The sequence below is a fragment of the Paraburkholderia madseniana genome, assembly GCF_009690905.1.
Lineage (GTDB): Bacteria > Pseudomonadota > Gammaproteobacteria > Burkholderiales > Burkholderiaceae > Paraburkholderia > Paraburkholderia madseniana.
This window is the reverse complement of record NZ_VOSW01000022.1, coordinates 57,502-104,823: the sequence shown is the minus strand read 5'-3', so window position 1 is coordinate 104,823 and position 47,322 is coordinate 57,502. Positions and strand designations below refer to the sequence as shown.

Annotated in this window: 48 protein-coding genes (1 of these 48 only partly in view); 28 read left to right on the top strand and 20 right to left on the bottom strand. The window is 60.2% G+C overall.

The features are described 5' to 3' along the window. Positions 1–262 precede the first annotated feature (262 nt). Positions 263–943, bottom strand: coding sequence for a MarR family winged helix-turn-helix transcriptional regulator (locus FSO04_RS13990; RefSeq protein ID WP_233464844.1), 681 nt, complete (start codon positions 941–943; stop codon positions 263–265). Positions 944–1,448: 505 nt separating this feature from the next. Between FSO04_RS13990 and FSO04_RS13985 the strand changes: the two genes are divergently transcribed. Then, positions 1,449–3,134 carry a phospholipase C gene (locus tag FSO04_RS13985; protein ID WP_154560245.1) on the top strand — a complete coding sequence of 562 codons (1,686 nt, stop codon included), beginning with the start codon at positions 1,449–1,451 and terminating at the stop codon, positions 3,132–3,134. Positions 3,135–3,198: 64 nt separating this feature from the next. On the opposite strand, the gene FSO04_RS13980 is transcribed toward FSO04_RS13985, so the two are convergent. Next, complete coding sequence (locus FSO04_RS13980) at positions 3,199–4,119, bottom strand: LysR family transcriptional regulator (RefSeq protein WP_168435677.1); 921 nt, start codon at positions 4,117–4,119, stop codon at positions 3,199–3,201. Positions 4,120–4,249: 130 nt separating this feature from the next. Between FSO04_RS13980 and FSO04_RS13975 the strand changes: the two genes are divergently transcribed. After that, a complete protein-coding gene (locus tag FSO04_RS13975; protein WP_154560243.1) occupies positions 4,250–5,023 on the top strand; it encodes an SDR family oxidoreductase in 774 nt (257 codons plus the stop codon). 22 nt (positions 5,024–5,045) lie between these two features. Here the strand turns inward: FSO04_RS13975 and FSO04_RS13970 are convergent, their stop codons facing one another. Next, entirely contained in the window at positions 5,046–5,570 is a 525-nt protein-coding gene (locus FSO04_RS13970; protein ID WP_154560242.1) for a hypothetical protein, read from the bottom strand. Between the two features lie 152 nt (positions 5,571–5,722). Then, positions 5,723–6,553 carry a class I SAM-dependent methyltransferase gene (locus FSO04_RS13965; protein WP_154560255.1) on the bottom strand — a complete coding sequence of 277 codons (831 nt, stop codon included), beginning with the start codon at positions 6,551–6,553 and terminating at the stop codon, positions 5,723–5,725. A gap of 131 nt (positions 6,554–6,684) precedes the next feature. Here FSO04_RS13965 and FSO04_RS13960 point away from each other — a divergent pair, with 131 nt between their 5' ends. After that, the gene (locus tag FSO04_RS13960) at positions 6,685–7,641 is read left to right on the top strand and encodes a LysR family transcriptional regulator (RefSeq protein WP_154560241.1); all 957 of its coding nucleotides are present in this window, start codon (positions 6,685–6,687) and stop codon (positions 7,639–7,641) included. Between the two features lie 35 nt (positions 7,642–7,676). Here the strand turns inward: FSO04_RS13960 and FSO04_RS13955 are convergent, their stop codons facing one another. Continuing rightward, complete coding sequence (locus FSO04_RS13955; protein WP_168435676.1) at positions 7,677–8,609, bottom strand: LysR family transcriptional regulator; 933 nt, start codon at positions 8,607–8,609, stop codon at positions 7,677–7,679. 209 nt (positions 8,610–8,818) lie between these two features. Here FSO04_RS13955 and FSO04_RS13950 point away from each other — a divergent pair, with 209 nt between their 5' ends. Then, complete coding sequence (locus tag FSO04_RS13950; protein ID WP_154560240.1) at positions 8,819–9,586, top strand: SDR family NAD(P)-dependent oxidoreductase; 768 nt, start codon at positions 8,819–8,821, stop codon at positions 9,584–9,586. Between the two features lie 39 nt (positions 9,587–9,625). Then, positions 9,626–10,243 (top strand): glutathione S-transferase family protein, encoded by a 618-nt coding sequence (locus FSO04_RS13945; protein WP_233464843.1) that lies wholly within the window; start codon positions 9,626–9,628, stop codon positions 10,241–10,243. 36 nt (positions 10,244–10,279) lie between these two features. On the opposite strand, the gene FSO04_RS13940 is transcribed toward FSO04_RS13945, so the two are convergent. Further along, positions 10,280–11,224, bottom strand: a complete 945-nt coding sequence (locus FSO04_RS13940) for a LysR family transcriptional regulator (RefSeq protein ID WP_154560239.1) — start codon at positions 11,222–11,224, stop codon at positions 10,280–10,282. A gap of 173 nt (positions 11,225–11,397) precedes the next feature. On the opposite strand from FSO04_RS13940, the gene FSO04_RS13935 reads away from it, so the two are divergent. Then, positions 11,398–12,615: an FAD-dependent monooxygenase gene (locus tag FSO04_RS13935; protein WP_154560238.1), complete on the top strand. Its 1,218-nt coding sequence runs from the start codon at positions 11,398–11,400 to the stop codon at positions 12,613–12,615. 263 nt (positions 12,616–12,878) lie between these two features. Next, positions 12,879–13,163 carry a cupin domain-containing protein gene (locus FSO04_RS13930; protein ID WP_154560237.1) on the top strand — a complete coding sequence of 95 codons (285 nt, stop codon included), beginning with the start codon at positions 12,879–12,881 and terminating at the stop codon, positions 13,161–13,163. Between the two features lie 72 nt (positions 13,164–13,235). On the opposite strand, the gene FSO04_RS13925 is transcribed toward FSO04_RS13930, so the two are convergent. Further along, on the bottom strand, positions 13,236–13,775 hold the full coding sequence (locus tag FSO04_RS13925) for a GNAT family N-acetyltransferase (protein WP_233464842.1): 540 nt from the start codon (positions 13,773–13,775) through the stop codon (positions 13,236–13,238). Between the two features lie 163 nt (positions 13,776–13,938). On the opposite strand from FSO04_RS13925, the gene FSO04_RS13920 reads away from it, so the two are divergent. The 5 genes from FSO04_RS13920 to FSO04_RS13900 all read left to right on the top strand — a co-directional run bounded on the left by FSO04_RS13920 (position 13,939) and on the right by FSO04_RS13900 (position 19,170). After that, positions 13,939–15,228, top strand: coding sequence for a M20/M25/M40 family metallo-hydrolase (locus tag FSO04_RS13920; protein WP_154560236.1), 1,290 nt, complete (start codon positions 13,939–13,941; stop codon positions 15,226–15,228). Positions 15,229–15,326: 98 nt separating this feature from the next. Continuing rightward, on the top strand, positions 15,327–16,637 hold the full coding sequence (locus tag FSO04_RS13915; RefSeq protein WP_154560235.1) for an MFS transporter: 1,311 nt from the start codon (positions 15,327–15,329) through the stop codon (positions 16,635–16,637). A 105-nt stretch (positions 16,638–16,742) separates the two neighbouring features. Further along, the gene (locus FSO04_RS13910) at positions 16,743–17,630 is read left to right on the top strand and encodes a LysR family transcriptional regulator (protein ID WP_154560234.1); all 888 of its coding nucleotides are present in this window, start codon (positions 16,743–16,745) and stop codon (positions 17,628–17,630) included. A gap of 146 nt (positions 17,631–17,776) precedes the next feature. Beyond that, entirely contained in the window at positions 17,777–18,361 is a 585-nt protein-coding gene (locus tag FSO04_RS13905; protein ID WP_154560233.1) for a TetR/AcrR family transcriptional regulator, read from the top strand. Between the two features lie 62 nt (positions 18,362–18,423). Next, the gene (locus tag FSO04_RS13900; protein ID WP_154560232.1) at positions 18,424–19,170 is read left to right on the top strand and encodes an SDR family oxidoreductase; all 747 of its coding nucleotides are present in this window, start codon (positions 18,424–18,426) and stop codon (positions 19,168–19,170) included. A gap of 17 nt (positions 19,171–19,187) precedes the next feature. On the opposite strand, the gene FSO04_RS13895 is transcribed toward FSO04_RS13900, so the two are convergent. From FSO04_RS13895 to FSO04_RS13880, 4 genes are all read right to left on the bottom strand, one after another. Then, complete coding sequence (locus tag FSO04_RS13895; protein ID WP_154560231.1) at positions 19,188–19,619, bottom strand: SRPBCC family protein; 432 nt, start codon at positions 19,617–19,619, stop codon at positions 19,188–19,190. Positions 19,620–19,660: 41 nt separating this feature from the next. Next, positions 19,661–20,689 (bottom strand): aldo/keto reductase, encoded by a 1,029-nt coding sequence (locus FSO04_RS13890; RefSeq protein ID WP_154560230.1) that lies wholly within the window; start codon positions 20,687–20,689, stop codon positions 19,661–19,663. Positions 20,690–20,754: 65 nt separating this feature from the next. After that, positions 20,755–22,002, bottom strand: coding sequence for an ABC transporter substrate-binding protein (locus tag FSO04_RS13885; RefSeq protein ID WP_154560229.1), 1,248 nt, complete (start codon positions 22,000–22,002; stop codon positions 20,755–20,757). A gap of 103 nt (positions 22,003–22,105) precedes the next feature. Continuing rightward, entirely contained in the window at positions 22,106–23,350 is a 1,245-nt protein-coding gene (locus FSO04_RS13880; protein WP_154560228.1) for a DUF1479 domain-containing protein, read from the bottom strand. 94 nt (positions 23,351–23,444) lie between these two features. On the opposite strand from FSO04_RS13880, the gene FSO04_RS13875 reads away from it, so the two are divergent. The 7 genes from FSO04_RS13875 (at position 23,445) to FSO04_RS13850 (ending at position 27,389) form a co-directional block, all read left to right on the top strand. Next, a complete protein-coding gene (locus FSO04_RS13875) occupies positions 23,445–24,431 on the top strand; it encodes a helix-turn-helix domain-containing protein (RefSeq protein WP_154560227.1) in 987 nt (328 codons plus the stop codon). Between the two features lie 244 nt (positions 24,432–24,675). Beyond that, complete coding sequence (locus tag FSO04_RS48280) at positions 24,676–24,939, top strand: hypothetical protein (RefSeq protein ID WP_166618182.1); 264 nt, start codon at positions 24,676–24,678, stop codon at positions 24,937–24,939. A gap of 51 nt (positions 24,940–24,990) precedes the next feature. Then, positions 24,991–25,293, top strand: coding sequence for a hypothetical protein (locus tag FSO04_RS48495; protein WP_166618181.1), 303 nt, complete (start codon positions 24,991–24,993; stop codon positions 25,291–25,293). Between the two features lie 36 nt (positions 25,294–25,329). Next, entirely contained in the window at positions 25,330–25,776 is a 447-nt protein-coding gene (locus FSO04_RS13865) for an Ohr family peroxiredoxin (protein WP_154560225.1), read from the top strand. Positions 25,777–25,887: 111 nt separating this feature from the next. Then, positions 25,888–26,334 (top strand): OsmC family protein, encoded by a 447-nt coding sequence (locus tag FSO04_RS13860; RefSeq protein WP_154560224.1) that lies wholly within the window; start codon positions 25,888–25,890, stop codon positions 26,332–26,334. A gap of 70 nt (positions 26,335–26,404) precedes the next feature. Next, positions 26,405–26,677, top strand: a complete 273-nt coding sequence (locus FSO04_RS13855) for a hypothetical protein (protein WP_154560223.1) — start codon at positions 26,405–26,407, stop codon at positions 26,675–26,677. A 250-nt stretch (positions 26,678–26,927) separates the two neighbouring features. Next, a complete protein-coding gene (locus FSO04_RS13850; RefSeq protein ID WP_154560222.1) occupies positions 26,928–27,389 on the top strand; it encodes a MarR family winged helix-turn-helix transcriptional regulator in 462 nt (153 codons plus the stop codon). Between the two features lie 83 nt (positions 27,390–27,472). Here FSO04_RS13850 and FSO04_RS13845 read toward each other — a convergent pair whose 3' ends face one another. After that, positions 27,473–28,168: a phosphatase PAP2 family protein gene (locus FSO04_RS13845; protein WP_154560221.1), complete on the bottom strand. Its 696-nt coding sequence runs from the start codon at positions 28,166–28,168 to the stop codon at positions 27,473–27,475. A gap of 268 nt (positions 28,169–28,436) precedes the next feature. Beyond that, the gene (locus FSO04_RS13840; RefSeq protein WP_154560251.1) at positions 28,437–29,561 is read right to left on the bottom strand and encodes a branched-chain amino acid ABC transporter substrate-binding protein; all 1,125 of its coding nucleotides are present in this window, start codon (positions 29,559–29,561) and stop codon (positions 28,437–28,439) included. 305 nt (positions 29,562–29,866) lie between these two features. Between FSO04_RS13840 and FSO04_RS13835 the strand changes: the two genes are divergently transcribed. From FSO04_RS13835 to FSO04_RS13825, 3 genes are all read left to right on the top strand, one after another. After that, positions 29,867–30,946, top strand: coding sequence for a GlxA family transcriptional regulator (locus FSO04_RS13835; protein ID WP_154560220.1), 1,080 nt, complete (start codon positions 29,867–29,869; stop codon positions 30,944–30,946). A gap of 169 nt (positions 30,947–31,115) precedes the next feature. After that, entirely contained in the window at positions 31,116–32,366 is a 1,251-nt protein-coding gene (locus FSO04_RS13830; protein WP_154560219.1) for a D-amino acid dehydrogenase, read from the top strand. Positions 32,367–32,425: 59 nt separating this feature from the next. Further along, positions 32,426–33,418 carry an asparaginase gene (locus FSO04_RS13825; protein WP_154560218.1) on the top strand — a complete coding sequence of 331 codons (993 nt, stop codon included), beginning with the start codon at positions 32,426–32,428 and terminating at the stop codon, positions 33,416–33,418. A gap of 217 nt (positions 33,419–33,635) precedes the next feature. On the opposite strand, the gene FSO04_RS13820 is transcribed toward FSO04_RS13825, so the two are convergent. Next, on the bottom strand, positions 33,636–33,938 hold the full coding sequence (locus FSO04_RS13820; RefSeq protein WP_154560217.1) for a hypothetical protein: 303 nt from the start codon (positions 33,936–33,938) through the stop codon (positions 33,636–33,638). 724 nt (positions 33,939–34,662) lie between these two features. Between FSO04_RS13820 and FSO04_RS13815 the strand changes: the two genes are divergently transcribed. Beyond that, positions 34,663–35,238, top strand: coding sequence for a cysteine hydrolase family protein (locus tag FSO04_RS13815; RefSeq protein WP_154560216.1), 576 nt, complete (start codon positions 34,663–34,665; stop codon positions 35,236–35,238). A 22-nt stretch (positions 35,239–35,260) separates the two neighbouring features. On the opposite strand, the gene FSO04_RS13810 is transcribed toward FSO04_RS13815, so the two are convergent. From FSO04_RS13810 to FSO04_RS13800, 3 genes are all read right to left on the bottom strand, one after another. Then, complete coding sequence (locus FSO04_RS13810; protein ID WP_154560215.1) at positions 35,261–35,749, bottom strand: SRPBCC family protein; 489 nt, start codon at positions 35,747–35,749, stop codon at positions 35,261–35,263. A 192-nt stretch (positions 35,750–35,941) separates the two neighbouring features. After that, the gene (locus FSO04_RS13805; RefSeq protein WP_154560214.1) at positions 35,942–37,063 is read right to left on the bottom strand and encodes a sensor histidine kinase; all 1,122 of its coding nucleotides are present in this window, start codon (positions 37,061–37,063) and stop codon (positions 35,942–35,944) included. Positions 37,064–37,179: 116 nt separating this feature from the next. Next, the gene (locus tag FSO04_RS13800; RefSeq protein WP_154560213.1) at positions 37,180–38,157 is read right to left on the bottom strand and encodes an alpha/beta fold hydrolase; all 978 of its coding nucleotides are present in this window, start codon (positions 38,155–38,157) and stop codon (positions 37,180–37,182) included. Between the two features lie 207 nt (positions 38,158–38,364). Between FSO04_RS13800 and FSO04_RS13795 the strand changes: the two genes are divergently transcribed. Genes FSO04_RS13795 through FSO04_RS13785 form a run of 3 tightly spaced genes read left to right on the top strand, consistent with a single transcriptional unit; the run spans position 38,365 to position 42,078 of the window. Continuing rightward, entirely contained in the window at positions 38,365–38,736 is a 372-nt protein-coding gene (locus tag FSO04_RS13795; protein ID WP_154560212.1) for a DUF805 domain-containing protein, read from the top strand. 7 nt (positions 38,737–38,743) lie between these two features. After that, complete coding sequence (locus FSO04_RS13790) at positions 38,744–40,981, top strand: FAD-binding protein (protein ID WP_154560211.1); 2,238 nt, start codon at positions 38,744–38,746, stop codon at positions 40,979–40,981. Beyond that, complete coding sequence (locus FSO04_RS13785) at positions 40,978–42,078, top strand: hypothetical protein (protein WP_233464839.1); 1,101 nt, start codon at positions 40,978–40,980, stop codon at positions 42,076–42,078. The genes FSO04_RS13790 and FSO04_RS13785 overlap by 4 nt, the downstream gene beginning before the upstream one ends. 84 nt (positions 42,079–42,162) lie before the next feature. Here the strand turns inward: FSO04_RS13785 and FSO04_RS13780 are convergent, their stop codons facing one another. Next, positions 42,163–42,636, bottom strand: coding sequence for a VOC family protein (locus FSO04_RS13780; RefSeq protein ID WP_154560210.1), 474 nt, complete (start codon positions 42,634–42,636; stop codon positions 42,163–42,165). A 124-nt stretch (positions 42,637–42,760) separates the two neighbouring features. Further along, the gene (locus FSO04_RS13775; RefSeq protein WP_174825286.1) at positions 42,761–43,645 is read right to left on the bottom strand and encodes a LysR family transcriptional regulator; all 885 of its coding nucleotides are present in this window, start codon (positions 43,643–43,645) and stop codon (positions 42,761–42,763) included. 78 nt (positions 43,646–43,723) lie between these two features. Here FSO04_RS13775 and FSO04_RS13770 point away from each other — a divergent pair, with 78 nt between their 5' ends. Next, complete coding sequence (locus FSO04_RS13770) at positions 43,724–45,025, top strand: aspartate aminotransferase family protein (protein ID WP_168435675.1); 1,302 nt, start codon at positions 43,724–43,726, stop codon at positions 45,023–45,025. A 58-nt stretch (positions 45,026–45,083) separates the two neighbouring features. Here FSO04_RS13770 and FSO04_RS13765 read toward each other — a convergent pair whose 3' ends face one another. Then, positions 45,084–45,965, bottom strand: coding sequence for a LysR family transcriptional regulator (locus tag FSO04_RS13765; protein WP_154560208.1), 882 nt, complete (start codon positions 45,963–45,965; stop codon positions 45,084–45,086). 201 nt (positions 45,966–46,166) lie between these two features. On the opposite strand from FSO04_RS13765, the gene FSO04_RS13760 reads away from it, so the two are divergent. After that, on the top strand, positions 46,167–47,322 hold the 5' portion of the coding sequence (locus tag FSO04_RS13760) for an MFS transporter (protein ID WP_233464838.1). Its footprint extends 86 nt past the window's final position; only the first 1,156 of its 1,242 coding nucleotides appear in the window; it begins with the start codon at positions 46,167–46,169; its stop codon lies beyond the right edge, outside the window.

Sequence of the window (47,322 nt, the reverse complement as noted above, 5' to 3'; positions counted from 1 at the left end):
CATCACGCATACCGGTGCCTGCTGCTCGAAACGCTTCATCACCTCGTCAAACATCCCTTCGTACCCGTCGTCCTTGAACAGGTCGCCAGGTTACCAGGTTTGCCGCGCAAAGACCTTGAAAGGGCTGGTTCTAAAAGGTTAGTGGACGCTTGAAGTCACCGCGCTGTTGTCGGCCATTCACGCCCGACAACAGCAGTGACCTGCTACTCGAGGGCGTTGAATCAGATGTTGGTGCTGGACGTTTGATCCGTCAACAATGCAACTATCGACTATTGCGGGATGGCTGTCGCGCCGCTTTTGTTCGAGACTTCGGCGCAATCTTCTCGGTGTCTTCGATCGCGGGAGCGTTCAATTCTTCTAACAGGGCCAACGTGCGCAGACAGAACTCTGTACCGCTTGCCCGCTCGGCTTCCGTAAAGTGCGCCATCGCAGGTGCGATGGAAGACTCTTCCGCCAGTTTCACGATGGCTTTTTCGACAACGTCCAGGCCCTTCCTGGTCAGATGAACGATCGACCCACCGCCGTGACTGGGATCGGACTGGCGTTCGACCAGGCCAAGGCTCGCCAGCCGATCAATCTTCTTGGTTATTGCGCCCGAGGTAACGAGTAGCGAGCGATACAGATCGGTCGGTCGCTTTGCATACGGGTGGCCGCTGCGACGCAGCGCCAGCAGGACACGCATGTCTGACCCGCTGACACCCCAAAGTTCTTGCGTCATCTTGTCAAACGCAAGTTCGACAAGCGTGCCGAGGCGCATAAAATAAATCGCGAGCAAGAAGTTCGAAAGATCCAGATTTCTGTATTCCCGCTGCCACTGCAAGGTGATGAAATCGACATGGCTGCTACCCGGAGAATGTGGGTGCACGGCAGGCTCCGCCTGGGTCGAGACAGACTTCTTGCGGGTTCGAGCGGACATGGCTCGTTTCGTGGCGGTTTGGCTCATCTAGAAGGCTTCCTGGGAAGGTCATACAATTTCAACCGATTGTAACAAGGGTTGCGAAGCTTGTACGTTAAGGCCTCGCGGCGTGGCGTTAGTCGCCTGAGGCGCAAGCGCCTGCCTCGACGAAATCGAAATGACGGATCCGTAAATAGGCAGGATGAAACGGCGATTAGTGCGTCACAAGGAGCGGTCTTCCCAGACTCACCGCTTTTAGGCGACGTTCGGGCACAGCATCTGACAATGCCTCCGCCCGAATGCCGATCAATCACTAACCTCCTCCCAGCCACGATCGAGTTGGCTCCCCGATACGCAGATCGCGAATCGAAACAACATGAAAGCTTCCTGACGCCAATCATTCATACGTGCGTGATTGAATGGTTGGCGCTTGTTGTAATGCAAGCTCCGCGTGGCCCCCTGTTGTCAGATCGGATCAGCGTTGTCAAGCAGGTTGGATAAGCCGTCCCGGGCGCCGCGGTTATCTTTGCGTAACACTACTGGGAGCCACACAATGCTTTGGCGTCGGATTGCCCTTTTTTCGCTCACGGCTGTTGCGCTTGCAACGACGGCTGCATGGAGCGCCAGCGACGACCACGACGGGGACCAGCATGACTCCCGGCGGGATGAAGTCCATACAGCCACACCCATTAAGCATCTGGTAGTGATCTATGGCGAGAACGTATCGTTCGATCACTACTTCGCGACCTACCCGCATGCGGCAAATCCGCCTGGAGAACCTGCGTTTGCAGCGCAAGCCGGCACGCCAGAGGTGAACGGCTTATCGGGCACGTTGTTGACGGCCAACCCGAACTTTACGAACTCCGCCAATGGCACGGGCGCGGCCAATCCGTTCCGTCTCGATCGCACGCAGGCGGCCACAGCCGACCAGAACCATGCGTATACGGCTGAGCAGCAGGCATACGATAACGGCAAGGCAGACCTCTTTCCGAAATACACGGGCCGCGGCACCAGCGGCGGCGCCGGCGCGTTCGGCACGGCCGGCCAGGTGATGGGTTACTACGACGGCAATACGGTCACGGCGCTCTGGAACTATGCGCAGAACTTCGCGATGAGCGATAACGCCTATACATCGACATATGGTCCGTCGACGCCGGGTGCGCTCGAAGTCGTCTCAGGACAGACCAACGGCATGAAAGTCGTCCTGACGTCGAAGCAGCCCTCGACGGCCGGCTCGTATTACGTCAACGACGGCCAAGGCGGATTCACGATGATCAACGACGTCGATCCTGCCTACGACCTGTGCTCGAGTACCACCGATACCGCGCAGATGACCGGTAAGAACATCGGCGACCTGCTCAACGCGCGCAACATTACGTGGGGCGGCTTCATGGGCGGCTTCAATCTGTCGACCACGAACAGCAACGGAACGACAGGCTGCACACGCAGCACAACGTCACAAGTGGTCGGCGCCGCCACGGCCGACTACATTCCGCACCACAACTGGTTCCAGTACTACGCGTCGACGTCAAACCCGCAGCATTTGCGTCCCAGTTCGGTGTCGGCCATCGGGCATACGTACGGGGCACATCGCTCGACCGTCGATCCCGCGAATCACCAGTACGATATCGACGATTTCTATAGTGCTGTTCAAGCTGGCAATTTCCCTGCGGTGAGCTTCCTGAAGGCGCCTGCCTATCAGGACGGTCACGCCGGGTACTCGGACCCGCTTGACGAGCAAGCGTTCGTTACGAAGGTCGTCAACTTCCTGCAACAGCAACCGGATTGGCGTGACACGGCCGTTATCGTGGCATGGGATGACTCCGACGGCTGGTACGACCACGCATACGCGCTGCCGACGAGCGCTTCGTTCGACTCGGTCGCGGATCAGTTGACCGGCCCAGGTATTTGCGGCTCAGGCACCGGACCCGACGGGTTGAATGGCAAACCGGTGAACGGCCGGTGCGGTCCCGGTACCCGCATCCCGTTTGTTGTGATTTCGCCATGGGCGAAACAGAACTACGTCGACCATACGCCGATCGATCAGTCGTCAGTAGTGCGTTTCATCGAAGACAACTGGCTTGATGGCAACCGGATCGGAGGCGGCTCGTTCGACGCGAAGGCGGGCAGTATCACGGGTATGTTCGATTTCAACCGCCGCCACGATGAGCACCGGGAGACCAGGCTCTACCTCGATCCGACCTCTGGCTTGCCCGTCAAGACGCCTCCATCCATCTGACACGTAACGCTTGTCCTTGCGACGATGAATGTCTTGCGCTGCAGCCCGCTATCGCCGGGCCGCTTCATTTTCTTCCGCCTGAATCGCCAACGAGTTGCCCTTTCAGCAGCGCCTCGAGCCAGTCGGCGAACACCTGAACCCTGCGCGATAAATGCTGCCGGTGCGGATAGAGCAAGGTCATCGGCATCGGCGCAGCCCGGTATTCGGGCATCACCTCGATCAGTTCGCCGGCGCGCAGATGCTGCTGCACATCGTACGCAGGAATCTGGATCAAGCCGAGTCCCGCAAGGCAGCACGCGATATACGCCTCGGCGCTGTTGACGCTCACGCGGCCTTGCGTTGTCAACGTCCTCACGGTTTCGCCATCGAGCCACTCCCAGGGCGCGATACGGCCGCTCGATGGCGACGCATAGTGGACGGCCTGGTGGGTTACCAGATCGCCGGGCGTGCGAGGCGTGCCGCGCTGGGACAAATAGCGTGGGCTCGCAACATTGATCAACGGCAGATTGCCGATGGGTCGCGCGATCGTGCCGGAATCGTGCAGCTTGCCCACGCGAAGCGCGCAATCGACGCGCTCTTCGACAAGGTCGATCGCGCGATCGGTCAGGCCCAGCTCGATATCGATTTTCGGAAACGCGACGAGGACTTCCGGCAGCGCGGGTGCGATGATCAGCCGGCCGATACGGCCCGGCACGTCGACGCGCAGCACGCCGCTCGGTCCTACCGATGTCTGCCGGAACAGGTTCTCGGTTTCCTCGACATCGGCGATCAGGCGCAGGCAGCGCTCATAGAGCGCGGCGCCGTCCTGAGTCGGCGACACCTTACGCGTGGTCCGATGCAGCAGCCGGGCGCCGATCCGCCCTTCCAGCTCCTGAATCGCCGCGGATACCGACGAGCGAGGCAAGCCGAGCGTGTCCGCCGCACGCGTGAAATTCGCGCATTCGACAACGCGCGCGAACACGCGAAACAGGTCAATACGATCCACGGTCCTTTTCCACTGTTCGACTTTTCTGACCAGTGATGTCAGAAACAGTAGGTTTAAATGATTTTCCTGGAATATATCATCCAGCAGAGTGAGAGGCTGCATCGGGCGGCTTCGGTACTGGGGATGGACCATGGCAAACCACAGCATCAAAGGCAAAACCGTCGTCATTGCGGGCGGGGCAAAAAATCTCGGTGGACTGATTGCACGGGATCTCGCCGCACAAGGCGCCAAGGCAGTGGCGATCCACTACAACAGCGCGAGTTCGAAGGCCGCAGCAGACGAGACACTTGCCGCGATCGAGGCGGCCGGCGCCAAGGCGGTCGCTTTCCAGGCCGATCTGACCTCGGCCGGCGCGATCGAGAAGCTGTTCGCGGATGTTGTCGCCGCCGTCGGCCGCCCCGATATTGCGATCAATACGGTAGGCAAGGTGTTGAAGAAGTCGTTCGTGGACATCACCGAGGCTGAGTACGATGAAATGACGGCGGTAAATTCAAAGTCCGCGTTCTTCTTCCTCAAGGAAGCAGGCAAGCACGTCAATGACAACGGCAAGATCGTTACGCTCGTCACGTCGCTGCTTGGCGCGTTCACACCGTTTTACGCTGCGTATGCGGGCACCAAGGCGCCGGTCGAGCATTTCACGCGCGCGGCGGCCAAGGAATTCGGCGCGCGCGGCATCTCGGTGACAGCCATCGGACCCGGACCCATGGACACGCCGTTCTTCTATCCCGCCGAAGGCGCGGACGCGGTGGCTTACCACAAGACCGCCGCCGCACTTTCACCGTTCTCCACGACTGGTTTGACCGATCCAGGGGATGTGGTGCCCTTCATCCGCCATCTGGTCAGCGACGGGTGGTGGATTACGGGGCAGACCATTCTGATCAACGGTGGCTATACGACCAAATAAGCGACCAAGTAAGGGGCCAAATTCATGACTTACGGAAAGACCAATAGCTCAGAGCCGCCTTAGGCCGAGAGCGCAGCAGCAGATAGAAGGCGGCAACGTGCGTAATCATCAGCACAGGCACGTAGATGATCGGAATCGCGTACGTAGTGCGAAAAAACTCTCCTGCACGCGCAGGAAGATCGGCCTGGATAGCGTGGACGTAGTCGACGATGAGGTCGGTGGTTCCCACAAGATTGAAGGCCACGACAAACAACCAGAAGAGCGGGCGTCTTCCTGCTGCGAGTAGCGCCAGCATCGCCAGAACGCCCGTTGCGAAGTCGCCGTATGCGGCGAACGCGGCGAAGCTGGCAGGCAGGTCGGGACTGACGACGCCCGGCAGCATGAAGACCAGCCCGAAGAAACGGAAGCTGTGCAGTGTGGCGATGGCGCGTTGCGCTTCGAATGGATCCATCGACTTGAGCCTGGGCCAGATGTATACGCGAAAGCAAAGCAGCCAGGCGACATAGCCCAGAACAAGCTGCGTTTGGAAGATAAGTTCCGGTGACATGTTGCCTCCAGTCAGGTGTTGTCGGGCGCGTTGAAGGATAGGAAGGAGATCAGCCGGCGCGTCGTCGGATCAACTGGCGCAGCGAGAGCGCGTGCAGCAGGATCGAGCCTGGCACCAAGGGGTGGCGGCCATCAGCGGTTCTCCAGGTGAATTCAGGGCTTCGTGGATGCGGCCTCGAACACCGCGGTGAGAATGCCGAGTCGGCCTTCCAGGAGATTTCGCGCCAGGTTGGTGAAAAGCTCTGCGAAGTCCGGCCCCATCACCACGCCGAGATTTGGCGAGGGCAGCGGGCCTGACGCGCGCTGCTGGGTAAACCAGGCCTTTGCGGTCTCGGTGTCGTCTTGCCATGCCAGTGTGCGGAAACCTGCTTGTTCGATCGCTTCGCGCGTCGCATCGGCCGTCAGGAGAAAGCTTGCTGTCGGCGTTCGCGCCCAGGGAACGGGGTAGTACGGTTCGCTGCCGTTTGCGACGACGTCGAACGTCGCAAACCTGCCGCATGGCTTCAGCACGCGTTCGATCTCGCGGTAAAGACGTGCGCGCTCGGAGATGTTCATCGCCACGTGCTGCAGCAATACGGCGTCGAAACGGCTGCCTTCGAAGGGAAGTTCCAGCGCGCTGGCGGTATGGAACGAAACCTGTTCGCTCTGCCCTGTGCGCCGGGTGAGATAGCGTGCGGCATCCACGAACGGTTCGCTGAGGTCGATGCCCGTCACCCGGCAGCCATAGGTTGCCGCCAGAAAACGGGCCGGCCCGCCAATGCCCGAACCGACGTCCAGCACCGACATATCGGCGGTGATCCCGGCCAATTTGGCAAGCTCGGTGGTGGCAGCAAGCCCACGTGTGTGAAACTGGTCGAGGGCGCCCAGTTGCTGCGGTGTGAGCCGCTGATCTTCCGGCCCAAAGACCGTGAGCGCCATCTTCAGCCGCTCGGTCAGGCCGGTCGCGCGATAGTGATCTCGCACGCCATCAAGTGCATCAGTCATTGCGGAGTTCCTCCACGGTCTTAGCGGATTGTTCAGGGCTTGCGAGTCGACATCGGCATGACCCCTCGTCTGCAGGTGTAGGTGTACCATGGCCTCTCGCGAGCGACTATTCATCACAATGTTGACGGGCTATGAAGCAGAACTTCACAGTCAGGCAAGGCGCGCTCGATGGCGTGGAGGTGTTCCTGAGCGTCGCCCAGCATCGCAGTTTTCGCCGGGCAGCCGCGGAACTCGGAGTGACACCGTCCGCCGTCAGCCAGACGGTGCGTGTACTTGAAGCGCGAATTGGCGCAGCGCTCTTCATACGCACCACGCGTAGCGTCGGCCTCACCGAAGCTGGCGAACGGTTTCTTTCGCACGCAAAGCCTGCTTTCGACGAGCTTGTCGCCGCGAGTGAGGTGGCGCGCGGACTTGGCCAACGGCCCACCGGATTGTTGCGTCTTTCAGTGCCGCGCGCGGTGGTGCCGATCCTGCTGGAACCACTCATTGCATCCTTCTGCCAGGCTTATCCCGAGGTCGAAGTGGAGATCGCCACCAGCAAGGAGCTGATCGATCTTGCAGCGGAAGGGTTCGACGCCGGAATCCGGCTCGGTCAGTTCGTCGACGCCGACATGGTCGCGGTACCGTTGACGCCGCCGTTTCGTCTCATCGTCGTGGGCAGCCCTGCTTACTTCGCAGGGCGCACCCGCCCCATGCACACGGACGATCTGCGCCAACACGCATGCTTGCGGTGGCGACGATCCGGCGGCGCGCTTGCGCTATGGTCATTCAACGACAACGGCCACGCGATCGAGATCGCCGTATCCGGCCCGCTCATCGCCAACGATTTTTCCACCATGCTTGGTGCGGCGGTCGAAGGTATGGGCCTTGCCCAGTTGCCTGAGCCGATGGCCGCTGAAGGGTTGAGGACGGGAAAACTGGTGCACGTGCTGGAGCCGTTCGCGCCGGTGATACCGGGCGTGTTTCTCTACTATCCAGGCCGCCGGCAGATGACGCCGAAGTTGCGCGCATTCATTGATCATGTGAAGAGCCGCCCGGCGGGCCAAGGCAACGTGACGTCAGCTCCTGGTCTTCCATCGTCGACATAGCTACGGCGACACATCCCTTCAACGCGTGACATCCGTTACGTCTTCGCGACGCGCTTGCCCTTGGCGGTCGCTTCGTTGTTCGCAAACAGTTCGGTGAGCCAATCGATGAACACGCGAGCTTTCGTGCTCAGGTGCCGATTGGGTTGATAGGCAACAAAAACGGGAACGGGATCCGATACCCAGTCGCTCAGGACCGCTTCGAGTGCGCCGCTTTGCAGGTGTGTTGTGGCGGAAAACGTCAACGCATGGACGACGCCGAGACCCGCCAGGCCAATGGTCAGACACGCCATGATGTCGTTGGCGGTCAGTCCGCGCCGGTTCTGTACTTCCACGCGTTCACGATCTTTCGTCACCACAATCGGAAACGGTCGATTGGTTCGCGAGGCAATGGTTCGGATGACGACGTGACCATGCTCAAGGTCCGAAGGATGCGAAGGCCGTCCGTGCCTGTCCCAGTACGCTGGTGTCGCACACAGGATTTGTTTAACGGCGCCGATCTGTCGCGCGACGAGTGACTGATCGAAGATTTCCCCCGCGCGCACGACGCAATCGACGTTTTCCGCTATGAGGTCGACCGGACGATCGCTGATCCCGAACTCGATCTCGATGTCCGGATAACGCTCGACGAACGCCGGCAACGCGGGAAGTATCACCGACAGAGCCAATGGCACGGGCAGATCGACGCGCAAGCGTCCTCGCGGGTTGGTCTTCGCGCGCGACATCGTGCCCTCGAGCTCCGCGAGATCGCTCATCAACTGTAGCGCGCGCTCGTAGTACGCGGCGCCGTCCGCTGTCGTCGAGACCTTGCGCGTCGTGCGGTTGAGCAGCTTTGTGCCCAGTTCGGCTTCGAGTGACGCGATCAGACGGCTGACGGCCGTCTTCGGCAAATCGAGGACCTGCGCAGCCTTGGTGAAGGTGCCGCTTTCGACCACTCGAATAAACGCCTGCATGGCGTGAAACTTGTCCACGGTCTGACTCCTCGCTGTCCCAACCCAACCTGCCTGATTGTTTCACTGTAGAAACAATGTGGAATCGTAGCAGCGATTTATCCGCCTGCACGTTCTCGGTATCGTTCACCCATCGCCACACGAACTTCAACGGCGCGTCGAACGGCCCAAGCGGTCTTCGCCCTGCTTTCGCAGCTACGCCGAAGTTCATCTTGAACAGGGCAATATCCATGTCTATCACCAAAGAAACGCATGTCTCGGACCGCCCGAAAGCGGTGGTTATCGGAGTCGGGCCGGAGCAAGGTCTCGGCGCGGGCCTGTCTCGCCGATTCGCCGCAGAGGGGCGTCACGTCATCATCGCGGGGCGCACCGAAGCGAAGATCGAACGGGTACGCGAGAGCATTGTCGAGGCGGGCGGCTCCGCGAGCACGGTCGTCATGGACGTGACGAACGAAGCGGATGTGATCCGGTTGTTCGACATCGCGATGCAGGCAGACGAGCGTGGCGGCAGTGCCGACCTCATTGCCTACAACGCAGGTAACAACCAGCCTCTGGATCTGCGAACGATGGAAGCGGACGTCTTCGAATCGTTCTGGCGGCTCAACTGTTTTGGCGGGTTTCTCGTGGGTCGCGAGGCCGCACGGCGCTTTGTGCCCCTCGGCCGAGGGTCGATTCTTTTCAGCGGGGCGACGGGCGCGCTTCGAGGCTTGCCAAACTTCGCCCACTTCGCGTCGAGCAAGGCCGGCTTGCGCATGCTAGCTCAAAGCATGGCGCGCGAATTCGGCCCGCTCGGGTTGCACGTCGCCCATGTCGTGATCGACGGTGGCATCGACGGAGAACGGGTGCATACGCGCTTCGCCGAGCATGTCGAACGGAAGGGCCTCGACGGACTGCTCGATATCGACGCCATCGCCGATGCATTCTGGTCGCTTCACCGCCAGCACCGTTCCGCGTGGACGCACGAACTCGATCTGCGCCCCTTCAAAGAAGCGTTCTAAACGATCACGAACCTCAACACAGTCAATTTCGAAGAGTCAATGATGAAACTTATCGGCCCATGGTTTTCCGGCTATACCCGCCGGGTCGGCATCACACTAAAGCTGCTCGGCATGCCGTTCGAGCATCTGCCCTATCACGCCTATGAGCAGCAGGATCTTATCCGTCCGTACAGCCCGATGGTGAAGGTGCCGGCGCTTGCGCTTGACGACGGCACGATTCTCTACGACAGCACAGGCATCATCGAATATCTGCACGAAGAAGTCGGAGCAGAACGCGCCTTGCTCGCGCCCTCCGGCGTGAATCGGCGCGACGCTTTGCAGTTCATCGGTATCGCATCCGCGATCTACGGAAAGCTCAGCGATATGTATGACGAGTCGATCCGTCCCCCCGAGCATCAGATCGCCACGATCGTCGCATCGCTGCGCGAGCAGGCGTTGGCGGGATTTCAAATGCTCGAATCGAGAGCCAGTAACGGCTGGCTGGTGGGCGATGCGCTGTCTCAAGCCGATGTGATGGTCGTGATTACCTGGCAATCCGCATCATTGGCGTTTATGCCCGACGTCGTTCATCCGGCTGCTTTTCCCAAGCTTGCCCGATTGGCCGAGCGCGCGATGGAAATAGACGCGTTCTCCAGTACGCTACCTTTCAAGGGATAGGGATAGGGACAGCGCGCGCGGCTTCGGCCGCGTGTGCTATTTCTTTTGCTGCTCCCGTGCTTTGCGGACAGGCGTTGCCGTGTCCGCAAACAGATCGATCACTACCCCGCGCAGCCAGCGATTGCCTTCGTCCTGCTGGACTCGCGTGTGCCAAAGCAGATGGATCGGTGCGGCGGGCAGCGTCATGGGCAGCGCGCGCAGGCTGAGCGAGAAAGGGGTTGCCAGTTGAAGGGCAAGCCGCTCCGGCACCGTGGCGATCAGATCGGTGCGTTGCAGGATGTAGCCCACGCTCATGAAGTGCGGCACCGTCAGTCGCACCTGACGCTGTACACCGCGCCGTTTCAGCCATTCGTCCACCTGCCCGTGGCCGGTGCCGGCCGCCACGACTACAAGATGCTCAGCCTCGCGCCACGCAGCGAGCGTGAGCGGCGCGTCCTCGAGCGGATGCCCGCGCCTGAACAGGCAGACATAGCGCTGATCAAACAGGCGGCGCTGATAGAAACCACCCTTGAGCTGCGGCAGCAAGCCAATGGCCAGATCGACGCGGCCGTCGGCCATTTCGTTGCTCAGATTGACGCTTGTATCGCGCACGGTATTGAGTGCGACGCCCGGCGCGATGTGCGACAGTCGTTCGAGCAGCGCGGGCAGAAAAACAACTTCACCGATATCGGTCATGCCGATCGTCATGGTGCGCATCGCGCGCAGCGGATCGAAACCCGTCACCGGATTGAGTGCGGCGTGCAGCGTGGCGAGCGCCTGCGAGACCGGTTCCGCGAGACGCAGCGCGAATGGCGTGGGCACCACGCCGCCCGGCCCGCGCACGAACAAGGGATCGCCTAGCCGGCGACGCAGCTTGGCGAGCGCGTTGCTAACGCCGGGCTGGCTCATGTTCATCTGCTCGGCGACGGTCGCCACGCGCCGTTCCTGCATGAGCCGCTGGAAGAGCAGCAGCAGATTGAGGTCGATTTCGCTCAGTTCCATGATTCACGCCTATCCGGGTCTCATTCAATCCAGTGATGAAGTAGATTCATTTCATCTTATTGAGGAATGAAGGTCTAGTGCTGAAAATACTGACACGGCACGCGCATTCGACATGGCGCCCGGAAATGCCATGGCGGACCACACCCATAAATCTGGATATCGGAGACACAGTCATGAAGCAGATGGATCTAAAGATTGCGATCGTCGGCGCAGGCGTCGGCGGCCTTACGCTTGCGCTCGCGCTGCGCGAGCACGGAATCGATGCGCAACTCTACGAGCAAACCGAAGAGCTGCGCGAAGTGGGCGCGGCCGTCGCGCTCTCGGCCAACGCAACGCGCTTCTACGAGCGCATGGGACTGCGTGCGGACTTCGAGAAGCTGTGCGCGGAGGTGCCGGGCCTCGTCTATCGCGACGGACGCAGCGGCGAGGTCATCGGTCACCATCGCGGCACGCCCAGTTCTCGCGAGCTGTTCGGCGGCTCGTACTGGGGCATTCATCGTGCCGATCTGCAGGCGGTACTGTCCAGAGCCGTCGGCCTTGAGCGCATCAAGCTCAGCCATCGGCTGGTCGATCTCATGCAGCACGCGGATCGCGTAAGTCTTGCGTTCGATAACGGTCAGCGCATCGACGCCGACCTCGTGATCGGCGCCGACGGGGCGCGCTCGATCACGCGGCGCTGGATGCTTGGCTATGACGACGCCCTGTATTCGGGTTGCTCGGGCTTTCGCGGTGTGGTGCCGGCTGAACGCATGGACCTGCTGCCCGATCCCGAGACCATCCAGTTCTGGGTCGGACCCGGCGGCCATCTGCTGCACTATCCCATCGGCGACAAAGGCGACCAGAATTTCCTGCTGGTCGAGCGGCATCCATCGCCGTGGCCGTTACGCGACTGGGTCATGCCCGCCAGCGAGGGCGAACAACTCCGTCTGTTCAAGGACTGGCATCCGGCCGTCGTGCAGATGATTACGGCTGTGCCGGTCAGTCAGCGCTGGGGATTGTTCCACCGTCCCCCGCTCGGCCGCTGGAGCAAAGGCCGCGTGACGCTGATCGGCGATGCCGCGCATGCGCTTGTGCCGCATCACGGCCAGGGCGCCAATCAGTCGATTGAAGATGCGGTGGTGCTGGCCGCTCAATTGGCCGCGGCGGGTCCAGGCAATTGGCGCGCGGCGCAGGAAGCCTACGAGCGTCTACGCCGGGGCCGCACGCGCAAGGTGCAGTACGCGTCGATCACCACTGCAGACGTGCTGCATTTGCCCGACGGGCCGGCGGCGCAGGCCCGCAACGCCCGCCTCGGCGCGCGCGACAGCGTGTTGAACCACCTGGACTGGATTCACGATTTCGATGCGCTTACGGAAGAACCGAGTGAGCGGCAGGGTGGCACCTGGCTTTGAGTAAGTCCTGCTTTACGGTTGATAGCACTCGGAGGAGCCGCCCGTCTTGTATCGCATAGGCGAATGCAACTGTGTTGGTAGGCGCAAAGGCACTGTACATGTCAAACGAAAGGCTTCAGCTTCAGAATGGTCAATCGCTGTATTGAGCCCCGCAGCATGCTGACGCACGGTGGAGTCGCCATTAAAGGGCGATAGCGCGTCTATCGGTGCGGCGTAACGGCTATCCGACGAACTTCGTCGCCCACTTCGCTGAGAAAACTCTCATGGATCGTCCGCAGGCAGTTCCAACGCAGCAGGTATTGAATGAACGCGTGATTGTCACCGAGTGGCGATTTGCGCCCGGTGCTGAGACCGGCTGGCATGTTCATGGACATGACTATGTCGTGGTACCGCAAACGGATGGTCAACTTCTCCTCGAGACATCACAAGGCAACCGGGAATCGCAGTTGCGCGCCGGGCAAAGTTACGCGGGGTTGAAGGGAGTGGAACACAACGTCGTCAACGCGACCGACCACGAGGTGGTATTTATCGAGGTGGAGATTCGCTGAGGCAGCTCCTGACGAAAGGCACAGACGAATAGCCACTTGTGGTCGAACTCAGCCGGATGACGAGCGGCTCAATCAGGCCAAGTGCTTAACCATGAACACCCGCTTTAAACCTTTCTCCTCGGCCCGGTGCGTCTCCGTATAGCCGATGCGAGAGTAAAGCGCGATATTTTCCGTCATGCTCTCGTGCGTGTAGAGCCTGATGACGCGACAGCCGGCCACTCTGGCCGAGCGTTCAGCGAATTCCAGCAGGCTGCGGCCTAGTCCCGTTCCCTTGGCAGCAGGTGCTACGGCCACGTTGTCCAGTAGCATCGCGTCCTGCTCCGGGATGAGCACAACAATGCCCTGTATGGCGCCTTCCAGCTCGACAACGTAGACTCTGCCCTCGCCGATCAAGACTTCATAGTCGTCCAGCATCGGTCCCGGTGGCCGCCCGATACGAGAGATATAAGGCGAGTAGGCCTGTCTAACGATTTCCTCAATAGCTTGGAGGTCGGCAAGAACGGCGAGGCGGGGATCGGGATGCATTGTCATGTTTCGCAAGTATTCGGCAGAAAGCGTGGTCGTGAATATGGTAGCTCTTTCATAAGGCAACGCTCCGGCTTTGACCAGCAAGCCGCAACGCATCGACAGCCATGCCCTCCCATCGCCAATTAACTTTTACTTATACCCCCACGTTTTTGGCTGATTAGACGCGAACAATTCGGCTACCGACTATCGGATCAATGGCGCGGCCTGCCCTCCGGCTTGCAGCGCGCTAATCCAATGGAGGTCAGAAATGGTAGCCGATGCCCTGGTCTCGGGCGATGCCGAGATTACCCGTTTGCGTAGCACCCTCGCGGACGCCGCGTCCCGATCCAGCCACCAGATCGTCGATCTCGCACGCGCCCTGGTAGCCGTTCCCAGCGCCTACCCGCCCGGCAATACTCACGCGGTCGTCGACCGGATCGAGGCAATGTTCGAAGGCTCCGGCGCGGAAGTCGAGCGATTCGGTACGCTCCCGCATGTCATGAACCTCGTGGTGCGCGTGCGTGGTGCGCGCCCTGGGCGTCGGCTGGTTTTCAACGGCCACCTCGACACCTTCCCGCTCGTGAATGCCCATCAATGGTCGGCCGATCCGAACGGTCAGGAACGCGACGGAAAGCTTTACGGACTGGGCGTGTCAGACATGAAGGGCGGGGTCGCCGCCATCGTGTTCGCCTTGCGTCAGCTCGCCGCTGTGAGCGACTCGTTCGCGGGCGAAGTCGTCGCCACCTTCGCTGGCGATGAAGAAAGCATGGGCACGGAAGGGACAGGCTATCTGTTGAATCATGTGCCGCACGCAGCCGGCGACGCGATGATCAGCGCCGACACCGGCTCGCCCAACGTGCTGCGTTTCGGCGAGAAAGGCATGATCTGGCTGCGTCTCGATGCAAGCGGCAAGTCGGCACACGCGGCCCATGTGCATAAGGGCGATAGCGCAATCGAGAAAATTCTCGACGCTATCCACGAACTCAAATCGGTGCGCGACTACCCGGTGAACGCGCCGGGCGAAGTCCTCGCCGCCATCGCCCGTTCGAGCGAAACATCTGAACTTATCTCCGGCGCGGGAGAGAGCGACGTTCTGCGCCAGGTCACCATCACATTCGGTACGGTCAGCGGTGGACGTCTGTCGAATCTGATCGCGGACCACGCCACCGCTACCGCCGACATCCGCTTGCCGGTCGGCGTTTCAGTCGCGGAGATCGAAAGCCGCATCAAGGAAATCGTTGTGCGCCATCCCGGCGTCTCGCTGGAGATCACGCGACGCTACGAACCGAGTTGGACCGCGCCCGATCACGAGATCATTCAAACACTCAGCCGCCATTGCGCGGCGAAGCTCGGCACACAACCGGTGGTCAACATGCGTGTCGGCGCCTCCGATGCGCGCCTTTACCGGCAGCACGGCGTACCCACCGTGGTCTGCGGCTTGACGTCCTACAACATGGGCTCGTCCGACGAGCACGTGTACGTAGACGAATTGCGCGCGCTCGGTGAAATCTTCGTGCTCACTGCTTTCGACTATCTGAGCGCACCAGCCGGCCTCTAAACCGGCCGCGCCTGTCACGAACTTCATTGCCCTCGTCGTCGGAACGCGCCGCAGATGCAGCGCTGCCCTACGCTCCTCGCATCGGAAAAGGAAATGTCATGTCCACCGATAAAGTTCCAAGTCCTGAGCAACGCAGAAAATTTCGCCGTATCCTGGCCTCCGCGCTGGTGGGCAACATGCTCGAGTTTTACGACCTGTTCGTCTACGGCTTTCTGGCTGTCATAATCGCCAAAGCTTTCTTCCCGACGGGCGACGCCTACACGTCGATGCTCGCCGCTGCCGCAACCTTCGGCGTCAGCTATTTCATCCGGCCGCTCGGCGCGATGGTTATCGGCGCATACAGCGACAGGCGTGGCCGCAAGGCGGGCATGATGCTCACCATCTGGCTGATGGGCATCGGCACGCTCGTGATCGCCTGCGCCCCCACCTACGCGACATTCGGCGTTGTCGGTACCTTGATCCTCGTGCTCGGCAAAGTCCTGCAGGGCTTCTCCGCGGGTGGCGAATTCGGCTCGACCGTCTCCTTCGTCACGGAGCACGCACCGAAGGGAATGAAGGGGTACTTTGCGAGTTATCAGGTGGTCGGGATTGGCCTCGCCACGGGCCTCGCGAGTATCGTCGGGCTCGGTGCGAACAAGCTGATGACGCCGGACACGCTGGCATCGTGGGGCTGGCGCGTGCCGTTTCTGATCGGCCTCGCGATCGTGCCGTTCGGCTACTGGATTCGCCGGCGTGTCGACGAAACACCCGAATTCAAGGTATCCAGTCACGAACGCAATCCGATCCGCGATACGTTCGCGACGGCCAAAGCACGGATCGCCGCGGCTATCGGCCTGTATTCACTCGCCGCTTCGACGAACTATCTGTTGGGCGTATTCATTCCGCTGTACGCGCAGAAGGTGTTGGGAATGAGCCCTGTCGATTCGATGTGGGGTGCGATTGGCTATTCGGCCGCACAGATCGTATTGCCACCGGTCTTCGGCGCACTGTCAGATCGTGTCGGCCGGCTTGCGCTCATCACGACGGGCACGCTGCTTACCATTGTCCTGACGATTCCTGCATTTCACCTGATGGTCGCGTCCCCCACAGTCGGCGTCTATGTTTTCTGCGTCACTGGACTGACATCGTGCGTGATGGTGTTCCAGGGTGCGATGCCCGCGTTCGTCGCGGAGCTGTTCCCGGTTAGCACGCGTACCACCAGCATCGCGGTTGTCCATAACCTGACTTTCGCCGTGTTCGGCGGTTTATCGTTGATGATCTGCACGTGGATTGCAAACGAGACCGGTAGCAAGTTCGTGCCTGCTTATTACGTCATGGTCACTGCCGTCATCGCGCTAGTCTGCATTCTCTACTTTCGCAAGCGGACCTCCCCTGCTTCTACTCGTGAGAACGTGCTGAAAAACGCCTGACGGCCCAGGTTCTCCGCGTTCCATTTTTTGATTCGCCGGATCGCACGCCCGTCGAGCTTTAGAATCTGTTGAATCCGACGAAGGCCGACATCCGGCGGGGATCCAATGAGACTCAGGCACATCGAAGTAGTGAACGCGATCCGCGTGACCGGAACGCTCAAGGCCGCGGCCGCGCTCCTGTCGCTCACCCAGCCGGCGATCACGCAAACGCTGCAGAGCGCCGAGCGCCAGTTGGGCTATCCGCTGTTCGAACGGGTGCGCGGCAAGCTCATTCCGACCCGGGAGGCGCAAACGCTGTTCCCCGAGATCATGCGGCTCGATGAGCAGTTGCAGGCGGTTCAACGGCTCGCCGAAAACCTGCGCGGCGGGACGGACGGATCGTCGATCCGCATTCTGGCCGCCCCAGCCATGGCGCAGACTGTCGTGGTGGACGCAGCACTCGCATTCAAGGCCTTGCATCCAGGCGTCAAGCTGTCCATTCGCGCGGATTACTCGGCAACCGCAGTCGCCAACATCGCGCTGATGGAAGCCGATATCGGCCTGCTGTATCACAGCGTGTCGCATCCTGCCATCAAGGAGATCGAACTGGCGTCGAGCCGGCTCGTTTGCGTGGGTCACCCGGACGTCCTCAAAAAGGCGCCTTTCATGGAGATCAGTGCGCTCGAAGGCCGCGAGATCATTGGACCTGATCCGGCCGATCCACTCGGGCGGCTATTGGCGAAACGACTCGAAGAACTCTCGGTCACAGTCCGCTCAAGCATCACCGCGCAGTCGTATCACTCCCTCGTGTCGCTCGCCGCGCGGTCGAAAGTCGTGACCATCGTCGACGAGATCGCGGCACTTTCCGCACGCGCTCAAGGGCTGAATGTCGTGCCGCTTGCACCGGAAATCGCGATTCCGGTCGTTGCGAGCGTGGCCATTAACGGCGAGCGGTCTGCGCTGGTCGAACAGTTTATGCAAGTGTGCAGGAATACGTTTCGCGCACTCGGATGAAAACGTACGCTGAATGCGGGCGTTCAGATCCCCAGTCACGGAGAATACCGCGCATCGAAGAAGGCCTACTGCACCGTCTCCGGCGTCTGCAGCAGTAGCAAAACTTCGTTATTGACATATCAGTCCAGAATACATATCCTCGAGCCATGGTTAGACCTAGAGAGTTCGATCGCGACGAGGCACTGGATCACGCAACACGCGTGTTCTGGGCGAAAGGCTACGCCTCGACTTCAACCGAAGACCTGCTCGCGGCCATGAATATCGGGCGCCAGAGTCTCTACAACGCGTTCGGTGACAAACGAAAGCTCTACCTTGAAGCGCTGGAGCGATATCAACGGGAAAGCAATGCGGGTCACCTGGAGCGCCTGAAAAGCAGCGCATCGCCACTAGCCGGTATTGAGGCGCTTTTGCTTGGCCTCATTGCCGAAGATGACGGCATACGTGCACTCGGGTGCATGGGTGTCAACGCGGTCAGTGAATTCGGGTCTGCGGATCCGGAGCTTGTGATGCTACGGAGCAAAGTAGGTCCAAGGCTTTTCAGATGCCTGGTCGAACGCATACGTGAGGGACAGGCATGCGGAGAAGTCGACCCCACCATCGAGGCCCGCGAAGCCGCCGCCTTTTTGCAGATGACAATGCAAGGTATTCAGCTCGCCGCCCGTGCAGGTAGCGATGCCAGGAGTCTGCGCGCACAGGCCAGATTTGCAATCAACCGTTTCAGACCGCGCTAGGCAGTGAAAGCCTGACGTGGTTGCTGTTCGCCCAATTATGGACTGATCTATCAACAACGGAGATGCTAGTGAACGAGAACTACGGACTTACCGGAAAGGTTGCCATTGTCTTTGGCGGCTCGCGCGGTATTGGCGCGGCTGCAGCGAGACGTCTGGCAAGAGAGGGCGCCGATGTAGCGATCACCTACGTTTCGGCGCCGGAGCGAGCGGAGGAAACGGTTGGGGCAATTGAGGCTACCGGACAGTCTGGCCTTGCAATCAAGGCTGACAGCGCGGATCCGGCAGCGATCAAGGCAGCTGTCGCGCAGACCGTGGATCACTTCGGAAAACTGGATATTGCGGTTGTCAACGCCGGCATCTTGAAGCTTGGTGACATTGCGACGGTGAGCGTGGAAGATCTTGACCGCATGCTGGATATCAACGTGCGTGGTGTCTTTCTTGCCATCCAGGCCGCTGCTGCGCGTCTCTCTGACGGCGGCCGGATCATTACGATCGGCAGCAACACAGCGGTGCGTAGCGGACATCCGGGCTCGAGCGTTTACTCAATGACGAAGGCCGCGGTTGCCGTCATGGTGAAAGGTATTGCCGTTGACCTGGCCAGCCGGGGCATCACAGTCAACAACATTCAACCCGGGCCAACTGTAACGGACATGACGGCCGATCATATCGAGGCGATCAAGCCGCTCATTCCGCTTAAGCGCGCCGGCGATCCGGATGAGATTGCCGGTCTGGTTGCCTACCTCGCCCGCAAGGAGTCGGGTTACATGACCGGCTCCAGCCTCACCATCGACGGTGGTATGGCGCTATAACCGTCTGGCGCCCTGTTCTATTTCGTTGCCCGATTTTCCGCCTGAGCGACCAGCGCCGACAAGACTTCAGGAAAATCGGAAGAAACGTCAGCGCAAATGTCGTGCGCATTCTCCCCGACTACGTTGATCTTGTAGGTGATGCGATTGCCCCCACCAGGTAGCGGTTCGATTTCATGGACCACGCGAACCACAACGTCGCCAAGCATCGTTTCGTCTGTGAACAGATGCTGCCCATCGACTTCGACGAGTTGCGACTTGATGATCTCCTGGTCAGGAAGCGTCATGGTTAGCCATGAGCCCACAGCGAAAGGACCATCAATGGAACAGGCGTGGACACCCGTATTCCAATTCTTCCAACCGGAAACGGCCTCGAAGAACTCCCAGATCACTCCTGCCGATGCGGTGGTCTCCTGGCTATAGGAGGCAGTGGCGTGCGTACTGTCGGTCATGTGAGATCCTCTAGTAAGAGCACAGATAATATGCGAGCTTGCTAAAGGATATCAACAGGAGAAGTCGGCGCATCCTGCCGGATCAGTTCCCGGCGCTTCAGCTCGGCCCAGAACGCCGGTGGAATTTCAGCCCGGAAGGTTTGCAGGTTGTCTTCCAGTTGTGCAACCGTACGCACGCCGGGGATGTTGGTCGGGATCGCGGGATGGGCGAGAACGAATTGCAGCGCCGCCGCTTTGAGCGGTACCGAGTATTCCTGACATACCTGCTCGATCTTGCGCACGCGTTCAAGAATGGGCTCCGGCGCGGGCGAATAGTTGTATTTCGCGCCTGGCACCGCACCCGTCGCGAGAATGCCGCTGTTGTAGCCGCCACCGAGAATGACCGACACCTGCTGCTCTTCGCACAGCGGCAGGAAACCGTCCAGCGCGTCCTGCTCGAGCAAGGTGTAGCGGCCAGCCAGCAACAGGCAGTCGAAATCTTGCCGGCGAATGGCTTCGTGTGCGACCTGCCATTCGTTGACGCCGAGCCCCACCGCTTTCACGACCCCTTCGTCACGGAGTTTCAGCAGTGCTTTCGCCGCACCAGCCATCGCCGCGTCGAACATCTCGGGCTGACGCTCGCCGTGCGTAAAGACGTCGATGTCGTGAATCAGCGCGATATCGATGTGCTCCAGCGCTAAACGCTGCAGACTGTCTTCGATGGAACGCATCGTGCCGTCGTAGCTGTAGTCGAAAACGGTTTCGAAAGGCAACCCGTCGACCCATGGTTCAAAGTTGATCTCGGCGCGTTTGCGCGGCTTCAGCAGACGCCCCACCTTGGTGGACAGCACAAACTGGTCGCGCGGATACCAGCGCAGCCCTTGCCCGCAGCGCGCTTCGCTCAACCCGTGCCCGTACATCGGCGCGGTGTCGAAGTAGCGCACGCCCGCTTCCCACGCTGCCTTGATCAAGGCAGCCGAATCCTCTTCACTGATCGGCCTGAAGATGTTGCCGATCGGCGCGGCGCCGAAACCCATCACGGTCGTCTCGAGCCCTGAACGCGGCCATTTACGTTTTGCTACCGGATTCATTTTTATCTCCTTTGTCGATGGGAGTGAAGCCATTCGTTCCAGACTGACTGACACGCAACGCCCGTCTACTTGATCTTCGCTGCAGCCGCAAGCTTGCGCACCCCCTCTTTCGGGTCCTCGTTCGAGTTCATGAAATTCGTGACGACGTCGGTAATCGCGCCAGCAGTAACCGGCGACTGAAGATTGCCGAAGGCCAACGAAGGCAGGAACGCGCCAGATTTAATCGTGGCCTGCTCGTCGGCGAATGATTTCCTGGCGCAGCTATCGAACTTGTCCATGGGAACGTCCAGCCGAACAGGAATTGAACCCTTGTAGAGACTGAACTGCTGCTGGAAATCGACGGACATGATCGTCTTGGCAAGCGCAAGCTGCCCGGGCGACGCCTGCTTCTTACCGTTCTGCTGAAAGAACGCGAACGAATCCACGGTGTACGTGTAGGCATTCGACGTCCCCGGCGCGGCCGCGCAAATATAGTCGGCGTCTGGCTTCTTGTTCGCATTGGCGAATTCGCCCTTCGCCCAGTCGCCCATGAACTGCATGCCGCCCGAGCCGGAAATGACCATTGCCGTCGCGAGATTCCAGTCACGGCCGTGGTAGCCCTTATCGAAGTAACTCCGGATCTTCTGGACGACCTCGAACACCTGCACCATCTGCGGCGAAGTCAGCGTTTTCTGGTCAAGGTCAACAAGGGCTTTCCGGTAGAAATCCGGACCTTGGGAAAGCACGGCCGTCTCCCAGATGGTCATGTCTTGCCAGGGCTGGCCACCATGCGCGACAGGCGTGATGCCCGCTGCGCGAAATTTGTCGGCGAGCGCAAAGAATTCCGGCCACGTCGTGGGCGCCGTGCCCCCGACTTTTTCGAGGTCGGCCTTGTTGATCCACAACCAGTTGATTCGGTGTACCGAGAACGGCGCAGCCACATAGTGACCGCCTGCCTTCATGGAGCTATCTATCTGCGACGGCGAATGCGCTTTCCAATCGGTAGCGGACTGATCGACATTGACCAACATGTCCTGATCGGCCCAATCCTGAATCAGAGGCCCCTTGATCTGCGCGGCCGATGGTGCGTTGCCCGAGATGACCTGGGTCTTCAGCGCCGTCATGGCCGCCGCGCCCGCGCCTCCCGCTATGGCGAAGTCCTTCCACTCATAGCCCTGTTTGGTCATATCGTCCTTCAGCACCCGGATCGCTTTCGATTCGCCACCAGAGGTCCACCAGTGCAGTACCGAAAGCTGTTCGGCGGCCAAACCAGCATGAGTTCCAGCCATGAGCAGCGTAATACCCGTCGCAACCGACGTGAGTGATCGTTTCATTGCAGTCTCCGAAGTTTTCGTTATTTGATCGAGCGGCGCGTTCGAGGCCAGGTCGAACGCGCATGCGTGCCCGTTTTCATACGTGTCAAACGTCTTTACCGATCTACAGGTCAAACCCAAGTTGCGACTTGCCGAGCGGTGTCAGGTCGTCAGCCATGGCGCGTCCGCTGAAATCCACTTCGAAATGGTCAGCAGGAAAATCGGGCGGGCTTTCACCCTTGAGGAAGCTCGGCAACTGACGCCTCAGATAAGCGTCGTTTTTGGCGCACGCGGGCGCCGAGGCGATGTACATCACGTTGCTGTACCCCGCCCCCTTGTGCTCGTCTTCGACCGCATGGATGACATCGCTGTGCCAGAACACGGTGTCACCCGCTTCCATTTTGGGAATCGACGACAGTGCCTCGAACAATGGCGCATGAAATTCCGGCTTGATCGACAGCGCCCGTCCGGGCATTGCACCGCACAGGTCGTCCTCTGCGACATCGTCCTGAAGCGCGCGTAGCAGGATGTACACCATCGAATTGGCGATGGGCACGAGTTGCAGCGTGCCGTCGCCCGGGCCTTGCGGCGTCAAGGCAGTCCAGCCCTGGAACGTACGAAACATCGAACATACGGCCGGCGATGCGATTTCCTGCACGTCAGGTCGGAAAGCCGCATCGAACGCGTCGTAGTCGCGCCAGTTCCCGGCAAACACGTGGCGGTACACCTTCCGAAAATTGCTTTCGATCCAGCGCTCGACCGACCCGCCGTCGCAATGCGCCGACAGGCCAAGCGACGCAGAGCCTGGCGGCCGGCGACGCAGACGATCGGCATAGACCGGCACGCGCTCCGGATCGAAGTGCACCTGACCGCCGCTCTCATTGCGCCATAGCCGGTTCAGGAATACACGTGCTTCGGTTAGTGACGCTGACTGACGGGCCAGCACTTGCGGCTTCGACCAGTACACCCCATAGATCTGCGGTTTGCTGGACGCGAGCTGGCCAAAGTATTTGTCTTCAGCGCGGTTTTCCAAGTGCTTGTCGAGATGATTGCGCTCGACATAGTTGGCAATATCCTCGTCCCAACTCTGCACCAGCGCACGGGGGAAGACATTACGGATCACGCATGCGCCACGCGCCTTGACGACCGCGATCTGGTCCGCAGCGACACGTTGTTCGGCGATATCGGAAAACTGAATCTCGGGGATGACGTCTTCTCCACGATCCCTCTGGCTGGCAATTCGCCTCGCTTCGGTGCTGATCGCCTCTTCGACTTCGGCAAAGACCTGCCGGTAGTTCGGCAACGCCGCGCGCAGCTCCTTTTTCGCTTGCCGGATTGCGCTCGGCAAATCGTCGATTTTCAACGCCATGACTGTCTCCGTAGGGATTTGATATGCCCCGAGGATATGACGCGCATGCGTGGCTGGGTGATACTATTCAGGCAATCTTTTTGCGTATTCGGCCATGAAACCAGCCTATGAGCATGTCGACTTCGGTGGGGACTGTTCGGTGCGGGTTTACCATCGGCGGCTCCCGCGCATTCCGTTCGAGTGGCATCACCATCCGGAGTACGAGTTAACGCTGACGATGAACAGTCATGGCAAGCGCTACATCGGCGACTCTGTCAACGAATACGAGGCTGAGGATCTGGTCCTCGTGCCGCCGGATCTTCCGCACACCTGGGCGTCGAATCGTTCAATCGATCCATCCTCGCCACAGGTCGCCATCGTCATCTGGTTCGACGGCGATTGGGCGCGGCGTATGGCGGATTGTTGCCCCGAATACGAGCCGCTGCGCAAGCTGTTACGCAGGGCCGCGTGTGGGCTGGCCTTCGAGCCGCCTGCCGGCAAATGGATGCGCGAGCGCCTGGAACCATTGCTATCGAGCGTGGCGCGCGACCGCCTTGGCGCCGCCCTCGACATTATGTGCACGCTTGCCGACGCGCCGGGCCAGCCGCTCGCCTCGCCGAGTGCTTTCAACGAGGCGTCCACCGGCCCGTCTGGCCACGAGCCCGAACGGATCAACCGGGTCCTTTCGATGATTGACGCGCGCTTTGCCGAACCGTTGCGACTGTCAGAACTCTGCGCGGCCGCCAGCCTGTCGGAACGCTCGCTCACGCGTTATTTTGTTCGGCATATTGGTGAGAGCGTCGGCCGGTATATCACCCGGGTTCGTATTGGTCACGCGTGCCGAATGCTGGTTGACACCTCCCTGCCGGTTGCCGTCATCGCTGCTCGGTCGGGCTTCGCGAACGTCGCCAATTTCAATCGACAGTTCAGGGCCGCAAAGCAGGCGACGCCGGCCGAATATCGGCGGCAGTTCGCGGCTGCGGGTTCTCCGGATGAGGACGCAGCGGTTCGCTTGACCGAACGGTCTCCGTCACTTCAAAAGAAGCGCAAATTAGCGGGCGAGCGAAACGACGAAGAGATTGCTGGCCAGTACCGCGCCTGATCCCGGCAGATAGCAATCTGCGCCCCGTTTCCGCCCTTCGATGTCGTTCGGCGAGCAACATCGCGAACGTTACCCCGCACCGAACATAGTGTTAATTTTTATCAAAAAACACACTGTCTGGGGAAACTCCGTCAACGACATCGCAGTAGTTCCCGTTTAGGAAGGATCGGCGAATCACCCGCCGTGCATCGTCACTGCGGCGACAGGCCAAGTGCATTCATGGAATTCTATTTTGGAGTACGGTATGAAATATCCTCTCTTGGCAACGTTGGTCGCGAGCTTGGGAATTGGCCTATCCGGCGTGGCCAATGCCGTCAACGTAGACGTCAATATCGGCATGCCTGCCCCTGTAGTGGTCGCCCAGGCACCGGTTGTCATTGGCTGGTATGGGGACAGATATTACGACGGTCATCGCTACTGGGAGCGCCAGGAATGGGAAGACCATCACCACCACCATGGTGATCATGACCACTGCCCTCCGGGACACGCTAAAAAGGGCGAGTGCTAACTGCATCGCATCGCAACCGAACTGCTGACGTCGCGCGAACGGCTGCAGCAGTTGTCCGCACATCTGGCTGAACAAACCATCCAGATCGTGCGCAATGTGGCCGGTCACCTTCGGCCGGCCGCACTGAATTTCGGCCTCGCCTCCGCGCTGGAATGGCTCGCGGGGGAATTCACCCGCCACACTCACATTCCTTGTCACTTCAATGTCACGGGCAGCCGGGCGCTCCTCGGCTGCTATCGCAGGATATTTGTTCGCCCTATCAAAACATCGTACGCGATTAAATCTTTTGCGATTGACATCCATCGACCCTTCCCTCATCATGCAACGCATGCGATTACATCGCATGCGATTTAAAGCAGCTTGACACCCTTATCCACAAAGGAATCCATCATGACCAAGATCGACCAAGTCCTCCACTCTGGCAACAGCCACGCCACGATCAATCGAGACCCCAATGTCCAGCGCGGTGAGCTCGGAGTCCTCGACCTCAAACTGTCAGCGCCCGACGGTGAAAGCCGCGAGTTCGTCGCCACTGAGTTGCACCCGAGAGCCGAACAGTTGTTTTCGGGCGCGTGGTCAGCCTGTTACATCAGCGCGTTCGAGATTGCGGCCTCGCTGAAGAAGGTCACGCTGCCGTCCGACTATTCCGTGGACATCCAGGTCAGCATTGGGTCGGTCGGTGCCGGTCATTGCCTCGGCGCCCAGTTCACCATCCGCGCGCCTGGTCTGGCGACGGAAGTCGTCGAGACAATCGCGCACCTGGCCCATCAGATCTGCCCGTACTCGAAGGCTGTGCACGGCAACATCGAGGTCGGCCTGAATGTCGTCACCGCGTGATCGGATCAGGCATACGCACCTCGCTAATCTTCGCCCATTATTGATCGCATGCGATTATATCGCATACACTTTAAATACGCTTAACACCCCTTACTCACGAAGGAATGCATCATGGAAAAGATCGAAAAAGTCCTCGCCTCAGGCAACAGCCACGCCACGGTCAATCGCGACCCCAATCTCCAGCGCGGCGAGTTTGGCGTCTTCGACCTCAAGCTGACAGCGCCTGGCCTTGAAAACCTCGAGTTCATCGCCACCGAGCCGCACCCGAGAGCCGAACAGTTGTTTGCGGGTGCATGGTCGGCCTGTTACACCACCGTGTTCGGGATTGCGGCCCAGTTGAAGAAGGTCACGCTGCCGTCCGACTATTCCGTGGACATCCAGATAAACATTGGGCAGACCGGTGCCGCGTGGTTCCTCGGCGCCGAGTTCACCATCCGCGTGCCGGGTCTGGAAACGGAAGTCGTCGAGGCAATCGCGCGCCTCGCCCATCAGATCTGCCCGTACTCGAAGTCCGTGCACGGCAACATCGAGATCGGCATGAACATCGTTACGGCGTAATCCGCCCAGGCACGTGCATCTCGCTGAGGCACGTGCCTTTCACTGAACATCTTTTTAGGGAATTCCCATCATGAAGACCAAGCTCATCGTTGCACTGCTCATCGCCTTTTCGGCGTCCGCCGCCGCACCCGCGTTCGCCAGCGGCTATGGACCGGCCCCGTTCTACAAGCCCTCGGTTGGCGCACCGGCGTCGCAAAGCGGTCAGAGCGTGCGAACCGTCGCTGCCGAACGCGACGACGTCACTGGCTCGCAAGAGGCATATGGCGGAGTAGTCGCCGGACTCTCCCAGGCGGGCAGCCATGTCGCCGTGACGCCGCGCGGCAACCTGTTCGCACATCACTAGATCGTGCATTCCTCTGTCGCTGGGCCGTCGCGCATCGTCGTTGCTCCTGCGCGGCGGCCACAGCGGCAGGGAGGGCGCCGCCGCAAGACCTCTACGATGCGAAAGAGCTGGGCCCGGTGAAATTGACCACCGGCTGCACGCTGTACGGCAGCGGTCCAACTTTCACTACATTGCGATATAATCGCATGCGATATATGTCACTTCGTACGTCTTGTGAAACATCAGGCTCTACTAGCCAAAGAGGATACAGATGAAATCCACAGATCAACTGGCACCCGCAAATCCCATGCTCTCCGACTATCTGTGCTTTGCGATCTACTCCGCGAACCTGGCGTTCGGCAAGGCATACAAGCCGATACTCGAGGAGCTTGGGCTCACTTACACGCAATACATCACGATCATTGCGCTGTGGGAGACAGACAATCAGACCGTCAGCGGACTGGGCGAGAAGCTGTTTCTCGAATCCAACACGCTTACGCCGATCCTGAAGAAGCTTGAAGTGATGGGTTATCTGGAAAGGCAGCGCGACCCCGAAGACGAGCGTCAGGTGCGGATCTGCCTGACGAAAAGCGGTCGACGCTTGCGCGAAAAAGCCCTGAAAATGGACCTCGTCGAGGCGACGGGCCTCGCGCCCGACGAGTTCGCGAAGATGCAAAAGGCGATCGTGACGTTGCGGAGCAATCTTATCAAGTCAGTCCAGGACGGCGAATGAGCGCTTGGCGGTCGTAATGCCGCTATCCTATTCGGGCCTTCACGCATCGTAGGCCAGGGGGCGATAGTGTCAGTCTCGCGCAATCACAGCCATTTCAAAGCCGACTGCCCGAGAACGAGTAGTTCGTCAAACTGGGTTATCAGTTCAAAACACAAAACAAACAGCAACGCATAAGAGGGCCCGGGAAATCTGTGCATCCATCGCAGGATCGGCACTGCAAAACGTGTTCTAACGGCGTCCCGAGTCATTATCCAGGTCATGATCATTCCGATTGCCGCCCCCGCGAGTATGTCGGTCGGATAGTGCCAGCCGAGATAAACGCGCGGCAGGCATATGAAGACCGCGGTGTACAGAAGTGCGAACACGCCGACGCCGCGCCAGACGAGAAAAATCCCAGTCGCGACCGCCATCCACAGCATCGCGTGGTCACTCGGAAAGGAACTCCACGTTGGCAGCACGGCCACTCCCGGACCACCTGATGGAAAATGCAAGTGCAGCTCGGGGTTATAGATAGGCCGTATCCGGAATGGTAAATAATGGCCAAAAAGCCTGAAAATTGTGAGCGCAAGAAGGCAGCTCGCGATCGTTGCGACGACCATTTCACGCTCCCATCCACCACGCTGAGTGGGTTTGAACCATATCCACCACAATAAGGGTATGAGCACGAACCCCTTGAATGTATATAGGCCCGCGATGACTCTTATCGCGTGGTTCAAGATGGTGGAACTCAAAGCAACGTGCGTCAGGAAAGTTTGGATTGCTGTGTCGAAAACGTCCATTCGGCAACTTCTCCCGATCTTTACTTATAAGAAAATGTTTAATTAGCGGAAGCCGGCGTGGACTTCTTGGAAATCTGGAACGCGTTAAGTGTGCCACCCAATACGAAAGAGATGAAACTTCACAAAATAAAGGGCCCGGGACAATCGTAGAGGGCCGGCTAAGGATCGGCTTCATCGCGCAGTGGGCGCATTGCGCCGCGTGGCGCGGCCACCAGCTTTGCGAACGTCAGACTTTCAGCGCTCGGCAAAGCACCCCCCGCAAATCCGCTTATTGCTCGACAACGCCGAGCAGCGCCTGCTTGCCTCCAACGTATTTGTAGAGCGAAATCACGCCGTGCTTCAGATCGCCCTTCGCATCGAATTGCGTTTCTCCGAGCACCCCCTGATGATCGGTCGCAGGCATTGCAGCAAGGATTTTTGCAGGCTCGGTTGATTGCGCGCGCTTCATCGCATCAATGATGACACCCACCGCGTCGTACGCAAACGGTGAGTTCAGAACCGGCGCGTAACCGAAGCGCTTCTTGTAGCGCTCGACGAACGCCGGCCCACCGGTCATCTTCAGCAGCGGCGCGCCGGCGATCGAGCAAATTACGTTGTCGGCCGCATCGCCCGCGAGTTTCGCGAGATCGTCGGCACACAAGCCATCGCCGGCCAGCACTTTCATCGTCATGCCCAACTGCTTCGCCTGTTTCGCGAACGGGCCGCCCGTGCCATCGAGACCGCCATACATGATCGCGTCCGGCTTTTCGCCCTTGATCTTGGTGAGAATCGCGCGGAAATCGACGGCCTTGTCAGTGCTCGCGTCATGCGAGAGCACCGCAATGCCGTTGGCTTTCGCCTGCTTTTCGAATTCGACAGCAAGACCCTGGCCGTATGCGGTCGAGTCGTCGACGATGGCGACTGTCTTGACCTTCAGCGTTTTCGCCGCATAGTCGGCGAGCGTCGGCCCTTGCTGGGCATCGGTCGCGACCACGCGATACGCGGTCTTGAAGCCCTGTTGCGTATAGGCGGGATTCGTCGCGGACGGTGACACCTGTGCGATGCCTGCATCGCTGTAGATCTTCGATGCCGGAATCGTCGAGCCGGACTGCATGTGGCCGACCACCGCGACGACCTTGTCGTCCACCAGCTTCTGTGCGACCTGGGTGGCCTGACGCGGGTCGCCCGCATCGTCCTGCGCGTCGAAGACCAGCGTCACCTTTTTTCCGCCGATCACGAGGCCCGTCTGGTTGATCTCCTCGACCGCGAGCCGGGCGCCGTTCTCGGTGTCCTTGCCGAGATACGAGGCCGGCCCCGTCACGGGTGCGGCCTCGCCGATCTTCACCACCTCGTCGGCACGGGCGACGCCCACTGCAGCGGCCGCCGATGCTCCCAGAATGCAAACGGTCGCCATACCGCGACCCAAGACTGTGCTTGTGCTCATGCTTCACCCGAAAAGAAGTTGTAAAGGTCGGAACGGACGGTAACGGCCGCCCGCCGATCGGAAACACGCGGCCTGTGGACGGTGTGCCTGCCTTCGCCTGATCGTTCGCACCCCACAGTGCGGCGTCGTTCGTTAGCGGGTTTGAATTTATGCAGCCAGAAAGCCCCGGGATTGCATTGATCTGCCGGAAAATAGAAGAATTGCGGCAGGGCCGCACTGGACGGAATCGCCGTGCGTCGCCGTATAATCTGGGCGATCCGCCCTCGAGTTCGCGCATGACGACTGCCGACAATTCCAGTCAGGTAACCCAGACTGCTCACCAACTGGTCGAACAACTGGACGCGCTACCGCGCACGCTTCAGGCGCGCCCAAGCCGTTCGGGCGCGGAACTGAGCGTCGGCATCCTGTTGTGGCCGCGCTTTCCAATGCTTTCGCTGGGCGGTCTGTGTGATGCGCTGCGTCACGCAGCGGACCGCGGCGATCAGAGCCGTCAGCTACGCTGCCTGTGGACCATCGTCGGCGCCGAGGGCGAATCGGTCGAAGCGAGCTGCGGCATTCCGGTGCAGGCGCAGTCCACGTTTCCAGACGTCACGCAATTCGACTATCTCGTCGTGATCGGCGGTTTGCTTCCCCATCTCGATCAAGTCGACCGGCGCTACTGGGATTATCTGAAACAGGCTGCCGACGCGGGCGTTCCGCTCATCGGCATGTGCACGGGCAGCTTCGTTCTGGCGCGTGCCGGCTTGATGGAAGACCATGTTGCCTGCGTGCACAGCTTTCACCTCGACGATTACCGGCGTATGTTCCCGGCGCTGCGCGTCGTGACTCACGCCGATTACCTGATCGACGGCACGCGCATTACCTGTGCGGGCGGCATTTCGGTGGTGGAGATGGCCGCGCGGCTGATCAGCCTGCACTGCGGACCGGACCGTGCGTCGAAAGTGATCCATCAGATGACGGTTAGCCGCCAGGGCGGCTCGTCGTTCGTCGAGCGGCGCGCGGCGCTCGGCTACCTGTCGGTCGAGGATGCGACCGTGCGCCACGCGGTGCTGCTGATGGAAGAGAACCTCGAAGCGCCGTTGAACATCGTGGTCATCGCGAAGATGATCGGCACCAGTGTGCGCAATCTCGAGCGCGCGTTTGCGACCGAGATGAACACATCGCCAAATGAGTTTTACCGGCGGATGCGACTACGCTACGCACGCTGGATGCTGGTCAATACAACACGCAAGATCACCGATATCGCCTACGAGTGCGGCTTCGCGGACTCCGCGCATTTCATCCGCGTGTTTCGCGAGGCGTATGGCGTAACGCCCGGCAAGCTGCGCGCATCGCGAGGCGCGGCCGCCGCCTGATCCATCCCGCCGCCCTTCTACCCGCAAGCCTGTCGCGATTCTTCTACTTTCCGGCAGATCAATGCAATTCGGCGCATCGATAGCGCCGTACAGTCCGGTCAATGGGCTGACGACGCACCCGCGGCACACGGCCTCCCTGCAAACACACGAATAAAGCGAGTGCAGCCGTATGCAGATATTGATCCTCGGTGCGGGCGTCATTGGCTTGTCGAGTGCGTATTACCTGAGCCGCGCCGGCCACGACGTAACGGTCGCGGACCGGCATCCGGACGTAGCGAGCGAGACCAGTTCTGGCAACGGCGGCCAGCTATCGTATAGCTATGTCGCGCCGCTCGCCGGCCCCGGTGTCGTCTCGAAGCTGCCGCGCTGGCTCACGCGCGGGGATTCACCGGTGCGCTTCCGCCCGAAGCTGAGCACCGAACAGTGGCGCTGGTGCTTCGAATTCCTGTCGGCATGCACGCGCGAACGAAGCGAATTCACGACACGCAAACTGCTGTCGCTGTCGTTCCTGAGCCGGACGCTGATCCATGAACTGATCGCCGCCGAACCGGCGCTCGACTTCGACTTCGTCCGGTCGGGCAAGCTCGTGCTGCATCGTGACGCGAGCGAGATGCAGAGCGCGGTCAAGCTGCTTGAATTCCAGCGCACGCTCGGCTGCGAACAAAAGGCGCTGAGCGCCGACGCGTGCGTCGAACTCGAACCGACGCTCGCGCACCTGCGGTCCATTCTCGCGGGCGGCATTCATACGCCGAGCGAAGACACGGCCGATTGCGAACGCTTCTGCAAGAGCCTCGAAGCGTTGCTGCGCGCTCGCGGCGTGCAGTTCCTGATGAACACATCGATCGATTGCCTGAGGCCTGCAGCAAGCGGTAGCGTCGAAGCCTGGAGCAACGGTGCGCCGCTCGCGGCAGACCATGTCGTCGTCGCGTTAGGCTCGGCTGCAGCACGGCTACTGAAGCCGGTCGGCATCCGTGTGCCGATCTATCCGCTCAAAGGCTACAGCCTGACGTTCGATCTGCAACCACAGACGGCCGCGCCCCAAGTGAGCATTACCGACTTTAGCCGCAAAGTGGTTTATGCCCGGCTCGGCGAGCGGCTGCGCGTTGCGGGCATTGCCGATATCGACGGCTATTCACTCGAACCCGATCCCACACGTCTCGCGACGCTGCGGGCGGAGGCGGCCGCAATGTACCCCGACGTCGCCAGATCTTGCGCGGGTAGTGAATGGATCGGGTTGCGTCCGGCGACGCCACGCGGCACGCCGATCGTCGGACCGACGCGCTACCGCAATCTGTGGCTCAACGTCGGGCATGGCGCACTCGGTTTCACGCTTGCGACGGGTTCGGCGGCGCTGCTGGCGCAGTGGCTGGCAAGCAGCAACGGCCAGGAACTGCGCAGCGCATTCGCCCTTTCGCATTGACGCCGCAAGGCGATGCACTGCGTGACGCCGCTCCCCCTCCAGAACATCATCGACCTCGCATGACAGAAAAGGCCAACATCATCGTTATCGGTACAGGCGGCACCATTGCCGGCCAAGGCAAAGCCGCCATCAACACGTCCGCCTACCTGTGCTCTGTGCTCGGCATCGATGAGATTCTCCGCACGATTCCACATGCGTCTGCGCTGGCGAATTTGCGCGCGGAGCAGTTGTTGCAAACCGGCTCCGAGAATTTCAACAACGAACATCTGCTTGCAATCGGCAGGCGCGTTTCCAGATTGCTCGCGCAGGATGACGTTGATGGCGTTGTGATCACGCACGGTACCGATACGATCGAGGAAACTGCGTACTTTCTGCATCTCACGCTCAAGAGCGCAAAGCCCGTAGTCGTGGTCGGCTCGATGCGGCCGCCGTCTGCAATGAGTTCTGACGCGGCGTTGAATCTTTACGATGCAATTGCGGTGGCTGCGCATCCATCCTCGCGTGGCATCGGCACGCTGGTCGTTGCCAACGACGAGATCCACACTGCCCGGGACGTCGTAAAGAGCAACAGCGTCAAGCTCGAGGCGTTCCGTTCGCCGTACGGCGCGCTTGGCCATGTGATCGAAGGCCAGCCGCGCTACTATCGTCGCCCATGGCGTGCCCATACGCTCGACACGCCGTGGTCGATCGATACGCTTGGGGCATTGCCCAAAGTAGACATCGTCTATGCGTACGGCGCGCTCGCTCCCGACGCAGTGAACGCAATCGCCTCGCGCGCGCGAGGGCTGATCTATGTGGGCACCGGCAACGGCAACGTCGCCGAGCATCTCATCGAGCCGCTGCGCGACGCTGCCCGACGCGGGGTTCATGTGGTGCGCGCATCGCGCACCGGCAATGGAATCGTGTTACGTAATGGCGCACAGCCCGACGACGAATACGGCTGGCTCACCGTCGAAGATCAGATCCCCCCAAAAGCCCGCATCCTTCTGACGCTGGCGCTCACCCAAGCGGACGACATGCAAGCGTTGCAAGTCGCCTTCGAGCGCTACTGAAGCGCATCCTCCGATTGCGCGACAGCCGAGTAACCCAAGGAGATCGTCACCGCGGGCGCTGTCGGCATATTTTCGAATCGACGTCAACGAAGTAGCACGTTGAAAGGACGGCAATTTCCGAACGAAAACTTTCCGCGCCTTACCGATGGCCGAGATGAGACGGGAATCCACTCCTTACCAGGCATTTGGAAGTGTTGTCATCGCTTACTCTAAATGCTCAACTCGTAAGGAGGTCAAACATCATGAGCATACAAAGTGTAAGTGGTTCACAAACCAGCACGAGCCTGCTTTCTGTCGGCGCCACTCGCCGCTCGGCCGGCGGCGGCTGCGAATCGGGGTCGTCCTCGTCGTCTTCGTCGACCAGTTCGACGGACTCGAATTCGCTGTTGTCGGCACTCGAGGCGGCGTTGTCGGCCCTTGGAATTGGCAGCACGTCATCGACCACCGCTACGTCGGGTACGTCGAGCACGACGGCTTCTTCAAGCTCGGCCAGCACCTCAGCCTCTTCCACCTCTTCCACGAGCGACTCGTCGTCAACGAACTCGATTTCCGGAGCGCTACAGGCCTTTCTCGGGGCGTTGTTTCAGGCACTGGGGTCGCTTCAGCAAACGGGCAACGGTGATGGCTCCACGTCTAATAGCACGAGCGGCTCGACGAACTCGATCGCGACTTCTTCCTATGGAGATATTGGCGGGGCGCTGAATGCGCTCGCCCAGGAACTCGGGTCCGGCAGCACGACGAGTTCAGGTACCGCGTCCAGTACCTCGGATGCAAGCAGCGATTCTTCTTCGTCTTCTTCTCAGGCGTCGACACTGCAGACGGATTTTCAGTCCCTGTTGAGCTCACTTGGCGATAGCAACTCGGGCACGTCGTTGCAGTCGTTTGTGCAGACACTCGCGGATAATCTCAAGGGACATCCGCATATGCAAACGGTTGGGAGCCTGGTGTCGACTACGGCTTAAAGTAACGAAAGTACGAGCGGTCTTTTGTCCTTCCTGATGACACGATCAGGAAGGACGAACGCCGGAGCGTCGTTTAATGAACGCTTTCGTTTCCGGTGCGAGGATGGATCCCGGAGTAGCGACATGAAGTAATATTCCCACGGCAGCAAAGCATCGTTTTGACAATGGATGCTTCGCTGCGTTCGACGGTCTCTGGTTGTGAATATGAACCGCGTGTCGAAGTAAAGGAGAAATGTAAATGGAGACAGTCGCATTGGCAGCAGCTATTGGGCGGCGTCAGTCATGAGTTCACAGATTCCGCCGATCGTGCCTGCGCAAACCGCGCTCGTCGTCATGCATTATCAGACCGACATTCTCGGGCTCTTTCCATCGGTCGCGCCGGCCTTGCTCGCCAATACGCGCAAGCTATGCGACGCAGCGCGGGCCAAAGGCGTCAGCGTCTATTTCGCCAACCTCCGGTTCAGTCCGGGCTATCCGGAAGTCAGCCCATTGAACAAGAATGGGCAGGGAATCAAGCAACTTGGCCTCTTCGTCGACGATCGGCCCTCGCCGGAGTTAGGCCAGCAGGCGAGTGAACCGGTCATCATCGCGCATCGCGCCAGCGTGTTCTTCGGCACCGATCTGCAGGCACGACTTTTCGCACAAGGTGTCGATTCGCTGATTATGGTCGGCATTGCGTCGACGGGTGTCGTGTTGTCGTCGGTGGCATATGCTAGCGACGCGGACTTCCGCCTGTACACGGTCAAGGATTGCTGTTACGACCCGGATCAGGTGGTGCATGACCATCTGTTCTCCACCGCGTTCGATTCGCGCACCACGGTGCTGTCGCTCGCGGATGCCTTGCTGCTGCTCGCCTAGACGTTCGACGTCCGCGCCGGCTTCATCCGTGCTCGATGCCAAGCAGCCGCGCGTCCAGCCGACGCGCCAGCGCCGCGCCGCCTTCGCGCATCACTGCATCGTGGTTCCATTGGAAAACCGGGCGCAACACCGGCGCCAATGCATTCATCCATGCGCGAGTCGTACGCACGCACCAGTCGTAGCGGACTACGGTAAGGTTGCGTCCGTCGGTTGAAAAGCTCCACCGGCCGGCGCCTTCGACGTCGCCACTGGCCTCCCCCTCCAGCGCGACCAACGGGTCGACGCGCGTCACCCGCATATCGAACACGAGGCGATAGGGCAGCCGGCCTTTCCACGTATAGCGTTGTACGACGCCCACGCCCTGATCGGAACCGGCCTCTAGCTGGTCCACGCGCTCAACGTTATTCCACCACTCGGGCCAGCGCGCCGAATCGTGGATTGCCGCCCAAACTTCCTGCACTGGCGCATCGATGCGCCAAATGGTGGAAAAGCGGTATTCAGCCGTCCGCAAGCTGCCTCCGTTCTTAGCATTCTTCTGGAGATTTTGTCAGATGCTCACTGCACTTGCCATCACCGGCGAAACGGCACCGCGTTACCCCACCTCGATATCTCATCGAGCCGTCCGCAACAAACCGCAGGACAGCCGAAGGCAGCCGGTCAGTGCATACGAGCCGACGGCCGATCGGCGGAACCATCACGAACGCTATTGAAGACGCGGCAGGCGCACAGCGAACGCGGTTTCTGCCTCGTCGGACCGCGCCTCGATCTCGCCGCCATGGGCCTTGGCAATCTCGCGCGCGATATACAGTCCGAGCCCCAGGTTGCCGTCGGCGTTATATGAGTCTTCATGATGCAGGCCACGCTGGAGCGGGTCGAAGATCCGATGCAGCGTCGTTTGATCGATGACAGGTCCCTGGTTTCTCACCTCGAAACGAACGTTCCGCTCTTCGCCGATCACGACTACTCGCACGGGCGCGTCTGGCGCGCCGTATTTGATCGCATTCAACACCAGATTGCCGAGCAACTGCTGCAGACGGCGGCCGTCCCAAACACCCCGACAGTCCCCTTCCACCGCCAGATCGATCTGACGGTCCGGGTGCGCTGCCCGCAACTGGTCGAGTTCGTCGGCAAGCAGTTTCTCCAGGTCGGCATCAGTCGGCGCGATATTGATCCCTAAACCCAGCCGGGTTCGATTGAAATCGAGCATATCGTTCAGAAGCGCCTGCATGCGAGCGCCGCTTCTGATCAAACGGGATGCCGCTACGGATACCTGCTCCCCAGCGTTCAGTGCCGCCAGATATTGGGCCGTCATCACGATGGTCTGGAGTGGGCTGCGCATGTCGTGCCCCAGCATGCCAAGCAAAAGATTGCGAGCCTGATCGACTTGCGCGCTGAAATACCCGACCGATTCGGCAAGCGCCTGATCGATGGCCTCGTTGAACCGGATGACATCATCCGGATGTGGCGCTTCGGGCTGACATTCGTCCATCCAGAGGCGCAGGACACTGGCGCGCAAGGCGCGGTACTCTGCAGCCAACTGGTTAATGTCGAACCCGCCTCGCGCCCGCAGAAGGGCGTGCGTCTGCGCACCGGTCTCTGGCGCCCCGATCAGTATGGGAGCCCGCCCCATCGACTTTTCGGCTTGCGCTTCCCGGGTCTGGGCCGTCGACAGATCCTTCGCGACGGCTTGCAGAATCTGTTGCGCGTGGTCTCGCAGGGCGAGCGATTTCATGTCCACGGCTGCCGGCAACAGAGTAGCGGCGAACGTCTCCCATTGCACCAGAATCGTTTCCATGTCGCGCAGGATGAAGTCAGCCAATCGCATGTTTGCCCTCAAAGAAGCAGAAAAAGACAGTATGGCGCATTCGCTGAACTTATATTGCGCACAAGTAGCTGCTTTGATTCTATCCGGTCCCTAAATTGCGTGACATAGGGGGCAACCTATAGGCGGACGAGGAAGCCCTCAAGCGCCCGATTGAACGCTGCATTGTCTTCGACATGAGGTATATGCCCAATTCCCGGCAGCACGTTCATGCGTGCGTCAGGCAACAGTCGTGACAGGCGTAATCCGTCGCTAAGGGGCGTTACGCCATCGGTCGTCCCCCAGATCACCTCGACCGGCATGCTCAGTGACGCGTAGTCCGACGAGCGACTGCTTCTGCTAAGCCCTGGATCATTGACGAATGCATCCAGCCAGTATCCGTACGCCTGCGTTGTTCCAACCACAGAAAGCGGTCGCCGATAGACGGCAATCCGGTCAGCCGTCAGCGCGTCATGACGCGAGGTGAATTTCCGCAGAAACCATCCGGTGAGCCATGGATTGGTCGCCGTTGCAGCGATCACAGGCCGCGCCACGGCCGGTAGCTCAATCAGGCTGCCGAGCAACCCGCGTTCGGCTGGCGGCGGATCGATAGAGAGCGCAACGTCCACCAGTACCGCCGCTTTGAATCGGCTGGGTTCGGCCATCAGCGCTTCGACCGTGGCTCGCCCGCCAAACGAATGACCAACGAGAATCACCCGCGAAAGCTTCAGCGTGTCGAGCATCCCGAGAATGCGCAAGGCCTGATGGCCTGTGTCGTACGTATTGTCCGCGGGCCGGCTGGTGTACCCAAATGGCGGCAGATCCACCGCGATGCAGTGATAGCCGGCCTGAGCGAGATAGTCCATGGTCGGAAGCCATGTCGAACTCCAGGCGCCCACGCCTGAAATGAAGACGATCGGCTGTCCACTAGCAGGGCCGCGTTCCTGTATCAGCATGTCCACGTCCGCCGCACGCACGAAGCGCGATCCGGCCGGCGCCGCGCTCCGTGCGATGTCCCGCTCGCGGCTATGGGCGATCAGATCCGCGCCGCCTAATACGGCAATCAGCGCGATGATCGGTACAGCGACCAGTGCGACCGCGACTTTATAGAGTTTCATGGCGTTTCACACATTCTTTTTTATGCTTGATGGGTTCGGCGGCACACTTATTCTGGCCGATGATTATGTACAGTTATGCTCAGCCAATTTTCTCAAGATTGAGATCGACCGATAATATCAAGTCCGCTTAAACTTGCGTTCCGAATGAAACGTTTTGATGGCTTCAGGAATCGCCAATTGACTTCCGGGAATAGGCAAAAATAAAAAATGCTATTAACCACCCTCACCCCCGCTTTCTTTTTGAGCCGCGGCCGTATCACCCGCAGCGAATGGCTGACCCGGATCATTATTGCCGCATTCGTATGCGCCGCCTTCGGCAGTCTTGCCGGTTCCTGGTTTGGCGAGATCGGTGCGGCCGTCTTCGCGATCGTTTTTCTCTGGAGCGCGGTTGCGCTCTCCACCCAGCGCCTGCACGACACCGGACGGTGCGGATGGTCGTTGCTGACCGCCATCGTTCCGGTGTTCGGGCCGATCTGGGTGCTGATCCACGTGCTGCGCCGCGGCGTCGATCACGAGAACCGCTTTGGCCCCGATCCGGCAACTCGCGCGGATTACCTCAAAGTCAACATCGGGGAGTGACACAAACATGGCAACAGTCAACGACGTCACTCAGCTAAACCGGATTCCCGTATTTTCAATCGCTACGCCCACCTCCACGCAGGAAGTCGTCGAGGCGCTCACCCAGACCAATCTGCCGGTGTCGGTAGGCGGCGGCCACTTCAGCATGGGCGGACACACCGCGAGTCCTGGCACCCTGCATCTGGACATGCGCAAGATGAACCGTGTACTCCGGTTCGAACCGCACACGTCGGTGATTCGCGTGCAGGCCGGTATCCGCTGGTGCGATATCCAGCGGTTTATCGATCCGCACGGCCTGTCGGTCAAGATCATGCAGACCTACGCGAACTTTACCGTGGGCGGTGCGCTGTCGGTGAACGCCCACGGACGATACATGGGATTGGGGCCGGTCGTGCTGTCGGTACGGGCGATTACGCTCGTGCTCGCCAACGGCGAAGTAGTCAACGCCACTCCCACCGAGAACACCACGTTGTTCAACGCGGCGATTGGCGGATATGGCGGCGTAGGCATCATCACTGAAGCGGAGCTCGACCTTGTGCCCAATACGCGGGTCAAGCGCAGCGATCGCAAGATGCGCACTGCCGATTACAAAGCATGGTTCGATACAACCGTGCGCAGCCATCAAGATGTGATCTTCCACAATTTCGACCTCTATCCGCCGCGCTATACGCGCGGCCGGGCGATTAGCTGGACGGTCACCGACGAGCCGGCCACGTCGGCGCGATTGCAGCCGCTCAGTCGCGGCTTTCTTGCTGCGAAATACTTTCTATGGGCAATCACCGAAACGCCGCTCGGCAAGTTTCGTCGAGAGTATCTGTATGACCCGCTGCTGCATTTCGGCAAGAAGGTGCACTGGCGCAATTACGAAGCCGGTTACGATGTCGCAGAACTCGAGCCAGTCGGGCGACGCCGGCGCACGTATGTGCTGCAGGAGTACTTCGTGCCCGTAGACGCCGTCACGCGATTCGCCGAGGCGTTATCGGCGATCCTCTCGCGGCATCGGGTGAACGCGGTCAACATTTCGATCCGCCATGCGCTCGCCGACAACCGCACCGTCATGGCGTGGGCGCGCGGAGAGACGTTTGCCTTCGTGCTCTACTACAAGCAGCGCACTCGCGAGAATGCCAAAGAGCGCGTTGCGGTATGGACGCGCGAACTGATCGACGCCGTGCTCGCCGTGGGTGGCACCTACTATCTGCCCTACCAGTTGCATGCAACGCGCGAGCAGTTCCATCGTGCCTATCCGCGAGCGCGCGAGATGTTTGCGCTCAAGCGGGAGCTCGATCCGCAATACCGCCTGCGTGGTGCGCTGTGGGATCGCTACTATGCGCCTGAGCGAAGCGTGCTAGATGCGGCGCCTGATGTGACGGCGGCACAAGAGGACAGCAACAGCAACGGCACCCTGTTCGCCACGATCTATCGTAACGAGCGCGAAGCCGATCGTTTCTATGCGTTCCTGCAGAACATTTTCAATGTGCTGCCCGAAGACCGTCTGCATACGTTGATCAAAACTTCGACAGCCGAACACACGGGCGACGAGCGGATCTATCGCGCGATCCAGGCGGGCCTCCAATCGATCACGCCGCGCCTCGCGATGCTCACGCACGCGCTGCCGTCCCTGTCGATGCAGAAGGCTGAAATGGGCCGGCAAGCCGCCATGCTGCTGGGCGATTCGCCGTTGCAGGATTATGTCGAGATTGGCACGACAGGGCGCTACGTTCGGGCCATGAAGAAGTATCTGCGGCTCAAAGGCAAGGTAACCCTGGTTCATGACGTGCGGCCAGGAATGAGCCCGGTCGATATTGTCGAACGTGGACAGATCGGCTCGATCGGCGAGTTCCAGCCGTTGAACGACTACGCGCCCATCGCGCTGCCTGCGGCTAGCGCGGACCTGGTGAGTTGCTTTGTCGGCTTGCACCACATGGCGCCGGCGAAGCTCGCGCCGTTTCTCGACTCGATCGCGCGAATCGTCCGCCCCGGTGGCTATTTCGTGGTCCGCGATCACGACGTCACAACGCCGACAATGGACGCATTCGTTTCACTCGCCCATACGGTTTTCAACGCGGGCCTCGGCGAAACGTGGGAAACCAACCGGTCGGAGTTGCGTCATTTCGCCAGCGTGGACGACTGGATCGCGCGCGTCGAAGCGACAGGTTTTCGCCATACCGGAATGCGCCTGACCCAGCAAGGCGATCCGTCGGACAACATCCTGATGGCGTTCGTGCGCCATGGAGAGGCGGCATGAAGCGGCCGTTGCGCAAGGCGCTTCTTACCATCACCACCACCATCGCCATCGGCGTCGCGCTCACATTCGCGATGCCGGTTGCGCATGCGGCGGCGTCCTCCGCGGCGGCTGAGACACCGGGAGCCTCATTCCAAAGCCCCGTGCCGGCGGCGGATCGCCGCGGCACCGAGCAGACGCTGCTGACTTTTCCGGAGTGGTATCTCGTGCACAGCCCGGCGGAGTACGCGCGAATCGTGCAACACGAACCGTCGCACGACTTTCCGTTTCTGGATCAGATCGGCCAGCTCTGGTCGAGTTACGCGACCGTCACGCGTGAGCAGATGCACGACAACTATCCGCTCAATCCCGGTTACCACGTGATGATCTGGGTGATCGCATCGAGTACGACCGTGGAGTATGCGCTGCGCTCCCTCTACGAAAATACCGTGGGTCGCGCGAGTTGGCTGCTCGGCGGAAAAAAGCTCACCGACGAGGACCGCTATGGCGCCCAGGCGGCTCAGGAGTACGTGGACTTCATCCGTCAGGAGCCCTGGTACCTGTTCGATTTCGGCGCCCGCCTTCATCATCTCTGGAGCGATGTCCCGCTGTGGGGACCGGATCTCGTACGCAAATGGGAACGCCGCTACGCGCTGACCACCGAATACGCGATCAAGGCGGTGTACGGAAAACTGATCGAGAAGGCGACGCGGGCCACCTACACACCGGCCCTGATGACGACCGATGTGGTCGTCGACCGCCTGCCCGATGGGTGGTCGGCGCCGGCTCACGTCAGCGTGCTTGCCCGTCTGCCCGACGGTCGGGCGTTACTTGCGTTGCCGCGCTATTTCGACTTCAGACTTGCGGCGACAACGCTTGCGCAACAAGGCATTCATCTCACCGACATCGCCGGCAACACATCGGTCATTCTGGTCACGGTGTGGGCGAAAGATGACGCCCCGTTGCCCGCCGGCAGCGGCCGCATATTGTTCGAACAGCCGCTGACAATGCCGGCCCATACACGACGCGTCGCGTTGTTGATACCGGTTCATGGCCTGTCCGACTTTCTGGCGGCAGCCGGAAAAAACGGCCTGGTGACGGAGCATGTGTACGACTATTGAATCGGCAGAGGGTGTGGAGTTTCTGCTGGAAACGGACAAGCCTGACCGGCGCTCTATGGCACACACGATGTAAGGGACGTTCTGTTACTCCGCCGTCCCCAAGTAAGCGGCTTTCAGCGCGGCGACCTCGAACTTCACCATTTTCATCATGGCCTGAGCGACACGCCCTGCCTTTACCGGATCGGAGTCAGCCATCATCCTGATGAGATCGCCTGGAACGATCTGCCACGAGACGCCGAAGCGGTCTTTCAACCACCCGCACGCCTCGGGCGAACCGCCACCCTCGAGAAAAGCATTCCAGTAGCGGTCAACTTCTGCCTGATCGGCACAGTCGACCATAAGGGATATCGCGTGATTAAACGGGTCGCCCCCGCCGGAGTTCATGGCAATGAAGGGTTGCCCAAACAGAACAAATTCGACCATCTTCGTGGAACCGGCGGCCGGTACCGGTGTAACCCGATTGACGCGCGAGTCCGGAAAAATACTCGCATAGAAAGCAGCGGCCTCCTCAGCTTGATCGGAATACCAAAGAAATGGCGTGATCTTTTGAATCGTCATGGCAAATCTCCTGTCAGGGTTGGCTGAATGCGGAGGCAAGCCGCATGCTGCCATTGAGACGACGAAGGAAGACTATCAAAATCGACACGCCGCGAAGAAAAATTTCACTTCCTACCGGCTTCGATCACAGCAACGGCAACGTCAGCCTGATGTGCTCCGCGAATACCGTAATCAGATGGGCGGGACGCTCCCGCTCGAACTTCAGGGTAATGCCAACGGTAGGCAGGGATGGAAGCGCCGGATCGCCATTGAGTATGCAGAGATCCGGGGGCACTGCCGTCTGTGTGATAACGGCAACGGCCTGCCCCGAGCGGACCAGGGCCGTCAGGCCGGCAAGACTGCTGCTCGCATAGGCGATGCGGTAAGCCCTGCCCACGCGTTGCAGCGCTTCGCAGGCCGCCACATGGTCGAGCGTATCGGGATCGGAAACCGCCAGCGGCAAGGGATCGAAGTGCGCGGAATCCAGTCCCGGATAACCCACCCAGACCAACGGCTCGCGGCGAATGATGTCGTCATTCGCCGCGTCGTCCGGCAGCGAGATCATGGCAAGGTCCAGCGCATGCATCTCCAGTTGTTCGAGCAATCGCGGAGTCGGGGCGCACATGACCTCCACCAGAGCATGCGGGTGCTGGCTCGAGAACTGGCGCAGCAAATGCGGCAGAAAAACGGCGGCGTAGTCGTCCGGACAGCCGAAGCGGATCGTCCCCGACAGCCCTTTGCCGGACAGATCGGCTATCGCCTCGTCATGCAGGCGCAGAATGCGTTGGGCGTGGATCAACAGGCGTTCGCCGGGATTGGTCAGCACCACCCCTCGACCCGTGCGCTGGAACAGCGGCTGATCGACGATTTCTTCGAGGCGCTTCATCTGCTGACTCAGCGCAGACTGGGTCCGGCCGATCCGGTTGGCCGCGCGACTGAGCGCCCGGACTTCGGCAATGACGATAAACGAACGCAGCAGATCAATTTCCAGGGAAAGACTCAAGGTATAAGCCCCGCTTCTATCTTCGATAAGAACTATTCGATTCTATGAAAGCAGAGAGCCATCTAGACTGCAAGTTATTCTCGCCACCCGCCAAGGAGAAGCAAGGTGTCCCTGAACAACGATGCAAATTTCTGGCGCAACGCCAGACAGCACCTCATCCGCTACGGCGGCACCTTCGAGCCGATGATCATCGAGCGCGCCCAGGGCAGCTTCGTCTATGACGCGGACGGCCGCGCGATTCTGGATTTCACCTCGGGGCAGATGAGCGCGGTGCTCGGGCACAGCCATCCGGAAATCGTGTCGGTCATCAACGAATACGCCGGCAAGCTCGATCACCTTTTCAGCGGGATGCTGTCGCGGCCGGTGGTCGATCTGGCGACCCGGTTGGCCGAGATCACGCCTGACGGGCTCGACCGGGCGCTGTTACTCAGCACGGGCGCTGAGTCGAACGAGGCCGCCATTCGCATGGCGAAGCTCGTCACCGGTAAATATGAAATCGTTGGTTTCGCGCAGTCCTGGCACGGTATGACGGGGAACGCGGCATCCGCGACTTACAGCGCCGGCCGCAAGGGTGTTGGTCCGGCAGCGGTCGGCTCCTACGCGATCCCCGCGCCGTTTCCGTATCGGCCGCGTTTCGAGCGCAATGGGGAATACGATTACCTGGCGGAACTGGACTATGCCTTCGATCTCATCGATCGTCAGTCCAGTGGCAATCTCGCCGCCTTTATCGCAGAGCCGATCCTCAGTTCAGGCGGCATCATCGAATTGCCGGTCGGCTACATGGCCGCACTGAAGCGCAAATGCGAGGAGCGCGGCATGCTGCTGATCCTCGATGAAGCGCAAACGGGTGTCGGGCGTACGGGCACGATGTTCGCCTGTCAGCACGATGGCGTCACGCCCGACATTCTCACCTTGTCGAAGACGCTGGGCGCCGGTCTGCCGCTTGCGGCCGTCGTGACTTCCGCACAGATCGAGGAGCGGGCCCATGAGTTGGGTTATCTGTTCTATACGACGCATGTGTCCGATCCGCTTCCCGCCGCCGTCGGCCTGCGAGTGCTGGATGTGGTCGAGCGGGAGGGGCTGGTCGCGCGTGCGAACCTGATGGGCGAGCGACTCAAGCGCGGCCTGCTCGATCTGATGGAACGCTTCGAGTGCATCGGCGATATTCGCGGACGCGGGTTGCTTCTGGGGATGGAGATCGTCAAAGACCGCCGCACGAAGGAGCCGGCGGATGGGCTCGGCGCGAAGATCACCCGCGAATGTATGAACCTGGGGCTCAGCATGAATATCGTGCAGTTGCCAGGTATGGGCGGTGTCTTTCGGATCGCGCCTCCGTTGACCGTTCTCGAGAGTGAGATCGACCTGGGTTTGGATCTGCTGGGGCAGGCGATTGAGCGCTCGCTGTAGTCACTTCGGTGTTCATAACAGACGGCGGGGAACGATATGTGATGCTCACACTTTCAAGTCACCCTGCCACAGCCTTGATGAATTCTTCCAGCACAGGATTGACCGTGTCGGTTCGCCAGACAAACTCGACCGGATAAGATAGGGTTAGGTCCGCATGATCCATCAGAACAACCTGATTCGGGCAACTATAAATGGATGCCTCAGGAACGATCGCGTACCCCATGCCCGCTGCCACTAGGCCGAGTATCGTCGATACGTCGCCACCGATAGGCACGATACGCGGCGAAAACCCCGCAAGCTGGCATTGATGAATCAGAAAATCGTAGTACGCCGGCGCCACTTCCCTTGCGAACCACATACATGGCTCGTCCTTTAGGTTGGCTAACCGCTCCGGCATAGCGGGCGCAGACCCGTCGCTGGGGCGCGGCATCGCGAGCTTGAGACGGCAGTCGAACAGATGACACGCGGAGAAAGTCGGATCGCGCGGGTCGCGCCACGCGAGAAATCCGCCGTCGAGGCTGCCATCCGAAATCCGCGCCAACTGCTTCGCTGCCAGCCCTGGTTCAAGCATGATCGTGACATCGGGATGCGTGATCTTGAAGTCACGAACCGGCTTCAGCGTCGCGGGATGCCAGCTGTAGTTCGGCGCGAGTCCGATTCTCAACGCACCCGACTGGCCCCTCGCAATGCGCACGAACAAGTCGCGCGCCGCTTCCACATCGTTCAGTACACGTCTCGCATCGATGGCAAACTGCGCGCCCGGCGTGGTCAGTTGTACGCCCTTGGCGTTACGATGAAACAGGTCGCTGCCCAGCTCCTCTTCGAGATCGCGGATCTGCCGACTCAATGCCGGTTGAACAATGTGGAGTCGTCGCGCGGCCTCCGCTACGCTGCCGCAATCCGCTACGGCAAGAAAATATCGAAGGTGTCGGAGTTCCATGTCTTATCGGGTTGGGCATGCCTATGCTTCAAAAGTATAGCTGCCATTTTTGAAGAGTATGCGTGCCGCAGCACGCCTCGCGCTTAGTGTACCGACACGCATAACTACACGTGAGCAGACAAAATGGCGAGTGTGAAAGCGGTCGGTCATCGACCAGACAGGGTGGCTGTGCCCAGCCGACGCGCAGTTGCAGCGGCATCGGTGGGTAATCTTCTTGAGATTTACGATTTCATTGCCTATGGCATTTTCGCGGTTCCCATATCCCGGACGTTTTTCCCCGCCAGTTCCGACTTCGCCGCGCTGATTCTGACGTTCATCACTTTCGCGGTGGGCTTCCTCGTGCGGCCAGTGGGCGCGCTCGTACTCGGCCGATACGCGGACCGTGCGGGTCGCAAGAAGGCTTTGAGCCTCACGCTGCTGCTCATGGCTGCCGGTACCGTTGTGCCAGCCGTGTGCCCGTCGTTCGCGAGCATCGGCATTGCCGCGCCGATTGTTATCGTGCTTGGCAGGTTGATCCAGGGCTTTTCGGCGGGCGGCGAGATCGGCGGCACGGTAGCGATGCTGGTCGAGAACGCGCCACCGTCGCGTAAGGGGTTGTTCGGCTCCTTCCAGCAAATGTCGCAAGGCGGCGGCACGCTGATCGCCGGACTCGTCGGACTGGCGCTAACGAGCCTCTTTACCCAGGAGCAGATCTTCGGCGGCGCATGGCGTCTGGCGTTCGCCTTCGGCTTGTTGATCGGTCCGGTCGGCTGGTACATCCGACGCTCTGTCGATGAAACAGCGGTCTTCGAGCAATCTCAGCGTTTGCCGCGCCGAGCCCTGTGGACGCAATTGGTCGAATACCGGAGCCAGGTGGCAACCGGCGTGGCAATCATGGTGTTCTGGACGATCGCCACCTACGTTTCGAATTACTTCACGACCTACGCTGTTCGCGAGGTTCATCTAAGCCTCTTTGACAGTTATGTCGGACAGGTCAGCTATGGCATGGCGATGATGACGATGTGTCCCATCATCGGTCATCTGTCGGACCGGATCGGCACCCGTACCCCCATGCTGATCGGTGCCGCACTCACGGCAATCGCCGCCTATCCGCTGTTCGTGCTGCTTTCCCATTACCCCGGACTCGCTACGCTCGTGGTGGTGCAGGTCACCATCGCGATCCTGCTTGCCTGCTACGCCGCTTGTGCATCGAGCGTGCTCGGCAACGTCTTCCCGACGGAATTTCGCGCAACGGGCGTCGGTTTTGCCTATGCAATCGGCGTGACGGTGTTTGGCGGCTTTACGCCGGTCGCGGTGACTACGCTGATCGGTTTCACCGGCGATCGCCTTGTGATCGGGTATTACCTCGCGACCGCAG

Coding starts and splice junctions, on each gene's coding strand:
- FSO04_RS13930 (WP_154560237.1), top strand. CDS start 12,879: ATGGATCGTCCGCAGGCAGTTCCAACGCAGCAGGTATTGAATGAACGC.
- FSO04_RS13975 (WP_154560243.1), top strand. CDS start 4,250: ATGGCAAACCACAGCATCAAAGGCAAAACCGTCGTCATTGCGGGCGGG.
- FSO04_RS13850 (WP_154560222.1), top strand. CDS start 26,928: ATGAAATCCACAGATCAACTGGCACCCGCAAATCCCATGCTCTCCGAC.
- FSO04_RS13825 (WP_154560218.1), top strand. CDS start 32,426: ATGACAGAAAAGGCCAACATCATCGTTATCGGTACAGGCGGCACCATT.
- FSO04_RS13780 (WP_154560210.1), bottom strand. CDS start 42,636: ATGACGATTCAAAAGATCACGCCATTTCTTTGGTATTCCGATCAAGCT.
- FSO04_RS13900 (WP_154560232.1), top strand. CDS start 18,424: ATGCTAGTGAACGAGAACTACGGACTTACCGGAAAGGTTGCCATTGTC.
- FSO04_RS13800 (WP_154560213.1), bottom strand. CDS start 38,157: ATGAAACTCTATAAAGTCGCGGTCGCACTGGTCGCTGTACCGATCATC.
- FSO04_RS13845 (WP_154560221.1), bottom strand. CDS start 28,168: ATGGACGTTTTCGACACAGCAATCCAAACTTTCCTGACGCACGTTGCT.
- FSO04_RS13790 (WP_154560211.1), top strand. CDS start 38,744: ATGGCAACAGTCAACGACGTCACTCAGCTAAACCGGATTCCCGTATTT.
- FSO04_RS13815 (WP_154560216.1), top strand. CDS start 34,663: ATGAGTTCACAGATTCCGCCGATCGTGCCTGCGCAAACCGCGCTCGTC.
- FSO04_RS13940 (WP_154560239.1), bottom strand. CDS start 11,224: ATGGAACTGAGCGAAATCGACCTCAATCTGCTGCTGCTCTTCCAGCGG.
- FSO04_RS13985 (WP_154560245.1), top strand. CDS start 1,449: ATGCTTTGGCGTCGGATTGCCCTTTTTTCGCTCACGGCTGTTGCGCTT.
- FSO04_RS13935 (WP_154560238.1), top strand. CDS start 11,398: ATGAAGCAGATGGATCTAAAGATTGCGATCGTCGGCGCAGGCGTCGGC.
- FSO04_RS13895 (WP_154560231.1), bottom strand. CDS start 19,619: ATGACCGACAGTACGCACGCCACTGCCTCCTATAGCCAGGAGACCACC.
- FSO04_RS13970 (WP_154560242.1), bottom strand. CDS start 5,570: ATGTCACCGGAACTTATCTTCCAAACGCAGCTTGTTCTGGGCTATGTC.
- FSO04_RS13855 (WP_154560223.1), top strand. CDS start 26,405: ATGAAGACCAAGCTCATCGTTGCACTGCTCATCGCCTTTTCGGCGTCC.
- FSO04_RS13840 (WP_154560251.1), bottom strand. CDS start 29,561: ATGGCGACCGTTTGCATTCTGGGAGCATCGGCGGCCGCTGCAGTGGGC.
- FSO04_RS13860 (WP_154560224.1), top strand. CDS start 25,888: ATGGAAAAGATCGAAAAAGTCCTCGCCTCAGGCAACAGCCACGCCACG.
- FSO04_RS13950 (WP_154560240.1), top strand. CDS start 8,819: ATGTCTATCACCAAAGAAACGCATGTCTCGGACCGCCCGAAAGCGGTG.
- FSO04_RS13885 (WP_154560229.1), bottom strand. CDS start 22,002: ATGAAACGATCACTCACGTCGGTTGCGACGGGTATTACGCTGCTCATG.
- FSO04_RS13920 (WP_154560236.1), top strand. CDS start 13,939: ATGGTAGCCGATGCCCTGGTCTCGGGCGATGCCGAGATTACCCGTTTG.
- FSO04_RS13830 (WP_154560219.1), top strand. CDS start 31,116: ATGCAGATATTGATCCTCGGTGCGGGCGTCATTGGCTTGTCGAGTGCG.
- FSO04_RS13965 (WP_154560255.1), bottom strand. CDS start 6,553: ATGACTGATGCACTTGATGGCGTGCGAGATCACTATCGCGCGACCGGC.
- FSO04_RS13910 (WP_154560234.1), top strand. CDS start 16,743: ATGAGACTCAGGCACATCGAAGTAGTGAACGCGATCCGCGTGACCGGA.
- FSO04_RS13835 (WP_154560220.1), top strand. CDS start 29,867: ATGACGACTGCCGACAATTCCAGTCAGGTAACCCAGACTGCTCACCAA.
- FSO04_RS13765 (WP_154560208.1), bottom strand. CDS start 45,965: ATGGAACTCCGACACCTTCGATATTTTCTTGCCGTAGCGGATTGCGGC.
- FSO04_RS13865 (WP_154560225.1), top strand. CDS start 25,330: ATGACCAAGATCGACCAAGTCCTCCACTCTGGCAACAGCCACGCCACG.
- FSO04_RS13880 (WP_154560228.1), bottom strand. CDS start 23,350: ATGGCGTTGAAAATCGACGATTTGCCGAGCGCAATCCGGCAAGCGAAA.
- FSO04_RS13915 (WP_154560235.1), top strand. CDS start 15,327: ATGTCCACCGATAAAGTTCCAAGTCCTGAGCAACGCAGAAAATTTCGC.
- FSO04_RS13990 (WP_233464844.1), bottom strand. CDS start 943: ATGAGCCAAACCGCCACGAAACGAGCCATGTCCGCTCGAACCCGCAAG.
- FSO04_RS48280 (WP_166618182.1), top strand. CDS start 24,676: ATGAAATATCCTCTCTTGGCAACGTTGGTCGCGAGCTTGGGAATTGGC.
- FSO04_RS13805 (WP_154560214.1), bottom strand. CDS start 37,063: ATGCGATTGGCTGACTTCATCCTGCGCGACATGGAAACGATTCTGGTG.
- FSO04_RS13890 (WP_154560230.1), bottom strand. CDS start 20,689: ATGAATCCGGTAGCAAAACGTAAATGGCCGCGTTCAGGGCTCGAGACG.
- FSO04_RS13785 (WP_233464839.1), top strand. CDS start 40,978: ATGAAGCGGCCGTTGCGCAAGGCGCTTCTTACCATCACCACCACCATC.
- FSO04_RS13945 (WP_233464843.1), top strand. CDS start 9,626: ATGATGAAACTTATCGGCCCATGGTTTTCCGGCTATACCCGCCGGGTC.
- FSO04_RS13875 (WP_154560227.1), top strand. CDS start 23,445: ATGAAACCAGCCTATGAGCATGTCGACTTCGGTGGGGACTGTTCGGTG.
- FSO04_RS13795 (WP_154560212.1), top strand. CDS start 38,365: ATGCTATTAACCACCCTCACCCCCGCTTTCTTTTTGAGCCGCGGCCGT.
- FSO04_RS13905 (WP_154560233.1), top strand. CDS start 17,777: ATGGTTAGACCTAGAGAGTTCGATCGCGACGAGGCACTGGATCACGCA.
- FSO04_RS13960 (WP_154560241.1), top strand. CDS start 6,685: ATGAAGCAGAACTTCACAGTCAGGCAAGGCGCGCTCGATGGCGTGGAG.